This window comes from Thermodesulfobacteriota bacterium (assembly GCA_030583865.1).
Lineage (GTDB): Bacteria > Desulfobacterota > GWC2-55-46 > GWC2-55-46 > GWC2-55-46 > UBA5799.
Map to the genome: position 1 here is coordinate 1,036,406 of CP129479.1, position 57,315 is coordinate 1,093,720.

Sequence of the window (57,315 nt, forward strand, 5' to 3'; positions counted from 1 at the left end):
CCCGCCTCTTAATTTATTCAATCCATGACCATCCCGGAAAGGCCCCGCCTCCGCGCAGGTCCGCTCCTGGGCCGCGAGGCCCAGGCTGCGGAACCGGACGGAGGAATCCGGAACTGGCACATGGTGCACATACAGGAACCAGACTGTTTTTTAAAGGCTGCAGAAAAAAACAGAGCAAGCAGAAGCAAAGGAGGTGTAGGGTATGGATTTGAGGAGTTGTAAAAAAATCTTGGTAAAAGGACTGCAGCTCGGGTTTGCGCTGAGTCTCGTAGCAGGTGTTGCCCCGATGAAGGCGGCCGCTTTCGAGAACGCCGAGCCGGGCGATGCCGCCCTCGGTAAGATGTACTTTACCGGCGAGAAGCAGTTCGCGAGCGGCGCGCCGGCCTGCATATCCTGCCACAACGCCGGAGTGGGCTCTCTCGGCGGAGGCGTCCTTGGTCCGGACCTGACCAACGTGTACGCCGACGATTCGAAGAACCCCCTTCTGAACGCGGCATGGATAAACGCCGGGTCCCCGGTAATGGCGCCGGTCTTCAGCAAGAGGAACGTCACTGACGAAGAGGTGTCCCACTTGAGGGCGTTCTTCGCCGAGCAGGCCAATGTCGAGGCAAAACCGGCCCCGACCGGAATCTTCACCATCGTAGGCATAGGCGGTTTCGTAGGAATACTGATTATCTTCAACATAATCTGGAGCGGCAGGTACAGGAACAGGAATAGAGGCACCGCCCACGATGCCCTGTGGAGAAACTACGGCGGAAAAGGAGGGAGGTAATTAGATGGCTACCTGGATTCAAGATGAGATAAACCCCGGTAAAAGGGGTTGGGAAGAATATTACAGGAACCGCTGGCAGTATGACAAGACCGTGAGGTCCACCCACGGCAACAACTGCACCGGCGGCTGCTCCTGGATGGTCTACGTGAAGGACGGCATCATAACCTGGGAGCTGCAGGCCGTAGACTACCCGAAGCTCGACCAGTCCATACCGCCTTACGAGCCCAGGGGCTGCCAGAGGGGCATATCCGCCTCCTGGTACGTCTACAGCCCGGTCAGGATCAAGTACCCCTACTGCCGCGGCGTGCTCCTCGACGCCTGGAAGGAAGCGAGGGCGAAGCACTCCGACCCGGTTGACGCCTGGAGGTCCATAGTTGAGAACGCAGAGCTCCACAAGAAGCTCAAGTGGTCCAGGGGCAAGGGCGGGTTCCGCAGGTTCGACTGGGACACCGCAGCCGAGATAATCGCCTCGGCCCACATCTACACCATAAAGAAGTACGGCCCGGACAGGATCATCGCCTTCTCCCCCATCCCGGCCATGTCGCAGATAAGCTACGCTGCCGGCGCCCGCTACAACCAGCTCATAGGCGGCGTGCACCTTAGCTTCTACGACTACTACACCGACCTCCCGAACGCCGAGCCCGAGGTATGGGGCGAGCAGACCGACTCATGCGAGAGCGCGGACTGGTACAACACCGGCTACTGCGTCATAACCGGCGCCAACCCGAACATGACCAGGACCGCGGACTGCCACTTCGTCTCCGAGCTCCGGATGGGCGGCGCCAAGCTCGTAGTGTGCGCTCCAGACTACTCTCAGGTCACGAAGTACGCCGACAACTGGGTGCCCCTCAAGCCCGGCTCGGACTCCAACTTCTGGATGGGCATAAAGCACGTCATCCTTAAGGAGTTCTTCGTAGACAGGAAGGTGCCGTACTTCGAGGCCTACACCAGGCAGTTCACCGACCTCCCGATGCTCGTGAAGATCGAGAAGGGCAAGGACGGCTGGGAGCAGGGCAGGTTCCTCAGGGCGTGCGACCTCTCCGAATACGACGGCGAGGACAACCCCGAGTGGAAGTTCACCATGTGGGACGAGACCACCAACAAGGCGGTCGTCGTGAACGGCTCTATGGGCTACAGGTGGCCCAAGGACCACCACAGCCACGGCAAGTGGAACCTCCTCCTCCGTGAAGCCAAGACCCAGAAGAACATAAACCCCTCGCTCACGGTCCTCGACCACAAGGAGGACGCGATAGAGGTCAACTTCTACGAGGTCGACAAGCCCGAGAAGTACAAGAGGCAGGTGCCCGTAAGGTACGTGCAGACCAAGGAAGGCAAGGTCGCCGTCACCACGGTATTCGACCTGAAGGTCGCCCAGTGCGGCGTCGCCCGCAAGGGCCTTTCCGGCGACTACTGCAGGAACTACGACGACGAGAGGGGCTTCTCGCCGGCATGGCAGGAGAGGTACACCGGCATTGGCCGCGACACCATCATCCAGATAGCCAGGGAGTTCGCCTCCAACGCGGAAGTGACCAAGGGCCGCTCGATGATAATCACCGGGTCGAGCTACAACCACTGGTACCACTCGAACCTCCTCTACAGGACCGCGATGGACGCGCTCATGCTCTGCGGCTGCGTGGGAAGGAACGGCGGAGGCCTCCAGCACTACGTCGGCCAGGAGAAGCTCGCCCCATTCGACTCGTGGGGCCAGATAGCCCACTCGCTCGACTGGTACAGGCCGCCGAGGCTCATGAACAACCCGAGCTTCTGGTACATCAACACGACCATGTTCAAGTTCGACGGCGCGATAGCGGACTACCACAACGTCCCTGACAAGAACGCCCTCGAGTTCCAGCACACGGTCGACTACAACGTCAGGGCCGTAAGGCTCGGATGGATGCCCTGCTTCCCGCAGTTCAACAAGAGCTCCATAGCGATCTGCGAGGAGGCCCAGAGGGCGGGCGCGAAGTCCGACGCCGAGATAATCGACTACGTGGTGAAGCAGCTGAAGAGCGGCTCGCTCGAGTTCGCGATGCAGGACCCGGACGCGCCGGAGAACTGGCCGAGGGTATGGTTCATATGGAGGGCGAACGCGCTCGGCTCGTCCGCCAGGGGCCAGGAGTACTTCTTCAAGTACGTCCTCGGCACCCATAACAACCTCATCGCCGAAGAGGTCGCCAAGCCCCACGTGAAGGAGATGAAGTACAGGGAGTCCCCGCTCGGGAAGCTCGACCTCCTCGTCGACCTCAACATGCGTATGAACACCACTCCGACGTACTGCGACATAGTGCTCCCGACGGCGCACTGGTACGAGAAGGAGGACATAAACACCACGGAGCTCCACTCCTTCGTCCACCCGATGGGCGCGGCGGTCCCGCCGAACTGGGAGGCAAAGAGCGACTGGGAGGCCTTCAAGTTCCTCTCCAAGAAGTTCTCCGGGATAGCGAAGAAGCACTTCCAGAAGCCGGTCAAGGACATCATCATGTCCCCGCTCATGCACGACACTCCGGGCGAGATAGCGCAGCCCGCGCTTGGCGGCGTGAAGGACTGGAAGAAGGGCGAGTGCGAGATAATCCCTGGCAAGACCACCCAGAGCTTCACGGTCGTCGAGAGGGACTACGCCAACGTGGACAAGATGTACACGGCCGTAGGACCCCTCCAGAAGACCAAGTACGGCTTCCACGGCGTCATGCTCGATGGCAAGGAGCTCTACGAGGACTACCTCAACCAGGAGCACATCGAGAAGAAGGACGTGAACGGCCAGAAGCTCATCTCCCTCGAGACGGCAAAGGACGCCGCGAACTTCGTCCTCGCCTTCTCAGGCACCACGAACGGAGAGGTCTGCTTCAGGCAGTGGTGGGAGGAAGAGCACCACACCGGCCTCACCAAGGACGACTACCTCGAGGCTCGGAAACAGGCCAGGGCGGTCCATCCTGGAATCAAGTACCTCATACCGGACGAGAGGTGCCACGGTCTCGCGCACGAGATGGCCAGCGGAAACAGGAACGTCTCGATGACCTACGACGACATAGTGGCGCAGCCCAAGAGGTGGCTCACCAGCCCGCTCTGGACCGGCGACACGAGGCGCGGAAGGGCATACGGCACCTGGACCATCCAGACCGAGCAGCTCGTGCCCTGGAGGACGCTCACGGGACGTCAGCACTTCTACCTCGACCACCCGGTCTACCTGGACTTCGGCGAGGCCCTTTCAACCGCCAAGTACAGGCTGAACCCGGCCAAGATGAACGAGGTCGAGAAGTCCGACAGGACCGACGCGCTCCACCTGAACTACATCACCCCGCACAGCAAGTGGGCCATCCATTCGACCCACTATGACAACCTGAGGATGCTCACCCTGTCCAGGGGCGGAAACTCCATCTGGCTGAACGACAGGGACGCCGAGAGCGTGGGCATCAAGGACAACGACTGGGTCGAGGCCTACAACGACAACGGAGTCTATGTAAGCCGCGCGGTCGTCAGCGCCAGGATCCCCTCGGGCAGCTGCTTCGCCTACCATTCACAGGAAAGGACCGTGAACATACCCAAGGCGGAGCAGAGGAACAAGATCAGGGGCGGATTCCACAACTCGCTCACCAGGCAGAGGCTCAAGCCGCAGCTCCTGACCGGCGGTTACGGGCAGTTCTCCTACGGCTTCAACGCGTGGGGCCCGATCGTCGTCATCAGGGACACGACGGTCTTGGTGAGAAAAATGAGAAACCAGGAGGTGAAGTGGTAATATGGATCTCAGAGCGCAGCTTTCAATGAGCTTTCATATGGATAAATGTATCGGCTGCCACACCTGCAGCGTGTCCTGCAAGAACGTCTGGACATCGCGCAGGGGCGCCGAGTACATGTGGTGGAACAACGTCGAGACCAAGCCCGGCGCCGGCTACCCCCTCACCTGGGAAGACCAGGAGAGGTACAGGGGCGGCTGGGAGGTCTCGGGCGGCAACTTGAGGCTCAAGCTCCTCAAGGGCCCCGGCAAGATAAGGACGCTGGCGAACATATTCTTCCAGCCCAACCTGCCGACGATAGACGACTACTACGAGCCGTTCACCTATGACTATCAGAACCTCTTCAACGCGCCGGCCGGCGACGACCAGCCCGTTGCGAGGCCGAAGTCGCTTATCACCGGCGACTTCATGGAAAAGATAATCATGGGCCCGAACTGGGACGACGACATGGGCGGCTCGCCGCTCTACGCGGCGAACGACCCGAACCTCAAGGGGCTCTCGGAGTCGCAGAAGGAGATGCTCACCAAGTTCCACAAGCTCTTCTTCTTCTATCTCCCGAGGATATGCAACCACTGCCTCAACCCCGCTTGCGTGGCCTCCTGCCCGTCGGGCGCCATATACAAGAGGGGCGAGGACGGCATAGTCCTTATCGACCAGGACACCTGCCGCGCCTGGAGGTTCTGCGTGAGCGCCTGCCCGTACAAGAAGCCCTACTACAACTGGGCGAACGGGAAGAGCGAGAAGTGTATCTTCTGCTATCCGAGGACCGAGACCGGCCAGCCGAACGCCTGCGCGCACGCGTGCACCGGCAGGATCAGGTTCGTAGGCGTGCTCTTCTATGACGCCGACAGGATAGAGGAAGTCGCGAAGACCCCGGACGAGAGGCTCGTGGACGCGATGAGGGACATAATCCTCGACCCGAACGACCCGAGGGTCATTGAAGAGGCCAGGAAGCAGGGGATCGACGAGAACTGGCTGGTTGCGGCCCAGAACTCGCCGGCCTACAACCTCTTCAAGAAGTGGAGGATAGCGCTCCCGAACCATCCGGAGTTCAGGACGGTGCCGATGAACTTCTATCTGCCGCCGCTCTCCCCGGTCCTCCACAACGCGAAGGCCGACAACGGCGGCCTCTTCGACGCTGAATCCGTCGAGTTCTTCTATTCGATGGACAAGATGAGGGTGCCGGTAAGGTACCTCGCGAACCTCCTTTCCGCCGGCAACGAGCAGCTGGTCATCGAGTCGCTGAAGAAGCAGATGGCCGTAAGGCTCTGGGTGCGCCAGCAGAGGGTCGGAGACGTGGGCGACAGCGCAGCGAAGGCAGCCCTCTCATCCGTGGGCCTCACGCCCGAGGACGCGTTCGAGATCTATAAGCTCACCTCGCTTGGCACCTTCCAGGAGAGGTTCGTGATACCCGAGACACACCGCGAGACGCAGTCCACGGTCGACCCCAGGACCATGTACGAGAAGAGGGGCACGGTCGGCTTCGGCTCCAAGAAGCAGGAACTCGTATCGAGGCAGTGGTAAAGGAAACGATGGTAAAGGCGAAGCACCTGTATACGCATCTGGCCGGGCTGCTTGAGTATCCCGGTGAGGATATAAAGCTCAGGACCGAGGAGTGCATAAACGCGCTCGAAGGCCTTGAGCAGTATCCTCCCGAGGCGCTCGAGGAGATGAAGAAGTTCCAGAAGGACCTGGAGCACATCCCCCTGGACGACCTCCGGGGGGTGTACTCCTACACCTTCGAGCTCACGAGCGACTTCACGCTGGACATGGGATACCACATCTATGACGGCTTCAGGAGGTCAAGCAGCCTTGCCACCATCAAGAGCATGTACGCGCAGAACGGCTTCCCTCTCGACGATTTTTCGAAAGGCGAACTCCCCGACCACCTGCCGGTCATCCTCTACTTCCTCGGCTTCACGGAGAACGAGGATCTCGTAAAGGACTTCCGGGAGAGTTTCTTCATAAGGGCGATGGAGAAGCTGCAGAAGAACTTCGAGAAGAACAGGAAGAATCTCTACTGGCACCTCATCAATGCCGTCTACAGAATTATAGATAAAGACGTAAAAGGAGGCTAAGAATGGACAACGTCCTATTCGGCGTGATGCCGTACATCCTGTTGATGACGGCTATCGTCGGCGCAATCTGGAGATACAGAACCAACAAGTACTCGTGGTCTTCGCAGTCGTCGCAGTTCCTTGAGAACAAGACCCTCTTTTTCGGGTCGTTCCCCTGGCACTACGGCATAATAGTGGTGCTCCTCGGCCACATAATCGGGTTCTTCATCCCGAAGAGCATCCTGCTCTGGAACGCGGTGCCCTTGAGGCTCTACATACTCGAGCTCACGGCGCTCGCATTCGGCCTTCTCGCCCTTTTCGGCCTCCTCGCCCTCATCTACAGGAGGCTTACGAACAGCAGGGTAAAGGCCGTGACCTCCGGGTGGGACGTGCTGGTGCTCATCATCCTTCTCATCCAGGTCCTCACCGGCGTTGGCACCGCCATCTTCTACAGGTGGGGCTCCAACTGGTTCGCTTCATCGGCCGTGCCGTATCTCTGGTCGATAATCAAGCTGCAGCCCAATGTTGACTACATAGCGGGCCTGCCGCTCATCACCAAGGCGCACATATTCAACGCGCTTATCTTCTTCGCGCTGATTCCGTTCTCAAGGCTCGCGCACTTTGTGGTCATCAACCCCTACAAGTACCTCGTAAGGCCTTACCAGGTCGTAAGGTGGTACAGGAGGGGCGGTCAGACAGTGAACGTGGTGCAGTACAAGTAACACAGGGCGGGCGGGCAGAGATGCCCGCCCGCTTTTTTAGACGGCTGTGCAAGCACTTCTGTGATAATACTTTTTTTTCTGATGCGTTTTTTTGTTCTGAAATTCGATAAAGGAGAATCTGCATGTCGAAAATAACAAGATGGGAGCCGGAAAACGAACAATTCTGGCGAGAAACAGGCAGCAAGATTGGATGGACCACCTGCGGCATTACCACCTTCACCCTGGTATTTTCATTCGCTACCTGGTTCGTCATGAGCGCCGTTGTCGTCAGGCTTCCGAACATCGGCTTCAAGTTCACTCCCATGGAGCTCTTCTGGCTCGCGGCCATACCGGGTCTCGCCTCCGGTATCCTCAGGTTGATACACTCCTACTTCATCCCCATCCTGGGGACGAGGCCGGTCGTAAGCATAGCGACCATCATCAAGCTCATACCCATGGTCTGGCTCGGTTTCGCAGTGCAGGATACAAGCACGCCATGGAGCACCTTCATGATAATCGGCTTCCTGAGCGGCATGGGCGGCGGGGACTTCTCCTCCTACATGCCTTCAACAAGCATATTCTTCCCGAAGAGGCTCCAGGGCCTGTCAATGGGCATACAGGCCGGCATCGGAAACTTCGGCGTTAGTGTCGTCCAGTTCGTGACACCCTGGATAGTGGGCTTCTCCCTTGTCGGGGGCGCTTACGGCGCACCCCAGCTCTTCACGAAAATTGACATTATAAAGGACGTGGCGGTCACCAAGAACGAGTCAGGGGTTGTCACGGACATAGTCTACAAGAACCCGGCATTTGCCAGCGCGGTTCTCGTCACCAAGGACGATAACGGCCTGGTGAGCGACGTCTCAGTACAGGAGACAGCCGTAACCAAGAACATGCAGCTCGATATCAAGAGGAACGACGCGGGCGTCGTGACCGACCTGACCCTCAAGAGGGTAGTAAAGAAGGACATGTGGGTGCAGAACGCCGCGTTCTGGTACATACCCTTCCTCATCCTGTCCTTCATCCTGAGCGTCATATTCCTCAAGAGCATCGACCCGGCGGCGCTCGGTTTCAAGGGCGGCAACTTCAAAAAGCAGTTCGAAATACTCAGCACCAAGAACAGGGCGCTCACGCACACCTGGAACTGCACCATAACCTATATCGCGTCATTCGGTTCGTTCTCCGGTTATGCGGCAGCTTTTCCATTGATGATAAGGGTCATCTACGGCGGCTTTGACGGAGCGCCGGACCCGCTGAAGTTCGCGTTCCTCGGCCCGCTCATCGGTGGCCTTTCACGCACCTTTACCGGTTGGATGTTCGACAAGATCGGCGGAAGCAAGGGCATGCACTGGTGCCTGATCGGCCAGATACTGGGCTGCCTTGCCCTCATATTCGGCGGCTATCTTACCCCGACCGGGCTTGAGAAGTTCCCGGGCTTCGTCTATATAATGCTCTGGATATTCCTCATGACCGGCATAAACAACGCCGCTACTTTCAGGCAGTACCCGATAGTCTTCGCGTACTCGCCCGCAAAGGGCGCGCAGATGCTCGGCTGGACCGGCGCGTGGGCGGCCTTCGGCCCGTTCGTCTTCGCCTCGCTCGTCGGCATGTCCATAACCAAGACCGGCAGCGCCATCACCTTCTTCGCGGGTGCGGCCATCTTCTACCTCTACGCCTTCATCATCAACTGGTATTACTATACCAGGAAGGGCGCGGAAAGGTTTGACTGGGGCAACAAGGGTACCTGGTGGGACACCGCCAAGAGCACCTGGACCGGCGGGCAATAGCCCGGCTTCCTGGCATGTTTATGCCGGGAAAAGCGGCACCTGGAACATGGGGGAGGGGTTTCCTCCCCCATGTTTTTTTTATGCCTCCTGCCGTTCTTTTCTGCAGCGCCTGATTTTTTCTTCGTCTCTATCAAGGATATGATAAAATATTTGCGGAGTTAAAGGATAGGAGGTCGGTAAATTGGGTTCTCTTGAGATGGTATTGACTATCGGCGGCATCGCCTACGGCGTCGTCCTTATACTGGCGACCTTCATAAAAGGGAATAAGGTGCTTGAGGGCTTCAGGCTCGATGTCCTTGTCATGCGGAACCCCTCGGAGTCGAGCAGGGGCATAAACCTCGTGGCTGGCCTGGCGCTCATCGGCTATAACGTCTACACCATATTCTGGTAAGCCTGTTTTTTGTTACCTCCATGAGGACGGTTGCTCCAAGAACGGGCTCCGGCCACCGCACCCGGCAGGCCTCCGCATCGAATTTCCTCGTATTTCCTGCCAATCCCGCCCGTTTGACGGTTCGAGACAGCTCCGATATAATTCCATCACAGGGTTCCTTTGTCTTTTAAATTTAAAACGGAGGCTTTCTTATGAGCAAGCACGACAGGCTGGACCGTTTCGGTGTCATGGTCATCGACAAGAGCGAATACGAGCGCAAGCAGGCTTACGTGGTCAAGAACTGCAAATGCCCGGGCTGTCCCACATATGTCGCGGGCGACGCCATGCCGGGATACTGTTTCCCGACCATAGGGACGAGCGAGAGCATCACGGCGGAAAAGGATTGCATCTGCAGCACCTGTCCTATATACAAGGAATACGAGCTCAACCATACTTTTTACTGCACCAGGTGCTCCCAGGTCTGCCAGGGGCTCAAGATCGAGGGTGCGGCAGCCCACGGGAACTGAGTCTGTTCCGGAATATTCTCCTAAGGTCTTGATACCCTCCCGGCCTGCCGGTAGCGATGGCCGGGAGGGTAAAGGGCCGTCCTGCATCACGGCGCCCGTTACCTGCCGTCTGCATCGAAATGGCCGCTCTCCCGGCCCTATTGCCCTGATTTTATGTGATTTCTGCGGATTTTCCGGCATTTACTCACCCTTTTAATATGGACAAGCCCGCTCGGGTTGTAGTAAGATATAATACACCCAAAAAACAGGGAAAAAATCAATACTGAGGAGAGTTGGTAAATGGAGATCACCACCCCGGAACAGGCTAATGCAGAAATCAAGAAGTGGCTTGAGGAGAACCATCACGACGTAAAGGAAATAAAAGACGAGAACGCCGTATTCCATTTCGAGATCGACTACCCGCTCGGCTCCATGAAGAAGCAGAGGGTGCTCCAGCCCAAGGAGTTCCCCGGCCTTATCGTGGTGCTGAACGGGGTCAGCATAGCGAACGAGCACATGGAGAAGCTCAAGGGCATGAACCCCAACGACAGGGAAGCCTTCTACGGGGAGATAAGGAAGGACCTCCTCTTCCTCAAGAACAGCTACGACCTCAACATAGACGAGGCCGGGGTGGCGAAGCAGGTGCAGTTCTCGTATGAGTTCTACTACGACGCGCTCAAGAAGACCAAGCTCTATGACGCGCTCCTCCTTAACCACAGGACGCTTCTTTACATCATAACGAAGTTCAACGACGAGTTCGGAATGCCCGTAATGCCCTCGCAGAAAGGCGATGTAGGTCACGCCTGAGCCTGAACGGGGTTCCCCGAGACCCGGAGGTCCGCATGGTACCGCAGATGCTTGAGATAAAATACGAATGCCAGCACAAGTCCTGCTACGTGAACTGCAGGGAGGGCATCATAAGCCTTGAAGAGGAGCTCTTCAAGGAGCTTTCCGCCGCTTGTCCCGGGGAGGGCATCTTCAAGAGCCCCAGGGGGGCCTGCAGGATGGGCTTTTCGCAGCCGTTCAAGGTCATTAGGATGCAGAGGCTCGGCGAAGGCCCCATCGAGGACGCCCCCTCGGCGCTGGACCCCTCTGACAACCCGCTCCTGATCCTTGTCGAGGAGCACAAGGCCATAAACAGGAGCCTTGAAAAGGTCGAGGAGCACATAAAGAAGCGCGACCTGGACGCCCTCTGGGTCTCGACAAAGGAGCTTGAGAACGACCTGGTGCTCCACTCAGGCATCAAGGAAGAGGAGGTCCTCTTCGGCATGAGCAAGGGGCTTCTGCCCTTCGGCGAGACCCTGGTGGACATAATAAAGGAGGAGCACAGGGAGATAATCTCGCTCCTTCACAACTTCAGGGAGGCGCTCGAGATAAACGAGCTTAACGACGGCATCATCGACTCCGTGATAGTGAGCCTCAGGGGGCACATAAGGAAAGAGGACCAGGAGTTCTTTGAAATAGTCGACAAGTGCCTGAACGACGAGATACGGCTCCAGATAACCCAGGCCATGCGCGAGGTCGAGAGGAAATACGTGCGGGAAGAGGCGGGCGAGAGAAAGATGAACCCGAAGAGGGCCGCCATACAGGCCCAGTACGACGAGCAGGTCTCGGTGGTGAGGGAGGCGGGCTGCGATACCTGCTGCAGCCACTGACGGCCTGAAAATCGCATGAATTTGAAAAGCCGCGGGGCTTGGCCCCGCGGCTTTTTTTTGGCAAACCGGATTTATTGCCGGAATGACAAAAACCCCGGTCAGGCTGCTCAAAAGCCCAGGATGCAAGGAGTCGACAAGATGAACGGGCGTACCTTCATTGTTCGGCGGAGTTTCCAATTTCAAGACGACGCCTGAGGCGGGCTTTTTCTGCGGCCTTTAGAGCGGAATGTGGATATATACCACATAGAGCCACATGCAGATCAGCGAGGCGCCGAGCCAGCTCACGTATTTGAAGGCCCTCCGGCTTTTGGCGTGGACTATCTTGTGCTTGAGGAACATGATGAAGAACGCGACGGCCCAGCCGGTTATCGACCAGAGGCTAAGCCCGAAGGTCGCGAAGGACATGACCGCGAGCACGAAGAGTATCGCAAACGAGATAAACCCGTTCCCCCGGTGTATCTTCTTCTCCACCTTGCCCTTGCCCTTAACCATCTGGAGCCCGCTTATGAAGCTGGTTGTGGCGAGGACCATCCCTATGCTGGCCAGGAGCGTCGAGACGTTCGTGAAAGCTTCGAGCAGTTCTATTATGCCTTCCATGTCCTTATTCCTTGTATACGGCCTTAAGCAGGCTCTTCTGGGCCAGGTAGGAGACTATCCCGAGATAGATGAGCACTATCGGGAGTATCAGGAAGAGGTTGGGGATGGTGGTGTTCTCTTCCAGCTCGTTGCCCGTTGACTCGCTCACCACGATGCCGTAGGTGTTCCTCAGGGTCTTGTTCCCGGTTATCCTGTTGCCGTTCGAGGAAAAGACCATTATGCCGTCCCACGTGTTCAGGTTGACGGCGTTTCCGGTTATCTCGTTCCCGTTCGAATAGCTTATGAAAAAGCCCTTGTCCCTGTTGAGTGTAGAGCTGTTCGACTCAACCCTGTTCCCGTCCGATTTTTCCATGTAGAGGCCGTACTGTGCGTTCGAGCTGGACTCGTTCCAGCTTATTACCGAGCGGCTCGTGCCGGAGAGCATTATCCCGGTCCCGTTCCTGGTGAAGGCGTTCCCGGTCACGGTCACATCGGAGGAGCCGGAAACGAGTATGCCGGCGACATCAGAGCCCGTGCCCGAGACCCCGGCGATTGTCACATCCGAGGTGCCGGATACCTTTATGGCAGGCAGGTCCGGCCTCTCGGCCTGGATAAGGACGGCTGACGGGCCGTTTTTGGAGCTCAAGGCCAGGGGTTTTTCAATGACGACGTTCTCGATGTAGACGCCGTCGTCGACCACCACGGCGTCGGACGGAGCCGCAGCGTCCACGGCCTCCTGTATCGACCTGTAGTCGCCCGGGACGTGCAGGGTGGCGGCCTGTGTGGAGACAGGCAGAAGGAGCAGGGTAACCAGAAAGAAAGCGAGGAATGGCTTGGTCATATACCTGGGCATAAGAAACGACCCGCGCGAACCGGCGCGGCCTGGTCTGCGCGTATAATAGTTACGATATAGAGTGGAATATATCAGAAACCCTGGGCGAAGTCTAATGATTTGAAAAGGAGACGGGTTCGGATTGGGTGAAACAGCGGCAAGACCAAAAAAACAAGACGGCGCTGAGAACGCGCGCAGTCCAGACCAGGTCAGCTCGGAACTGATGCTGAATCCAATCAAAAAGAAGGGAGCCGTGGCCACTGCCACGGCTCCCTTTTTCCTGGTGGAGCAGAGGGGGATCGAACCCCTGACCTCAAGACTGCCAGCCTTGCGCTCTCCCAGCTGAGCTACTGCCCCAAACCCTGTTTTTCAACGAAGACAGATATATATAAATAACACTCCGGCAATTCACTGTCAATCGAAAATTCGCGCGGCGGCATCGTGCTGAAATCGGGGAAGAGCGCAACGGACAGGTTCGAGAAATTACATTTCTTCTCATTTTTTAGCTTGCAATGGCTTGAAAAAAATTGTATGAATACTAAACCGCACATGAGATATGACCCGCTTTGAGCTCGCTGCGGAGTTATATTCAAAACTTTCAAAACACAAGAGGAGGTTCAGATGGGAAAGCCGTTAACCAAGTCTCAGATCGCTGATTCAATCTCCAAAAAAGTCGGTGTGACGAAGAAGCTCGCAAGCGAGATGATAAACACCCTCGCGCAGCTTTCCTACAAAGAGGCCAAGAACTCCTTCACCATACCCGGAATAGGCAAGCTCGTTCTCGTAAAGAGGAAGGCAAGGACCGGCAGGAACCCCCAGACCGGCGCCGCCATAAAGATACCGGCCAAGAGGGTCGTGAAGTTCAGGGTTGCGAAGGCCTGCAAGGACGCGGTGCTCGGCGCAAAGTAAGCCTTTCGCAAATCTCCATGAATCAGAAAGCCCCCTGTACAGGGGGCTTTTTTCATTTGAAGGAATCATCCCGCCGAATCGGCCTGGAGCAGGCAGCCACCTTTTCTTGAGATCTTAGCCACTCCGTATTTTCCCTCTTGTAATCCGGGATTTTATTCTGATATCATTTCAAGATTATGAAATGCCCATTTTGCGGTTTCCTTGAAGACAAGGTAATTGACTCGCGCCTTTCGCAGGACGGCAGCACCACGCGGAGGCGGAGGGAGTGCCTCGGCTGCGCAAAGAGGTTCACTACCTATGAAAGGGTCGAGGAGGCGCTCCCGCTCGTCGCGAAAAAAGACGGCAGGCGCGAGATATTCGACCGGACCAAGATACTGAACGGCATTATGAAGGCCTGCGAGAAGAGGCCCGTAAGCCTCGACGATATAGAGAAGGCGGTCGCCAGGCTTGAGACAAGGTTCATAGACTCAGGCGAAAGGGAGATACCGAGCTCGGCCATAGGCGAGGCCGTCATGGAGGAATTGAAGGGGTTGGACGAGGTCGCGTACGTGAGGTTCGCCTCTGTCTACAGGGACTTCAGGGACATAAACGAGTTCATGCACGAACTGAAGGACCTCCTTGACGTGAAGAAAAGGACCTGATGGCGAGGCATGAGGAGTTCATGCGCGAGGCGCTAAAACTCGCCAGGAAGGGTCTCGGCAGGACCAGCCCCAACCCCGCGGTCGGCGCGGTAATAGCAAGAGGCGGACGGATAATCTCCTCAGGCTGGCACCGTAAGGCAGGCCTGCCCCATGCCGAGATAGAGGCCCTTTCAGGGGCCGCTGGAAACCTCGGGAACGCCGTCATGTACGTGACCCTCGAGCCCTGCTGCCATTTCGGCAGGACCCCGCCTTGCACCGAGGCGCTGAAGCGCTCAGGGATAAAGAAGGTAGTCATAGGGGCTCTCGACCCAAACCCGAAAGTGAGCGGGAAAGGGTCGATGGCGTTGAAGAGAGCCGGGATCGAGGTCGTCTCCGGCGTCCTCGAAGAGGAATGCATGGCGGTCAACGAGGCCTACCGGAGCTTCATCCAGAGCAGTTTCCCTTTCGTAACCTTAAAGCTCGCATCCTCCCTCGACGGCCGCATAGCGACCTCAACAGGCGAGTCCAGATGGATAACAGGGCCGCTTGCCCGTAAGCGCGTCCATAGCCTCCGTTCAGTGAACGACGCCGTAATGGTCGGGAGAAGGACCGTAGAAAGGGACGACCCGGAGCTTACGGTAAGGCTCGCGAAGGGAAGGGACCCGATAAGGGTGGTCCTCGACAGCGCCCTTCTCACCCCGCCTGCGGCAAGCGTCTATAACGGCGTAAGTGAGGGCAAGGCCAGGCTCATATTCTTTGTGACTTCCGGGGCGCCGTCTTCGCGGATTAAAAAGGCCCGGGATAACGGGGCCGAGGTGGTAAGGGTCGCCGCTTCCGGGAAAGGGGTCTCCGTAAAGGGCGTCCTCCGTGAGCTCGGAAAACGGGAGATAACGAGCGTGCTTGTCGAGGGCGGCGGCGAGCTTGCCTCCTCGCTCATAAAATCGGGCCTGGTCGACAAGTATGTCATTTTCTACGGCCCTGTAATCATCGGCGGCGACGGGAGGCCATCGGTAGCCTCTTTAGGGGTTAAAGGCCTTGCAAAGGCCCCCAGGCTCGAAAGGGTGACTGCCAGGGCCATTGACAACGGCGTTGTCATCGAGGGGTATCCGTCCGGGAAAGAGGGGTAGGGCAGATGTTCACCGGTATAATAGAAGACGTAGGCACGGTTAAACATATTGAAAAAAAAGGGCCTTTTGGTAGAATAACGGTTGAGACGGCGCTTCCCTTGAACGAGCTGAGGGAAGGGGATTCCATCTCGGTCGACGGGGCCTGCCTCACGGCGGCCGGGTTCTCCAGGGGCGCTTTCAGCGCCGACGTTAGCGAAGAGACGCTTAAAGTGACCACCCTTGGCGGGCTTTCCGCCGGAAGCAAGGTCAATATCGAGAGGGCTTTGACGCTGTCGAGGCCGCTTGGCGGACACCTCGTAACGGGCCACGTCGACGGGGTCGGGTCTATTGTAAAAACGGCCCGGAGCGGCGATTACCTGGACCTCGAAATTGCCGTCCCGCCGGAGCTCATGGCCCAGGTCGTAAAAAAGGGCTCAATAGCGATCGACGGCATAAGCTTGACGGTCGCGGACCTCGGCCCCGGGAGCGTCAGGATAGCTATAATCCCGCATACGCTCGCCAAAACGACCTTTCTTTCGAAGAAAGAGGGTATGAGGGTAAATATAGAGACCGACATAATAGGCAAGTATGTGGAGAAGTTCTTCAATAAAAAAGAGAGCCGCATAACCGAGGGTTTCCTCTCGGAGCACGGTTTCGGCAAGAAGGTCTGACAAATGTCCATAAAGAGAATAGAAGAGGCTTTAAAGGCCATAAGGGAAGGCAGGATGGTCATCCTCGTCGACGACGAGGACAGGGAGAACGAGGGCGACCTCTGCATGGCCGCAGAGGTGATAACGCCGGAGGCCGTGAACTTCATGGCCAGGCACGCGCGCGGCCTCATATGCGTGACTCTCACCGAGGAGAGGGCCGACCTCCTCGCCCTCCCGCCAATGGTGGACGACAATACGTCCCTTTTCAGGACCGCCTTCACCGTTTCGGTGGATGCGCGGGACGGCGTCACCACAGGCATCTCAGCGTCCGACAGGGCGAAGACCATACTGGCCTGCGTCGACGACAACGCCGGGCCCGGCGACCTTGTCCGCCCGGGGCACATATTCCCGCTTCGGGCCAAGAACGGCGGCGTGCTCGTCCGCACCGGCCAGACCGAGGGCTCGGTCGACCTCTCTCGCCTTGCGGGCCTTAAACCCGCGGGCGTCATCTGCGAGATAATGAACGAGGACGGCACAATGGCCCGTATGAAGGACCTGGAGGCCTTCGCCAAAGAGCACGGGCTCATGATCGTCACCATAGCCGACATAATCGAATACAGGCTCAAGCGCGACAGGCTCGTAACGCGCGCGGCAGAGGCGACAGTGCCCACCAGGCACGCCGGAGAATGGACGGCGGTCGTCTACACCAACGACGTCGACACCCACGAGCACCTGGCCCTCGTAAAAGGGGATATAACGCCTGATGAGCCGGTGCTGGTGCGCGTCCATTCCGAATGCCTTACTGGCGACGTCTTCGGGAGCGAGCGGTGCGACTGCGGCGAGCAGCTTAAGAGCGCCATGAAGATAATTGAAAAGGAAGGGAAGGGCATACTCCTTTACATGCACCAGGAAGGGCGCGGCATCGGCCTCGTCAACAAGATAAAGGCCTACGCATTGCAGGACAAGGGGCTCGACACTGTCGAGGCCAACGAGAAGCTCGGCTTCAAGGCCGACTTGAGGGACTACGGCCTGGGCGCACAGATACTCCGGGACCTCGGGGTCGCCAAGATGCGCATACTCACGAACAACCCTAGAAAGATAAAGGGGCTCGAAGGCTTCGGCCTGGAGATAGTCGAGAGGGTGCCCATAGAGTCGGTGCCGCACAGCAGGAACGTCAAGTACCTCAGGGTCAAGAAGGACAAGCTCGGCCACCTCATCTCCAACCTCGGCGCCGAGGCCGGGGAAGAGGCGGGGACAGGCGCCGGGGCCGGCCCGTCCGAGAAGTAATCCGTTCAAATATGCGTTGATACCAAGCGAGGTCCGGTGTATATTATGAGGCTTCAAAGAACTCCCTTAAAGGAGGGTCTATGCCGAGGGTAATAGAGGGGAACCTGAGCGCCAAGGGGCTCAAGGTCGCCGTGGTCCTGGGAAGGTTCAACGACTTCATAAGCGAAAGGCTACTTGACGGCGCGGTGGATACGCTCCTCCGTAGCGGCGCATCCGATGGCGACATAGACGTCGTCAAAGTGCCGGGCTCGTTCGAGATGCCGGTAGCCGCCAAGACCCTCGCCTCAAGCGGCCGCTACGACGCCGTAATCTGCCTCGGCTGCGTCATTAGGGGCGCAACCCCCCATTTCGACTACGTCGCCGGCGAGGCGGCAAAGGGCATCGCAAAGGTCGCCCTCGATTTTGAGACGCCGGTCGCCTTTGGCGTCGTCACCGCAGACAACCTCGAACAGGCAATAGAGCGTGCGGGCACCAAATCCGGGAACAAGGGCAGGGACGCCGCGCTCACGGCCATCGAGATGGCCAACCTCCTGAAGACCATCGGGAAAAGGAAGTAAGCGCCCGGAAATGAGCGTAAGGCGAAAGGCGCGGGAGACCGCCCTGCAGATACTCTACAAGACCGACATCTCTGAGGGCAGGGCCGGAGAGGACCTCCATGAGCTCGACTCCCTAGTCGCAGGCACCGAGGCAAGGCGGTACTGCGAAACACTCGTAAGCGGCATAGACGCGAAGCGTGACGAGATCGACGCCGTAATCGAGAGGCATTCCGAAAACTGGACCGTCGAGCGCATGGCCGTGGTAGACAGGAACATCCTCAGGATAGCGGTCTACGAGCTAATGCACTCCGGGGACGTCCCCTACAAGGTCGCCATTGACGAGGCCGTGGAGCTCGCGAAACTCTACGGCACCGAGGAGTCCGGGGCCTTTATAAACGGCATAATAGACAAGGTAAGAAAGAGCCTGGGGAAAAAGCCCCCGGGAACATAGCAGGCTGCTGAAAAGTCCATCTGCGTCGTTGTCATCGGCGCTCGTCACTGCGGCGTGCACAAAAAGCACGCCTCATTCCTCGCTCCTTGACGCCTCCATATGGAGCTTTTTGAGCAGCCTGAAAAGAATCCGAGTTTTTCAGCAAAACTTCAGAGCGAAGGCCGGTAAGACTCATGAGAGAACCTTTTTGTAAAAAGGTTCCCCCAAGAGGTCCCTTCAGCGGGCCTTTCGGCCCGGGCCCCTGAGTGGGCTTTTTTTAATGTGATTTGACAGGGCCTTCCATGGCTGTATAATACACTAATGAGGAGCCGTATTCCGTGAAAGTTCAGTTGTTGGACCTTGCCGCGCAGTACCGCAGGATAAGGAAAGAGGTGCTTCGGGAAATAACGGCAGTCTGCGATTCGCAGCATTACGTGCTCGGGAAGCATGTCTCGGGGCTTGAATCGGAGATAGCCGCGTACTGCGGCGCGAAGTTCGCGGTGGGTGTCGCGTCCGGGACAGAGGCGCTCCTTCTGGCCCTGATGGCAGCCGGAGTAAAGGCGGGCGACCGGGTCGCCACGACGCCGTTCACCTTTTTCGCGACCGCAGGGTCTATAGCCCGGCTCGGAGCCATTCCGGTCTTCGTGGACATAGACCCCGAGACCTACAATATCGATACAGGGAAGTTCGAGTCGCTCCTTAAGAAGCGCGGCAAGGGCATAAAGGCCGTAATACCGGTACATCTCTACGGCCAGTGCGCGGACATGGCCCCCATAATGAAGGCCGCCAGAAAGCACGGCGTGGCTGTAATAGAGGACGCCGCGCAGTCAATTGGCGCGGAATACAAGGGAAAGAGGGCGGGCTCAATAGGCCACATGGGATGCCTCTCCTTCTATCCCACGAAGAACCTCGGGTGCTTTGGAGACGGCGGCATGGTCACGACGAACGACGCGAAGCTCGCGGAGCGGCTCAAGATGCTCAGGGTCCACGGGAGCCGAGTCAGGTACTATCACGACGAAGTCGGCCTCAATAGCAGGCTCGACGAGATACAGGCCGCGGTCCTCCGTGTGAAACTCAGGCACCTTGATTCGTGGGCCGAGGGGAGGGTAAGGAACGCGGAGCGCTATGACAGCCTCTTCGGAAAGGCCTCGATAAAAGGCGTGTCGAGCACGCCTGTCATCCAGGACGGGAACCGTTCTGTCTACAACCAGTATGTTATAAGGGTTGAGAAAAGAGACGCGCTCAGGGCACATCTTTCCGCCGCGGGCATAGGGAGCGAGATATACTACCCGCTCCCGCTCCATCTCCAGAAGTGCTTCAAGGGGCTCGGGTACGGTAAAGGCGATTTCCCGGTGTCCGAGGCGGCGGCAAAAGAGGTGCTTGCGCTCCCCATATACCCAGAGCTTACGCTCTCTCAGCAGAAGCATGTAGTTGCCGCGATAGCCGGGTTTTACGGACAGGGGAAATCGTAAATCAAGGAGGCAGCCGTTGAAAAGGATACTCGTTACCGGCGGCGCCGGGTTCATAGGCTCGCACCTCTGCGAGCGGCTCCTCAAGGACGGACACGAGGTCATCTGCCTCGATAACTTCTTCACGGGCAGGAAGGAGAACATCTCGCACCTCATAGGCAATCCCGGTTTCGAGATCATCCGGCACGACGTAATCGAGCCCGTTCTCCTTGAGGTGGACGAGATATACAACCTCGCCTGCCCGGCCTCCCCGGTCCATTACCAGTACAACCCCGTAAAGACGATAAAGACCAACATAATGGGCGCCCTCAACATGCTGGGCCTCGCGAAAAGGGTGAGGGCAAGGATACTCCAGGCGTCGACCTCAGAGGTCTACGGCGACCCCAAGGTGCATCCCCAGCCCGAGAGCTACTGGGGGAACGCGAACCCCATTGGTTTCAGGGCCTGCTATGACGAGGGCAAAAGGTGCGCCGAATCGCTCATGTTCGCGTACCACAGGCAGAACGGCGTGGACATACGCGTCGTCAGGATATTCAACACTTACGGCCCCAGGATGCTGGAGAACGACGGCAGGGTCGTAAGCAACTTCATCGTGCAGGCCCTCCGGGGCATGGACATGACCGTCTACGGCGACGGGTCGCAGACGCGCTCATTCTGCTATGTCGACGACCTGGTGGACGGGCTCATAAAGATGATGGAGAACGACGGCGTAGCGGGGCCGGTGAACCTCGGAAACCCCGGAGAGTTCACGGTCCTGGAGCTCGCCAACATGGTAAAGAGGCTTACTTCGAGCAGCTCCAGCATAGTCTACAAGGAGCTTCCGCCCGACGACCCGGTCCAGAGGAGGCCCGACATCACGCTTGCAAGGGAGTCCCTCGGCTGGCGGCCTCTTGTCGGCCTCGAAGAGGGCCTTCTTAAATCCATCGAATACTTCAGGTCAAGGATAAGCCCCGCATCAGGACTCTCCTCGCTTTAGGCAAGCCGCAGGAACAGGAAGAAAAAGCCGTCCGCATCCAGTATGCCGTCCGCACCGGGACCGGTCTTTCAACAGTCAATCCGCACATCCGTAAGCTTAAATCGCCTCAGTGATGTTTCTCGCCGTCGGTAAAAAGGGGGTTCTCTTGCCGGTGGAAATGGGAAAAGAAGAGGGGGGCGGGCCTTTTCTGGACCTGTCCGCAGCCGGTCCGAAAAGGTTCGCGGTAAAGCCTGTCCCGAGCGCGGCTCCTGGCCCCGCTCTCGCGGGGAGCTCAATTTTTATAAACAGGATTAGGTACGGGCCTGCAGGCGTGAACGGAACCAGGCATATAGAGGGCGTGATGAACGGCAGGATCGAGGCGGTAATATTGATCTCGCGGAGTCGATGAGGGTGCCGGCGCTTCCTTGACAGGGTTGCGTTTGGTGATAGACTTTTATCATTCGGCATGGCGCCGGATGCCCGACGGGCAGGCAACCCCAACGCGAGCGGTGCAACATGGCGGGAAAGAGGAACATAGCCTTCGGTTTTCTGTATCTTCTCCTCACCATCGTTCTGTATCTCGCGAGGCCTTCCGAGGCAGGTGCGGCTTTCGATTCGGCGCTGGTGCAGGCCAATATAGACGCGCTGTTGAACATAGGGGCGGGCTGGCTCATCTCAAGGCTGCCTTTTGTCGAATGGGTAGCGAACACGGTTTCGTACCTGATGATAGCGGGGGCGCTCCTCCGTTCAGGGACCCTCTGCCTTGCGGCAGCGGGGCTTCTGCCGCCCGCAGCCTCGATAATGCCAGTTGGCGCTCTAATCCTTATAGCTATGACGCTCTTTATGGGTATCGGATACTTGAGCCTTAAGGTAGTAAGGCAATGAGGTTTCGCCAGGTCGCCGTCTGGCCCAGGGGACTGAGGGTCATTCACTGGATAAACGCCTTCTCGGTGCTTATCCTCATGCCGCTCGGCGCGTTCCTCTTTTTCGCCGAATACCTGGACCTTTCCGACCGGGCCTTCGGCTCCGTGCTGAGCGTCCATGTTACAGCCGGGGCTGTATTGACATTAGGGGTCGTTGCAAGGGTAATATTCCTCTTTGCAGGCCCCCCGGCGGCAAGGTGGAAGGACGTCCTCCCGCATACAAGGGAGCAGTTCGCGCTTCTTTCAGCCACCCTCAAATATTACCTTTCGGGCTTCAAGGGCAAGGCCCCGCTCTATCTTACCCACAACCCGGTGGCCGGGGCATTGGATACGGCGCTCTTCATCGTATTCCTATCGCAGGCGACGACGGGCCTCTCCATGTTTTTCTTCCATTCCGCGGAGCACGGGCACAACCATAACCACAACCATGCCCTTGAAGGCGCTGCCGCTTGGCCCCCTGAGTGGTTCGAGGGCCTTCATGTGGCCGGGGCGGCCTTCATAGTCGTCTTCGCCCTGGCCCACTTCACCGCGCTCGCCTGGCACGACATATTCGAGAGGAGGGGCCTCGTCTCGAGCATGATAAGCGGCAGGAAGTTCTATTCCGAGGAGGAGATACAGGAGCTCAAGGCCCGCCTCGACAGAAAGGGGCTTAAGCCCGAGGACAAGTAGTCCTGCCCGCGTTCAGTCTCCAGCGTCCCGCCAATTGACTTCTCCAGGGCCCGGTGCGAAAATCAGACCACATGCGCTTAGCCCGGGCAGGAGGTCGTGCATTGAAAAAGAAGCTTTCCGTAAAGACCGGGAGCATTTACGATAGAGGAGAAGAGGCCGACGGCCTCAGGGTGCTGGTCACGAGATACTGGCCGCGCGGCGTTAAAAAGGAGAGGGCCGACCTCTGGATACGGGGGCTCGGGCCCTCGCCGGAGCTCATAAGGGACTGGAAAAAGGGCGCGCTCGAATGGGACGCGTTCAGGGAAAGATATGAGAAGGAGTTCAGGGACGAGGGCAAGGAGAAGCTCCTCCTTGAGCTAAGGAAGGCCGTCATCGAGAGCGGAAAGAAAGAGGCGATTCTCCTTTGCACGTGCAGGGACGAGGCGTACTGCCACAGGGCCATATTGAAGGAGAAGATAGAGAAGGGCGAAGGCTGAATTCACGGGGGCGGTCCTGGTCCATCAGGGACGCGAATTGCAAGGCCCTTTTGGTGGTCTCTTCAGCTGAACGCGGGCCGGGCCGGCGGATTGGAATTTTCGATGTACAGGGTCTGGGTCGGGTACGCGAACTCAATGCCCATTTCCCCGAATTTCTCGTAGATGGCCAGGTTTATGGCCTGGTGTATGTCCATATACTTGTTGAAGTCGCTCGACTGCACGTAGTATACGGTCTCGAAGTTCAGGCTGAAGTCGCCATAGCTCGAAAAATGCGACCTGTCGAAGACGGCGCTTTCGGTGCCGTTGATGATGTCCCTGACGGTCTCGGGTATGGCCTTGAGCTTTTCCGGTGGGGTCTGGTAAGTGACCCCGATTTTGAAAACGACCCTCCTCCTTTCCATCCGCTTGAAATTCCTTATGCGCGAGTTCGTGAGGTCGGAATTCGAGAGTATTATCTGCTCGCCGCTCAGGCTCCTTATCCGGGTCGTCTTTATGCCTATGTGCTCGACTGTGCCGAGGTGCTCGGGCCCGATGATAATGAAGTCGCCTGTCTCAAAGGGGCGGTCCATGAGTATCGAGAAGTAGCTGAAGAGGTCTCCGAGGACCGACTGCGCGGCCAGGGCCACGGCTATGCCGCCGATGCCGAGCCCGGCTATGACGGCCGAGATCTCGAAGCCGAGGTTGTCGAGTAGGAAGACTATACCGATGCCCCATATGACGACCTTGAGCGCCGGGACAAGCCCCTTGAAGCTCCGCTGCTTCTCGGGGCCGAGGTCTTTGAGCCAGAAGGACTCGAACGCGTGCACCACCACAGATCCGATCAGGCGGATGCTGAGGAAGGTAAGGAGTATGACCCCGATTACTTCAAGCGACCTTGCTATGGCGGCGGGGAGCGCGAGGCTCCGGGTGGCGATGTAGAACACGCCGTAATACAGGAGCGGAGTGACGTTCCTGTGGAGCACGTTTATAAGAAAGTCGTCGAGCCTGGAGTCCGTCCTCGAAATAATGTTGTGAAGGGCTTTCTTCGTGATTGCTGCGCCTATCCTTACTATAAAGAGGCCGAGGAGGATCGCGCCCGCCACGGCGATGTATGTGAGGACGGTATTCCCGAAGAATGTCTCATGAAGAAGGCTGTCTAGCATACAAGGCACCCCCGTTCATTCATTGAAATGACACAGAGCAGCCTGTTGGCCGCCTGCCTGGATGAGCCCGCCCTGGCCAGGCGCGGCGCAATCCCGAACAACATCATATAAAAGTATCATAATAAGGTTTGTCCTGGCAAATAATAAGGCTCCGGAGGGCTTGCGTTTTTTTCCTTTGCTGCCGGACTCTTTTGCTTTAAAATCTCTTCCGTTCAAGTATAATGAAGTCTTGCAGATAATTTTTTTCAGGAGTGACCGGATGAAGAGCATAAAGGGTACGAAAACAGAAAAGAACCTGCTCGCGGCCTTCTCGGGGGAATCGCAGGCAAGGAACAGGTATACCTACTTCGCTTCGCAGGCTAAGAAGGAAGGGTATGAGCAGATTGCGTGGCTATTTACAGAGACCGCCGACAACGAAAAGGAGCACGCGAAGAGGCTTTTCAAGTTCCTTGAAGGAGGGGACGTGGAGGTCGTCGCAGCTTTCCCGGCTGGCGTGATAGGCGACACCGCTACGAACCTCAAGGCCGCCGCAGAGGGCGAGAACCACGAGCACGAGGTAATGTACCCGGAGTTCGCGAAGACGGCCCTTGAAGAGGGCTTTCCGCTCGTGGCCTCGGTCTTCAGGGCCATAGCCGTTGCCGAGAAGCAGCACGAGAGGCGCTACCTGGGCCTACTTGAGAATATCGAGAAGGGCCGAGTATTCAAGCGCGACGCGTCTGTCAAATGGAGATGCCGGAACTGCGGCTACATACACGAATCGCCCGGTGCGCCTTCGAAGTGCCCCGCCTGCGACCATCCGCAGGCGCATTTCGAGCTGCTGGAAGAGAACTGGTAAAACCGGTTTTTAGCAGGCTGCTGAAAAAGCCCATCTGCGTCGAAGGCTACGTCGCTGGACACTCCGGCGTACACAAAAGTACGCCTCATTCCTCGCTCCCCTGCTCCTAATGGGGCCTCGCATCTGGAGCTTTTTGAGCAGCCTGAATAAACGGAGTTTTTCAGCAAGCTGTTAGAAGGCAAAATACGAGACCCGGGTCTTTTCGGCCCGGGTCTTTCCCTTTTGTGAGATAGGGCGGCTTTTGTCGAGTCCTGTCTTTTTCAGGCTGCTTTCTTGCCTTCCTCGACCTCTATCTTTACCTTTCTCGGAAGGGCCTCTGCCTTTGCAGGCATGGTTATCTCGATGACGCCGTTCCTGTAGCCCGCGTGTATCTTCGCGGTCTCTACGCCCTCGGGAAGCGTGATCGACCTCTCGAATGAGCCGAGCGTGGTCTCATGGAAGAGGTAACCCTCTTTCTTCTCCTCGACCTCGGCCTTCCTCTCGCCCTTGATCGTAAGGACGTTGCCGGTTACCGAGATTTCGACGTCCTTTGGGTCCACACCGGGTATGTCGGCGCGGACAACAAAGGTGTTGTCCTTCATGTAGCTGTCAACGAGTGGATACCATTCGCCCCTGAACTCCCTCCTGAAAAGGCCCCTGGGCGTAAACCCGCCGAAGAACCTCGTGAAGAGGTCGTCCATGTCCTTCTGGATGTTCTGAATCTCCCTTAAAGGCTCCCATTTCCTCAGGTCTGCCATAATATCACCTCCCGCCTTGACCGCCGTATCTCACCTTTATATCAAGCCTAATTTAAATATAGTCCTTTCCCGAAAGTCTGTCAAGTCCGAGCGGGTATGAAAAATGAAGGTAAATCAGGTGGTTAGGTGAATAGAGGGCGGCGCCGGGCCTCTTTGGTCCGGCGCCGAATTAGCGGCTTAGTCCAGGAAGCTTACGTCCATTATATGAGCGGAGCAGGATATGCACGGGTCGTAGGCCCTTACAAGGGTCTCTACACCTTTGGCTATCTCCGCCTTGGGCCGGTCAAGCACAGTCGGCACGAAAGCCCGCAAATCGTCCTCTATTGAGCGCAGGTTTTGCGCCGTGGGGATTATGCAGACCGAGCTCTCGATTATCCCGTCCCTGTTTATCTCGTATTCGTGGTAGAGCGTGCCCCTGGGCGCCTCGACGATGCCCACGCCCCTGCCGTGGCCCCTGGGCCTTGCGAGCGGCTCCGGTTTAGGCCCGAGCTCCAAGAGCTCGTCTATGAAGCCTATGGCCTCTTCGGTTGCATGGAAGCATTCTATGAGCTGCGCCATGTTGTTCATGAAGGGGTTGTAGCAAGGGAGTTTCATCCCGGAGGCCTTGAGCGCGTCTTTTGCTTTCGGCCCGAGCTGGCGCCTGTTGTTGTTTACCCTCGCAAGCGCGCCGACCATGTAAGTGCCCTTTGAAGAGCGCGCGTGCTTTGCGCTCGAGTGCTCGACAACGTACTCTTTAACCTCTTCGGTGAAGCCCTTGGGGTCTATTTCCTTCCCGAGGCTCGAGACGGGCTCACCGGAGTAGAAGGCGTACTCTCCTTTTGATTTAAGGGAGATGAACTCCCGCTCGAGCGAAAAGTCCGGGAGCTCCGAGTCCGCGAGGAATTCGAGCGCGGCCTCGAGGCCGGTGAAAGAGGCCTCGAGCTCCCTCTTTAGCTTCTTGAGATCCGCAGGCTTGGGCGTAAACACCACGCCGCCGGGGAAAAGCGATATTGGGTGTATGTGGCGGCCCCCTACCGTCTCGCATATCTCGTTCGCGAGCCTCTTGAGCTCAAGGCCGGTCTTTGCCATCTCCGGGTGCGAGGCGAGGAGAGGCACTATCGAGCCGACCCCCGCGAGGTCCGGAAGCACCAGGAAGAATATGTGGAGTATGTGGCTCTGGAGCATCTCGCCGTCGAATGCGAGCTTCCTCAAGAGCGTGGCCTGCCTGGATACCTTTATGTCCATGGCGTCCTCAATGGCGCGAAGCGCCGCCGAGGTGTGGCTCACGGCGCAGATGCCGCAGATGCGGGCCATTATGTGCTGCGCCTCGTCATAGCGCCTGCCGCGGAGCATCATCTCGAAGAACCTCGGCGACTCGATAATCTCGAGCTTCAATTCCTTGATCTCGCCCTTTTTCACGTCAATGACTATGTTGCCGTGCCCCTCGACCCTGGTTATCTCGTGTATTTTTATGTTGAGGTCTCTTTTCATCGAAGCTTTCCTCAAATGCCCTGGTTTTTGCTCAGCACTTCTTCCCCTGCCTGCATTGCCCGTATAGCGCGAACCTGCTTATGACCGCCTCGGCGGTAAGCCCGTATCTTTCGAGCGTCTCCCGGTGGGAGTCGATATTCGGGTTGTCCACCGGCCCCCTGCACCCCCAGCACCATGTGCCGTAGGTGACGCATATGGCGTCGCAGCCGCCCCTTGAGACCGGGCCCAGGCAGTGTCCGCCCTTCTCGAAGACGCAGATGTTGCCGGCCATCTTGCAGTCCACGCATACGGGGTGGTTTACGATATCGGGATTCTTGCCCATAAGGAGGGCCGTAAGGAAGGAGAGGAACTCCTTTTTCGAAATGGGGCAGCCGTGGAGGTAGTAGTCTACCTCAACGACATCGTCTATGGGGCGTGCGGGTATAGTGTCGATGAGCTTATAGTGGGCCGCCGCCTTTTTCCCATAGACCGCTTCCTTCACCTCTTCCATCTGGTAGCGGTTCTTGAGGCAGTTGAGGCCGCCTGTAGACGAGCAGGCCCCGAGCGCCACGACGACCTTGGCCTGCTTCCTTATCTTTTTGATTTTCCGTATCTCGTCGCGCCTGCTTATGGAGCCCTCGACAAAGGCGATATCGTAGTCGTCGGACTTCTCTGTCATGGCCTCCCTGAAATTCACAATCTTTATGTGCTTGAGTATTTCAGGCAGCTCCTTTTCACAGCTAAGCACCATGAGCTGGCAGCCCTCACAGCAGGTGAACGAGAAGAACGCGACCCTGGGTTTTTCCTGTGATTCCATTGATGCTTCCTTTTTTTTGTAAGTGCTTGAGTTTTCTTAGGAAATAATATCACAGGGGCGTTTTTTTGTAAACCCCGGCGGGGCGCAGGATACAAAAAAAAGAGAACTGGTTCAGGGTTCCTGAACGGATTTCCAGCAAGGCCTTAAAGGGCGGCCTGGGCTTAAAATGCTGGACAATGGGGCTTTTACGGGCTATTTTTAGCAGGGTGTTGAAAACTCCCTGCCAGGCAATCCACGGATGGATTGCCAAATTGCGAAGACTATCCAGGTCGAGCAATTTGTGAGGCTTGGACGGATTCATTCCGGCCAGGCCGTGGTTGAAAAAGTCCAGGAAGGACTTTTTCAACATCCTGTTAGAGACGCCCTGAGGTCCCGGGCCAATCTTCAGTTCCGGTGTTTGATGTGAAAAGATTAAAAAAATCAGCCAGGATACTCTTCTTCCTTTCCGCCGCCGTCCTCCTTGTAATCATGTTCACGCCGGTCCCGAACATGCTTGCAAGGCCCCTTGTCTTAAGCGGGCCCGCGCCCTCCGGGGCCGGTCTTATTGCCGTCCTTGGCGGGGGCGCGTACCCGAACGGCGCCCTCGGCTCGTCCTCCAACGAGAGGCTTATAAAAGGGGTCCTACACTATAAGCGGGGCCACGCCGGGAAGATAGTCTTTACCGGCGGCATGGTTGAGGGCGCCTTGGGGAAGCTCGGGAACACGGTACTCGGGGCGCGCCCCGCAGAGCCCCTGCCGGAAGCATCCATCATGGGCGATATAGCCCGCGAATTCGGCATACCCCCGGAAGACCTGGCAATCGACCGGGGCTCGTTAAACACCTACGAGAACCTGATGTTCGTAAAGGCCTACATGGAGGAAAATGGGCTCAAGACAGTCATGATAGTCACCTCGCCGACTCACATGAAAAGGGCTTCGCTCGTCGCTCAGAAGCTCGGGCTCGCATATATCCCGGCGCCCGTAGAGGACAACACCCCCTATCGCACCTCGGCTATAGACAGGCTGGCGCTTACGCGGGAGGTGATGTGGGAGTATCTGGGGATTGCGCTCTACAGGGCCAAGGGGTATATCTGACAGTGCAGTGCTGAAAAAATCGTCTGCGTCGAAGGCTACGCCGCTTGACACTCGGCGTACACGAAAAGTAAGCCTCATTCCTCGCTCCCCTGTTCCAATTTGGGGCTCGCACGTGGAACTTTTTTGAGCAGCCTGGAAAAATTGAGTTTTTCAGCAAGCTGATAGCTTTTAGAGGTAGCCTGCTACATTATCCAGAGTAGCAATACCGGCGTCGTGAAGATGCTTGCGAATGTAGAGAGGGCGACGGTCGAGGCCACGAGGTCGCTATTCACCTGGTACCTGTGGCTTACGACGAAGTTTATGACCGCCGCGGGCATGCCGGAGGAGAGGAGTATGATCTTCTGATTGAGCCCCTCTATGCCGAAAAGGCTCACGACACCCCAAGCGACCGCAATACCGCCTCCTATCCTTATGGCCGTCCCGGCAAGTGAAATTCCGGGATAGGCGAGCCTGGCCGAATAGAGCCGGTACCCGAGGGCTACCTGCATTATGGGTATGGTCGCCGCGCCGAGCATGTCGAATGTAATCAGGAGCGGCTCCGGTATCCTCACCTCCCCGATGTTAAGGGCTATGGCCAGGACCGCCGAGTAGATTAGCGGGAGCCTGAACATCTCGGAAAGCCCGCCCCTGCCTTTCGCTATGTATATCCCGAGCGAGTAGACGAGCACGCTGATGGCGATGTAGTAGAGTATCGCGATTGAAAGCCCCTCTGGCCCGAAGGCCAGTAGAGCGAGAGGGAAGGACATGTTCCCCGAGTTCATGAACATGGCCGGGAGATAAAAGCCCCTGAGGTCTTCCCTTTTTATTGCCTTGAGATACAGGAAGGCGAGCGCCCCTGTGCCCAATACCACGACGAGCGCCGAGAACGAGACGACCGCAAGGTCGGCAATGACAAGCTTCTTGTGCGAGAGGGACGAAATTACCAGGGCCGGGATGGTGAGATAGAGGAGCATGTCTATTATAGGCTCGAGGCTTATCTTCCTGAAGCTCGCGAAGAGGTACCCGATGCCTATGATGCTGAAGACCGGGAATACAATGGAGAGGACCTTTACTATTTCCATATATCCGTGCCTGCCGTGATATTAACGAAAAAAAGAGGCGGGCGGTTTGCCCGCCCCGCCTCTTTCGACGCGTTTCCAATCTTCGCAGCGGCCCGGAATGAAATCCCGGGCCCTATCAGGATGTTGAAAGAGTCCTTCCTTGATTTTTCAGCCAAGGCTTGGCCGGAATGAATCCGTCCAAGCCTCACAAATCGCTCGACTTGGATAGTCTTCGCAATCTGGCAACCCATCCGTGGATTGACTGGCAGGGTGTTTTTTTCAACACACTGCTATTCCTTCTCGACCTCCATGAGGGTCTCATCCGGGTTCACGGAATCGCCTATCTTTACGAGCACCTTCTTAACGACTCCGCTTATCGGGGTGTGCACCTCGTTCTCCATCTTCATGGCCTCGACCGTAAGGACGGTGTCGCCCTCAGAGACCTTGCTCCCCACGCTCACCTTTATTGACGTGACCTTGCCGGGGATGGGGGTCGTTACGTCCCCTTCCTTTTTGGCTTTGGGCCTTATGGACTGGGTGATGGAGGAGCGCTCTATCTCGCCGGCGGTCGTGGGAATGACCTCGGTGAGGGACTCTATCATCACCTCTTCGAGCTTGCCGTCTATCGAGATGAAGAACGGCCTCTTGCCCTCGACCCTGTGCCCGGCGCCAGCGACCTTTATCTTGTAGTTCTCGCCGTGGACCGTGACGTTGAATTCGCTGGGCGCGAGGTGGGGGGCCGTATGCCCCGCGTCCGCAGCGGGCTGGAATTCCTCTTCGAGCGGCTCGGGCTCGAGCTTCCCGTTGTCCCTCTGCTCGAAGAACTCGAGCGCGACCATGGGGAAAAGGGCGTAGGAGAGGACGTCCTCTATGGACTTGGCCTTCCCGTCTATGTCCCTCATGACCTTGTCGAGCTCGGGCTCGAGGAGGTCAGCCGGCCTGCAGGTGATGGGCTTTTCGTCGCCTATGGCGAGCTTTCTCGCGGTCTCGTCTATCTGGCCCGGAGGGTTCCCGTAGAGGCCCTTGAAGTAGTTCCTGGTTTCGCTCGTTATGACCTTGTACCGTTCGCCCATGAGGACGTTCAGGGTAGCCTGCGTGCCCACTACCTGGCTCGTCGGGGTGACCAGCGGCGGAAACCCCATGTCCTTCCTTACCTTGGGTATCTCCTCGAAGACCTCGTCCATCTTGTCGAGCGCGTTCTGCTCCCTGAGCTGGTTCGCGAGGTTCGATATCATGCCGCCGGGAATCTGCACCACGAGCGTCTTCGGGTTTATGGCCGTGTACTCGCTTTCGAACTTCTTGTACTTCCTCCGTATGTCCCTGAACCTGTCTGCTATCTCGGCCAAAAGCCCGAGGTCGAGGCCGGTGGAATATGGCGAGCCGTTGAGCGCCGCGACCATGCTCTCGGTCGGCGGCTGCGAGGTCCCTGACGCCAGCGACGATATCGCGGTGTCGACTATGTCGGCCCCGGCCTCTATGGCCTTCAGGTAGCTCATGGACGCGAGGCCCGAAGAGTCGTGCGAGTGTATGTGTATGGGGAGGGTTACCCTGGCCCGCATCTTCGTGACGAGGTCAAAGGCCGCAACCGGCGTAAGGAGCCCGGCCATGTCCTTTATGCAGATGGTGTCGGCCCCCATCTTCACAAGCTTCAATGCCAGGTCAACGAACCCCTCGTGCGTGTGCACCGGGCTAGTGGTGTAGCAGATGGTCGCCTCCACTATGGCCTTCGCCTCCTTGGCGGCGCGGACCGCGACATCGATGTTCCTCATGTCGTTCAGGGCGTCGAATATCCTGAATACGTCAATCCCGTTCCTAGCGGCCCTCTCCACGAACTTCTTCACCACATCGTCGGAATAGTGCCTGTAGCCCACGAGGTTCTGGCCGCGCAAGAGCATCTGGAGCCTGGTGTTGGGTATGGCCTTCCGGAGGAGCTTGAGCCTCTCCCAGGGGTCTTCCTTGAGGAAACGGAGGCACGAGTCGAAGGTGGCTCCGCCCCAGGCCTCGAGCGACCAGTACCCGACCCTGTCCAGCATGGAGGCGACCTCTATCATGTCGGCGGTCCTCATCCTGGTGGCGAGGAGGGACTGGTGGGAGTCCCTGAGGATCGTGTCGGTTATCCACGTCCTCTTGTCGGTCCTCGGCTTGATCTTGAAATCCGCCCTGGAAGCGGCGGTTGCGGTCTTTTCAGCCATCTTGAGACGCCTCCGTCTTTTATAACCCGTGGTGGGCCGCTATTGCCGCGGCAATAGCGGCGACCAGGTCCGTGGGCTCGCCGTACTCGTCATATTCCATGAGTTCCGGCTTTCTGTCTATGAATCCGGTATCGAACCTGCCCATTCTGAAATCCTCGTCCTCCATTATCTTCTGGAGGAAGGGGATGGTGGTCTTTACGCCCCTTATGACGAACTCCTCGAGGCAGCGGTGCATGCGCCTTACGGTCTCGTCCCAGGTGGTGCCGCGCACCACGAGCTTTGTGACGAGCGAGTCGTAGCAGTTGGGTATGATGAAATCCTTGTAGATGGCCCCGTCTATCCGGACACCTATGCCGCCCGGCGAGTAGTAGGAGGTAACTTTCCCGAAGGACGGGAGGAAGTTGTTCTTCGGGTCCTCGGCGCAGATGCGGCATTCCATCGCGAAGCCGTTTATCCTCACGTCCTCCTGGTTAAAGCCGAGCGGCATGCCGGCGGCTATCTCTATCTGCTTCTTGACGAGGTCGATGCCAGTTACCTCCTCGGTAATGGGGTGCTCGACCTGGATCCTGGTGTTCATCTCCAGGAAATAGAAGTTCCTGTCGTTGTCGACCAGGAATTCGACCGTCCCAGCGTTGGTGTAGTCCGCTGCCCTTGCCGCCTTTACAGCGGCCTCGCCCATGCGCTTCCGGAGGTCGTCGTCCAGTATGAGGGAGGGGGTTATCTCCACGAGCTTCTGGTGGCGCCTCTGTATGGAGCAGTCCCTTTCGCCCATGTGGACGATGTTGCCGTGGCTGTCGGCCATTATCTGGAACTCGATGTGGTGCGGCTTCTCAAGGAACTTCTCAAGGAATACCTCGGAAACGCCGAATGCTGCTGCGGATTCCTTCTTCGCGGTGGTAATGGAGTCCACCAGCTCCTTTTCGGTCCGGGCGACCCTCAAGCCCCTGCCGCCGCCTCCGCCCGAGGCCTTGACCATTATGGGATAGCCGATCTTCGTGGCGAAAGCAATGGCCTCTTCCACGTCCTTTATCGAGTCCTCGGTCCCGGGGAGTATGGGCACCCCGGCCTTCAGCATCATCTTCCGGGCCATGACCTTGTCGCCCATCTCGGCGATGGTCTTGCTGGACGGGCCGATGAAGGTGATGCCCTTTTTCGTGCAGAGCTGGGGGAACCTGGGGTTTTCCGAAAGGAAGCCGTAGCCCGGATGGATGGCGTCCACGCCGACCTTTGTCGCGAGGTCCACGAGCCTGTGGATATTGAGATAGCCCTGGATGGGGCCTGGGCCCACCATGTAGGACTCGTCCGCCTTCTTGACGTAGAGGGAGGTCGAGTCCTCCTCGGAGTAGATGGCCACGGTGGCTATCCCGAGCTCCCTGCAGGCCCTTATGACCCTGGTGGCTATTTCGCCCCTGTTGGCGACCAAGACTTTTTTGAAGAGTCCCAATTTACTCCCCGTATCCGGTGTGATTCGCGCTCTCTTTCGGAGTCGCAAAAGGTACAAACCGCAATGAAACATTTAGCCAAGAACGGCCCGATAAGTCAAGTAAATAAAAGCCTTATAAAGGAAAAAGGTCAGTTGCCCTGAGCATCATGAGGGCGCTTTGCGATTGCAGCGGCGTCTGTAAGCCGCTTTATCGCAAGGTCCCTGCCCATGGCGCTCAAGGTCTCGAAGATCCCCGGGCTGACGGTCGCGCCGGTGAGGGCCACCCTTACGGGCTGGGCGAGCTTCCCGAGCTTGAGGCTGCGCTCTTCGAGGAGCGAGTTGAAGGCCGCCTCAAGCTCCTTTTCCGTGAACGAGGGGAGGGCTGAGAGGCGCTCAAGGAGGTCTTCGAAAAGCCCGGCGCTATCGGGGGTAAGGAACTTCTCCCTGGCCTTGGGGTCGTAATCGACAGTCTCCCTGAAGTAGAATAGCGAGCCTTCCGCCATCTCCTTCAAGGTCCTCGCCCGCTCCTGCAGGGTCTTTATTATGGCCGGGAGCCTCGGGTCGCCGGAGGCGTCCACCCCGAGCTCCTTCCAGAATGGGAGCATGAGAGGCATAAGCTCCTCGGGGGAGGACGATTTTATGTAATGCTGGTTGAGCCAGAGTAGTTTTTCCGGGTTGAAGACCCCCGAGGACTTCCCGACGCTATCGAGTGAGAACTTCTCTATAAGCTCTTTCATCGAGAATATCTCCTGGTCGCCGTGCGACCAGCCGAGCCTGGCGAGATAGTTTACGAGGGCATGGGGCAGGTATCCCATCTCCTTGTAGGCCATGACGGAAGTTGCGCCGTGGCGCTTGGAAAGCCGGGTCTTGTCCGACCCTAAAATCATGGGGAGATGCGCGAATACCGGGACCTCGTACCCGAGGGCGCGGTAGAGGAGTATCTGCTTTGGGGTGTTGTTTATGTGGTCGTCCCCCCTTATGACATGGGTCATTCCCATCTCGGCGTCGTCCACCACGACACAGAAGTTGTAGGTAGGGGTCGCGTCGCTACGGAGTACGACCAGGTCCTCGATTGTCGAGTTCTCGAAGGAGATCACTCCCTTTATCTCGTCCTTGAAAGAGGTAACGCCCGGAGGCACCCTGAACCGTAGCGCAAAAGGCAGGTCGGGCCGGTCGGCCCTTTCCCTGCATCTGCCGTCGTACATGGGCGGGCGGCCCGCCTTCATGGCGGCCTCCCTTCTCGATTCAAGCTCCCCGGGAGTGCAGTAGCAGCGGTAGAGGTGCCCTTTTTCCAATAGCTCCCCGGCCCGTTTCCTGTACTCGTCGAACCTCTTGCTCTGGAAGAATGGGCCTTCGTCCCAGGTAAGGCCGAGCCATTCCATGCCGTCGAGAATGGCCTGGATGGACTCCTGCGTGGAGCGGGCCACGTCGGTGTCCTCTATCCGGAGGACGAACTTCCCCTTATGGCGCCTGGCGAAGAGCAGGTTGAAGAGAGCGGTCCTTGCCCCTCCGATGTGAAGGTATCCGGTGGGGCTCGGGGCGAATCTTGTGCGTATGGTCAAAGCGGTCCTCCTGATAAGGGTGCCCTTTAAAAATAGCTCTTTTCCCCGATCTCTTCGTTAGGGCGGAAGTAAAAATGCTCACATATTGACATATATGCTGCGCTTTTTACTTCCACCCTGCCTCGACCTCGTGAAAAATAGCTGATTTTTAAAGGCACCCTGAAGCTGTTAGAGCAAACCTGTAATAAAAACGAACGCTCATCAGCAGATGATTATCCCGGCATACCCGACTACCTGTCCCAGGTCGCCGTTCACCTCTCCCGATGTCGCGTATTTAACGAGAGCCGCCTTGGTTGCTCCGAGTTCCCTTGCCGCCACAATGGCGATGGCAGCAGGGACGGCCCCGCACATGCTTATGTCCTCTTCGGACGTCACCTGAAGGAGACCTGCCGAGTCAAGTGCCAGTATCCTGTCGATAGCGAGGCGGTCCTTCTGCCTTGCGATGCCGTCCTCCTCGTAGTGGCTCATGTCCGTGCTCGCTATGATGAGCGAGCCCCCTTCGAGCCCGGATATGGCTCTGGCGATCGACTTGCCGATCTCAATGCAATCCTTCTCGTCCGCCCTCAATATGGTGACCGGGACGATCAGTGCAACCGGATTACGGGCCAGTATGAAAGGGAGCTGGACCTCGAGCGAATGCTCGAAAAGGTGCGCCTCCGTATCGGCTGAAAAGAGTTTCGAGCCGCCTCTCAGCATGGAAGCGGCCTCTTCGTCTATTTTAAGGCTTCCGAGCGGGGTATCCCACTCGCCCTCGGGCCAGACCGAAACCCTCTTCCCGAGCCCCGTGTGGTTGGGCCCAATGAGAAAGACCCTTTCAGGGACCCGCACCCTCGCGTAGACGCTCCCGGCAACGTCCCCTGAATACATGTATCCGGCATGGGGCGCTATTATCGCCCTTGCGTCCTCTGCCCGGCTGTGGGTAAGGAGCTTCTCGACCGCTTCCCTGAGGGCGGCCTTCTCGCCGGGGTAGAACCTCCCGGCAACCGCTGATTCTCTTTTCATATCTTGTACTTCGCCCTCGTCTGGGCGGCTAACGATATTACCAGACAGGGCCCTGAATGTAAAGCCGTAAGCCGCGGCGGAAAGCGGCGTTAGGCGTATTCACAGCGGCTCCGCGTTATGCTATACTCACCGGAATCCATTTGAGAAGGGGAGAGATGGAAACGGAACTCATCATTTTCGACCTTGACGGCACTCTCATAGATTCGAGCGAGGACATCGCCTGGTCCGCGAACAGGACGCTTGCGGCAATGGGTCACAGTGAGATGGAGCCGGGGGAGATAATCGGCCACATCGGATGGGGCGTAAAGCCCCTACTTCAGAAACTCATGCCAGGCGAGAGCGAGGAGAGGATAGCCGAGGCGCGTCTCAAGTTCCTCGATTTCTACGGCGGCCACCTCGTAATAAAGACCAGACTTTACCACGGGGTGGAGGATACAGTGAATCACTTCCACTACGCCGGAAAGAAAATGGCCGTGGTTACGAACAAGCCCTTCGGGTTGGCCGACCGGATACTCGATTCCTTCGGCCTCAAGAGGTTTTTCCCGCTCATACTCGGCGGCGACTCGCTCCCCAACAAGAAACCGCACCCCGAGCCCATAGAGAAGGCCATCAGGGAGTTGTCCTGCAGGCCCGAGAGGACGGCCGTGGTCGGCGACAGCCCCGTTGACTGCGAGGCGGGAAAGGCCGCCGGGGCCTATACTGTCGGCGTTTCCTACGGCTTCAGGGGCAGGGGAGAACTCGCAAGCGCCGGCTGCGACATCATCGTGGACGACTTCCCGTCCCTTAGGAAAGCGCTCGGGTAAAGGCCCAAGCCGCCATTCCCAAACCTGCTATACTGGTAATGTCGCTACCTGACCGGACATTACCGCATGGACCCTCAAACGCACACAAGGCGAACGGCCCTCAAGGCGATGGCGGCTTCGGGGATGCTCCTCCTCTGGGGGGAGATGCCCGTCATGGCCGAGGTCTTTTCAAGGCCGAAGACTCTGAGGGAGCCGAGGCTCCGTGAGAACGCCTTTACCGGGGGCGGCGCATCGCTCGTCTCGGTCGCAACCGGAAAGACCGTGGATGAGATGGTCGAGGAGGCTGTCGACCTTATCGGCGGCTTCGACAGGCTCGGCCTCTCCGGAAAGACCGTACTCCTCAAACCCAACGTCGTATCAGGCGAGGCGAACCCGGCAACGACAAACCCCGAGGTGGTCGGGGCGGTCGTAAGGGCGGTCTCAAGGCGCGGGGCCAAAAAGGTCTACGTTGGCGACATGTCCGCCCTTCGTACGATATCCACCAGGCGGAACATGAACCGGAACGGGATACTCAAGGCCGCGTCCGACAACGGCGCGGAGGTAATCATATTCGAGGACTTCGAGTGGCACACGGTCCCGCTCGAAGGAACAAGGCATCTGACCGAGGCCTACGTGACCGAATGGATATACAGGCCGGACATAATAATAAACCTGCCGGTAGTCAAGACGCACAGGTCCGCGAGCTACTCCATAACCCTCAAGAACTTCATCGGCTGCACGCATCTCCGCCAGCGGCCCTATCTCATCGGCCCCTCTCATTGGGAGGAGCTCATCTCAGAGTTCAACGCTGCATACGCCCCGGAGCTCAACATAGTCGACGGGACCGTCTCCATGATAGAGGGCGGCCCCTGGCAGGGTACCCCGGCAAAGACAAACCTCATAATCGCGAGCGGGGATAGAATCGCGGCTGACATTGCCGGGCTCGGCCTCATAAGGTCTTTCGGCAAATGGGAGCCGGTCACCTCAAAGCCAGTCTGGGAGCAGAGGCAGATAATAAGGGGCGTCGAGCTCGGCCTGGGCAGGGGAAGAGACGGGATTAAGCTTGTAGCAGGGGGCGGCGGCGTGGAATTCGAGCGGCTTGTCTCAGGGATAAGGGAGAATGCCGGGCTTTGACGGCCCGTCTTTGACACCATCCGTGCTTTACGATATATTCCCTGAAAATAGACGGAGGGAGTACCAATGAAAAGAACGATACTGACCGCCTTTGCATTATTTTTCGCGTTGTCTGCAGAGGTGTCCGCAACGGAGATATTGCCCGCGGTACCGCCGATTCCGGCTGACAACACAATGACCCAGGAGAAGGTCGAGCTCGGGAAGATGCTCTTTTTCGACCCGAGGCTTTCGTCCACAGGCGCGGTAAGCTGTGCTTCCTGCCACAACCCGGCCTTCGCCTTTACCGACAGGCTGCCGCTCGCCCTCGGCCACAAGCACCAGGCAGGGCCCAGGAACACCCCAACGGTCCTTAATTCGGCCTTCCTTACTTCCCAGTTCTGGGACGGCAGGGCCGCGACCCTCGAGGAGCAGGCGCTCGGGCCGGTGCAGGCCGCGGTAGAGATGAACGAGACCCTCGATAACATGGTAAGGAAGCTCAAGGCGATACCTGCCTACGCGGAGAGGTTCAAGCAGGTATTCGGCGGCAAGGACCCGGTCACGCCGGAGAACACGGCCAAGGCGATGGCCGCGTTCGAAAGGACGCTCATAACCACCAACTCGCCTTTTGACAGGTTCCTCATGGGCGACGAGGGCGCGATAAGCGCGGACGCAAAAAAGGGGTGGGAGCTTTTCAGGAACAAGGGCTGCACCGCGTGCCACAACGGGCCCAACTTCACTAACGGCGGCTTTTTCAGGATACAGGTGCCGGGTTCAACGGACATGGGTAGGTTCGAGGTGACAGGAAATGAGGATGACAAGTACAAGTTCAGGGTGCAGACGCTCCGGAACGTCGCTCTCACGTACCCCTATTTCAATAACGGCTCGGTCGCCTCTCTTTCGGACGCGGTTAAGATAATGAGCAGGGAGATGCTCGGCGTCCAGGCGACCGACAAGGAGGCGGCGCTCATAACCGAGTTCCTGAAGACCCTTACGGGAGAGATGCCGAGGGTTGACGTCCCTGTGCTCCCTTGACCAGGTTTCACTAAACCCCAAGGAGGTGTCAAAATGAAGATCCTGGTGTTTTTCATAGCCGTGGTCCTTGCAGGCGCTCTTTCAGGCACTCCTGCCCTTGCGGGCCAGGGCAGCGGGCCGGGACAGGACGGCAAGATGCCCGGCTCCAAGATGACCGACTCGACGACGAAGGACCGCATGCAGATGCACGAGGACGTCTTGGGCATGATGAAGGAGACGATGGTCATACTCAGGGACATGAACCACAAGCCCACGGAAGCGCAGCAGAAGAGGCTTGACGAGATGATAACGAAGATAGATGAAATGACGGCCAGGCACCGGGACATGATGGAGAAAAAGAAGGAGAAGATGGAGGATAAGAAGGAGCGGATGAAGAAATAGCCCGTCTCCAAGCTTGAAGGATTGGTAATAGCACGGCCCTTCTTTGGCAGGATGTTGAATAAGTCCTTCCGGGACTTTTTCAACCACGGCTTGGCCGGAATGAATCCGTCCAAGCCTCACAAATTGCCCGACTTGGATAGTCTTCGCAATTTGGCAACCCATCCGTGTTAGAGGGGCCGTGCTATTTCAATCATGTTCGGGTCAAAAATTCCCCGGATCCTGCGCTGTCAGCGGGATGGGAAACTGGGGAGGATGAAAATACGCGCCTATTTTTTGTTTGGCGCGGTTTCCCTTTCTTCGGCGCGCTTAAGCCCCCGTTCTTTCCGTATGCGGTTAAGGAGCCCGCCTTCGAGGACGCTCTCGCGCTCCCTCCTGCTTAAGCTTACAAGGAACCTGAAGCCCCTGCCGCTTTCCTTTGCTACCCCCACTATCTCGTCCGAGGCCTCGACCGCCTTTCTAAGTCCGGTGAATACGAGCGTCTGCCCTTCTTCAAGGGCGCGGTAATCGAACGGGTCAGCGAATACCAGCGGCAGCACGCCGAAGTTTATGAGGTTCGCCCTGTGTATTCGCGCGAAGCTCTTTGCGGCTTTGATCCTTACCCCGAGATACCGCGGGGCTATGGCCGCGTGCTCCCTCGATGAGCCCTGCCCGTAGTTGTCCCCGGCGGCGATGATGCCCCCTCCGCTCTCCCGGCATCTTTGGCTGAACTGCCTGTCCATCCGCTCGAGGACGAAATCGCTTATCTTCGGGATATTGGACCTGAAGGGAAGCACCCTGTTCCCCGCCGGGAGGATGTCGTCCGTAGAGACGTTGTCGCCGAGTTTTATGAGCACCCTGGCCTCGTATGCTTCGGGCAAGGGGTCGAAAAGAGGGAAGGGGACGATATTTGGCCCCCTTACGACCTCCACCGCCGCTCTTTCTTCGGGCGGCAGCGGCTTGAGTATTATGGAATCGTTGTAGCGGTACCTCTTGGGCTCGACGACCCTCGGGTAGGGGCCGAGTTTCCTCGGGTCGGTTATCCTGCCCGAGATGGCTGCGGCCACGGCCGTTTCCGGGCTCGAAAGGTAGACGTAGTCGTCCTCGGTCCCGCTGCGGCCCTTGAAGTTTCTCGGAAAGGTCCGGACAGAGGCGGCCTTTGTCGGAGGGGCCTGCCCCATGCCTATGCAGCCGAGGCACCCTGACTGGTGCACCCTCGCGCCCGCGTGAAGGAGGAGCTCCGAGCCGCCAGCCCGCTCTATATTTTCGAGAACCGTCCTGCTCCCCGGGTTTATCTCGAAGCTCAGGCCTGGATAGGCGGTCCGCCCACGCACCGCCTTGCTTACGACCATCATGTCCTTGAACGAGAAGTTTACCGATGAGCCGACTATGACCTGCGCGACCGGAGTGCCTTCAACCTCGGATACCCTTTTTACGTTATCCGGCGAGCTCGGGCAGGCTATGAGGGGCTCTAGCGACGCGAGGTCTATCTCGTCCGTCTCGTCGTACTCGGCATTGGGGTCCGCTTCGAGCGGGATCCACTGGCCGACCCTGCCGTGGCGCTCGAGAAAGTCCCTGGTCATGGAGTCGGACGGGAATATCGAGGTCGTGGCCCCGAGCTCGGCCCCCATGTTGGCGATGGTCGCCCTGTCGGTCGCCGTAAGGGTCTTTACCCCCGGCCCCCAGTATTCGATTATCTTCCCGACCCCGCCCTTTACCGTGTGGCGGCGGAGCATCTCTAGGATGATGTCCTTTGCCGAGACCCAGGGCTTGAGCTTCCTGGTAAGCCTCACGCCCATTACCCTGGGAACGGCCATGTTGAAAGGCTCCCCCGCCATTGCGAGCGCGACATCCAGGCCGCCCGCGCCTATGGCAAGCATCCCGAGCGCGCCGGCCGTGCACGTATGGCTGTCCGCCCCGAGGAGGGTCTTCCCGGGAGATCCGAAGCTCTCCATGTGCACCGGATGTGAAACGCCGTTTCCAGGAGGCGAGAAGTAGACGCCGTATCTCAGGGCCGCGGTCATCAGAAACCTGTGGTCGTCGGCGTTCCTGAAATCAGTCTGGAGGATATTGTGGTCCACGTAGCTCGCTGAGAGCTCAGTCTGCACCGAGTCTAGGCCGAGGGACTCGAATTCGAGATACACGAGCGTGCCGGTCGCGTCCTGGGTAAGGGTCTGGTCTATCCTTATGGCTATCTCCGACTCCGGCGACCACTTGCCGGATACCATGTGCGACTCGATGAGTTTTCTTGCCAGGTTCCTGTTCATGGCAACTCTTGAAATTGATATTTTCCCCGGACTCTTCGCAGGTTACGTGAATAAAAACGCTCACATATTCACATATATGCTCCGCTTTTTATTCCCGCCCTTCCAGGAAAAGCGGGAAAAATCTCTGATTTTCAGAGGTTGCCTCATGTCAGCTCAAGCGGTTAGGGACAGGCCTAGTCGATTCCTATCTCGAAGTCCCGGCCTTCCCACTCGCCGGTATCCGCATACCTGAAGGTGAATACGAGCCTTGCGCCGGGCTTTAGCTTCCCGGCTTCGAAGTCCCTGTGCCATATGCCGAGGCCCGTCCCTTTCAAGGGCTCCTCGTTCCTGGTCGCCCAATGGTCTGTCGTCCAGACGATATGGGCCTCCCTTGGCGAGGTTATGCGGACTGCCTCAGAGCTTTTCGCCGAGCCTATCTCCATGCCCTTTTTCCATTCCGCGACCGAAAACGAGGTCAGGCATTCGACATACCTCTCTCGCGCTTCCTTTATCATATCGAAGCACTGCCGGTCGTGCATGCTCCTTAGTAGCTTTATGTACTCGGCGTGGGCCGGTATGAAAGGCGTTGCCGAGCCGGTGCCGCGCCCTTTGAGGAGCTTAAGCTCAGGTATGTCGGACTTGTCCCAGACCTGCTCCGGGAAGAGGAACCCCTCGTTGGCCGAGGCCTCGAGAGATTCGAGGTATTTTTCGGGGAAGCCGTCCGCGGCTATTTCGTACATTGCGCGCTCGCCGGACAGGAGCGGCCAGGGCCTGCCTGTGCCTGAGCCGTCGAAAGGCGAGCCGTCCTCCTTTTCGCCGTAGCCGTCGCCCTCGTGCCTGTAGAAGTATACCCTCCCGTGGTGCTCGAATCGGAGGTGCCTGTCGACCGCGCGCAGCGAGCTTACTATGCTGGGGTCTCTCGGGCCGCGCACCCCGAGCCTCACGAGGTCGAGAAACCCGGTGTCGAACACCCCGCGCCCGTGCTCGGGGAAGCGGTCGGGCCTGTCCTTATTGAATACGAGGGCATGGAAGTCCTCTTCTTCAGGGGCGAGCGCAAAGGGCCGCCCTCCGTCCATCCTCATGTAATGCCCGGGCGCGCCTTCGCCCGTGCAGCCGCATTTTATGAATGTCCATTCCTCGATCTTCGTATGCCATCCGTCAGCGACTGAAAAGAGGTAGTCTGATTCCCTTGTCTCGCGCATCTCCCTTGCCCAGTGCGCGGCCGCGACAAGGGCGGATATGCCGTATGCGAGCGTGGAAGGCGAAGCGCCGCCGCCCTCCGGCCCGAACGGGCCGTTCCTCGCCATATACGACGCCGCGTTCTTTATCATCGGGTAAAAGCCAGTCCCGGCAAGCCCGATGCCCCTGAGCCTCCATGCAAGGAGTATCGGGAGAGCGGCATTTTCCAGGCGCACCTCCGGGCGGCTGACCGTGCCGTTTACGTGCATCTCAAGGGGCCATGCGCCTGCGTCCGCCTGCGTGGACTGCAGGTAGTCGAGGACGGAAAGGGCGGTCCTGCCGTCGCCCATGGCCATGAAGGCGAAGGCGGTCCTGCAGAGGTCGCCGGGCCTTACGAGCCTGTAGCCTCTGCCGGCCTCGTCGCCCCTGGATTGCCCCCACGGGATGGATAGGGACGACGCGACCGCTCCGGGAAATGTCTTGTCTTCGTGGGCCTTCAGGGCGAGCGCGCTCGCCCTGAACCTCCTGCCCCCGTCAGCCGCGCGCTTGCCGAGCGGCATGAGGGTATTGATATGCCTCCTCCAGCCCCGGATGAAGTCCCGCTCGACCGAGGCGTATTCCCTTGAAAGAGATATCTCCGCCTCTAGCGCCGCCTCCACCTCGTCCTTGCCGAAGCCGAGCGCGAGCACCATGTCGCTGCCCGGCTTAAGCTCGGCAGTAAGGGCGACATTGCCGTCCTCCGCGCGCTCGAACATCCAGTCCATATCGAGGTCGTCCTTCAGGTCGTGCCAGCCGTCCGAGATCCCGGAGTACCCTGCCGACATTCCGAGGAAGGGCTTGTCCGACGCAAGGGCCGCTGCGGTGTCCTCTCTCCGGGCCAGGAGGTAGTTCCTTTTCCCGTAAGCGGCGCACCTGCCGGTATTGCCGTAGCCCATGTTCTTCATGTGTGGGGCAACGAGGACGAAAAGGCGGAAATCGGCGGTCGTGCCGTGCAGGGCCTTGAAGCCGACGTTCATCACTAGGGAGTTCGCCTGCGGGTCCGTGACCACGCGCTTCGTTATGCTCCAGAGCCCGGACCTGGCGGTATTCGTGATTACATACCCCGGCGCCTTTTCATGTATGTACTCGAAGCGCGTCGTAAGGGTGTCTTTCCCCTCCTCGCCGAAGAAGGTCCTCGAATCGGTCACGAGGAAGCGGAGGTCCTTTATGCAGGCGGTCTCAATATCGGGGAAGTAAACCTCGGTTATTATGCCGCCTTCCATCGTGAACCATACGCGTGAAAAGGGGCTTTTCGCCGTGCCCGCGCCCTCCTTCGAGGCCCTGGTCCACCTGGGCTCGTGGCCAGGCTTGCCGAATGCCTCTGCGGAAGTAAAGGGGAATGACGGTTTATGGGCAACGCTCATGAGTACCTCCGTTTTCAGGAAACTGCGGCTGGAAGGTTACGCTCTGGCGGGCTTCCTCTTAAGGGGGTTTCAGCCGGAACAGGCCCTTTCGTGAGCCCTTACAGGAGGTTCGCGACGGACGTGTCTGGTGTGGTAGCGAGAGGGCGGCCCTAATCCGAGTTAACCCCCCTTTCAGGGCATTGTCAAGACGACACGCCGCCTGGCATACCCACGGGACGGCTGACAAGTACGCGGGTATAGGATATAATTACATGGCTTTGCGGCCCGGACAGGAGGCTCGCAGCCGAAACCGAATGCAGCAGGGCGCCAAGGGGCGCCCGCACAATACACTACGGAGGTGAAAGATGTCCCTTAAGCTGAGTGACGACGCCAGGAAGAAGATAATCGACATGCTGAACGAGGACAGGGCCCAGGAGCTTACCGCCATAATCCAGTACATGGGCCACCATTACGAGGGCGAGGGGCTTGAGAGCCCGGCGATACTCGACCTTTTCAGGAAGACCGCCATGGACGAGATGAGACACGCGGAGGACCTGGCCGAGAGGATAGTCTACCTCGGGGGCGTTCCAGTCTACAAGCCCGGGCAGGTGCAGAGGGGAGGGGACCTGAGGACCATGCTGAAGGCAGACCTGGGTCTCGAGGACGGCGCGATAGAGCGCTACAGGGGGCATATAAAAGTTTGCGCCGAGCTGGGCGACACCACCACCAGGCTCATGCTCGAAAAAATACTTTCGGAGGAGGAAGGCCACGCCGACGCGTTCGAGACGGCGCTTGGCAGAGGTTAAGCCGATGGCGGTAAAAAAATGGAAGTGCATCGAGTGCGGTTATATCCACGAGGGGGAGCACCCCCCGGACGTATGTCCCATGTGCTATGCGCCGATGGAGGCGTTCCTGGAGGTAGTTGATGCGTGAGGCCGGGCCGCGGCCTGAAACCGGCCTTGCCGCTGAAATAGTTGCCGAGATAAGGGAAAAGGGGCCGATCACCTTCGCAAGGTTCATGGAGATAGCCCTTTACCTCCCGGGAAAGGGCTATTACACCTCAGGCAGGGGGACCTGGGGTCCCGAGGGCGACTACATTACAAGCCTGGACGTAAGCCCGGTCTTTGCGAGGACGCTGGCCAGGGGGCTTAAGGAGATGTGGGAGGCCCTCGGCTCGCCGTCGCCCTTCGTCTTCGTCGAGGCGGGGGCAGGAAGGGGATGGCTAACCAAAGGCGTGCTGGAGTCCTTGAAGGAGATCTCTCCCGGGCTTTCGGGGGCGATAATCCCCAGGCTCGTCGAGAGGTCCGCCGCGGAAAGGGATTCTCCCCCTGGGGCGACATGGCATTCGGAGCTTTCCGATATCCCGCCGTTTTCTTCCGGCTGCATACTATCGAATGAGCTTATGGACAGCTTCCCGGTCCACAGGGTCGAGTTCTCGGGCGGAGAGTTGAAGGAACTCTACGTCGGATGCGATGGAAACGGCTTTAAAGAGGTCCACGGCCCTCTTTCGACCGGCGAGCTTCAAGGGTATTTCAGGGAGAACGGTGTGGCCCCCTTCGAGGGCATGAGGACCGAGGTCAACCTCGAGGCGATACGGTGGCTGGGCGAGGCCGGAGCCCTCATGGAGCGCGGCTTCATGGTGACCATAGACTACGGCTTCCCTGCAGCCGAGCTCTATTCGCCCGAAAGAAGGGGCAGCCTCATGTGCCATTACAGGCACACCCTGAACGACAACCCGTTTATAAACGTCGGGGAGCAGGACATGACCACCCATGTGGACTTTACCGCCCTTGCCAACGCGGGCCTTAAGACGGGCCTCGGTGTTACCGGCTTTACTACGCAGAAGAACTATCTTATCGGGCTCGGCATACTGGATGAGCTTAAGCCCCCTCCGGAGGGCTCGCCGGGCGTCGAGGAGATGAAGTTCAACAGGGCAGTTGCCAGGCTCATCTCGCCCGGGGGCATGGGGGACACCTTCAAGACGCTCGTGCAGCACAAGGGCATTGCCAAACCCGGGCTCCGGGCCTTCTCGTTCAGGGATATGGCCCGGAGCCTCTGGCCAGAGCCCTCTTGATATTGTAATGCCCGGCGTAATATGATAAAAGTTATTGCCTTATAAACGTATATTTTTCGGGGGGTGCTTCGATATGCCTGAGAAGGAAGAAAAGGAAGCAAAGGAAAAAAAGCACGTCTGTTCGATCTGCGGACGTCCGTCGGACCTTGTCATCTGCCATGCCTGCGAGGACAAGATAAGGGGCGAGGCGCTCGAGAAGAAGCACGACATAGACAAGGCCGGTAGGACGGATTCCGGCAGGAGATAGGGACCGGGCCTGCGAGGCCCTAATAAACAATTCGGAGGGGACATGGCCAGGGACAGGATTGTCGAGGAGCTTGGGACAGCATACAATACCGAGATAGCCGGATACCACTTCTACACCACGGCCGCCGCGCTTGTCGACGATTCCAGGGGGAGGAGCGTATTTGCGAACCTCGCGAAGGACGAGCTCGCCCACATGGTCGTGGTCGGCAAGATTGCCGAATCGGTAAAGAACGGCCTCGGCTGGATTAGCTACGAGCAGGCCCTTGCAGAGGGGTTCGCGCTCACCCAGAGCATACCCTACCCGAAGGAAAACGACCTCATAAAAAGGCTCACCACCAACCAGTCCGACACCAACGCCGTCCAGATAGCCATCGAGAACGAAGAGTCCGCCGTGGAGTTCTACTCCCGTCTCCTCAAGGAAGCCGAGACCCCGGTAGAGAAGGTCGTCCTTACGAAACTCCTCGAGATGGAGAAGGGGCACCTGAAGATACTCAGGTGGGAGTACGAGTCCCTTACCAAGACCGGCTTCTGGTGCGGCGAGATGGAGTACAGCGTCGAGAAGGAGAGCGAGTAGGGGAATGTACGACGCGATCGTTGCCGGCCTGGGGCCGGCCGGTTCGACTGCAGCGTATTACCTCTCAAAGGCGGGACTCAAGGTGCTCGGGGTGGACAAGGAGACCTTCCCGAGGTACAAGTCCTGCGGCGGGTGCGTCTCCACCAAGATAGACGGCCTCCTCGATTTCGATATCTCCCCTGCCGTGGAAGAGACTGTCTACGGCGCGTCGTTCACCTACAAGTCAGGAAGGCCGCTCGATATAATCTCTGACAAGCCCGTCGGCTACAACGTCATGCGCGACGCCTTCGACCACCTGCTCCTCAAGAATGCCAGGGAGGCCGGGGCAGAGGTCATCGAGGGCGCGCGGGTAAGGTCCGCAGAGGACACCGGGGCGTCGGTAAAAGTCGGGCTTGCCGACGGCAGGAGCTACGAGGCAAGGGTGCTTGTCGGCGCGGACGGGGCCTCGGGCTTTACAGGCAGGGAGCTCTTCGGCCTTCGCCCGAAGGAGGCCGCTCTTTCCATGACCGCCGAGGTGCCTCTAAAGAGGGAGTCAAGGGGCTACTCCGGAAGGCTCTTCATTGACTTCGGCTGCGTGCCGCACGGCTACGCATGGATATTCCCGAAAAAGGACTTCCTTTCAATCGGCATCGCGGCGAGCGCCCAAAAGGCCGGGAGGATCAAGGAATACTTCAACGCCTTCGTCTCATCGCACGGGGCGCTCAAGGGCCTTGATATAGGCCCTGCGGCGGGCTGGACCGTGCCTGTCTACTATGACGGCGCGCCCTCGCCCGTAAAGGGCAGGGTCGTGCTCGTGGGCGATACAGGTCATCTTGTTGAGCCCTTCCTAGGCGAGGGCATATACTACGCGGCCTATACAGCCAAGGCCGCTTCCTCTGTTATACTTGACTATATCGGGGGGAGGGCCGGGCTTCAGGATTATCCGGAACGGCTTGAGGCGGAGATGCTGCCCGGGTTCCGGTCTGCCCTGAAGCTCTCCGACCTGGTGTATAACCACCCGAGGCTCTGGTACGGCATTATCGAGCGGGACCCGCAGATAATGCAGAGGTACTATGACGTTATAAGGGGCACGGAGGATTGCTCTTCCTTTTACTCATGGGCGCTCAACAAGGTCAAATCCAAGCCCTGGAAGGTGCTCCGCAGCTGGTTGGAGTCGAGGTTCATCCCGGCTTAGGGAATAGCCTGCCGGGTCAAGCCGAAAAATCGCAACACCTTTCCAAGGAGGCCAGCCATGCGAAATCCGATGCCGCTGTTTGCCGTCCTTTTCTTCACGCTTTCCTTTTTTATAACCCACGAAGTCCATGCCCAGGACGGGCAGGAGATGGCCCGGACCATGCCCGGGGCCCAGGCTGAAAGGCCCTGGCTCGGCGTTACCATACAGGGCCTCGACCCCGAAAGGGCGGCTGAGATGGGCATGCCAGGGGCCAGGGGAGTGGTCGTCTCGGATGTTGCGGAAGGCTCCCCGGCCCAGGTTGCGGGGCTCATGCCTGGTGACGTAATAACCGAGGCCGGCGGCCGGGACGTAAGGAGCGCAAGCGACCTCATTACGGCCATACGCTCGGCAGGGGTCGGCAGGAACATCGAGCTTGACGTGCTGAGGGGCGGGGCAGAGGAGAGCTTCAACGTGCAGCTCTCGGCCATGCCGAAAGGCGCAATGCAGGAGCGCGGACGCGCCATGATGGGCGGACAAACGGGCGGCATGATGGCGGGAGGATGTCCGATGGGGATGGAGGGGATGGGCCCCATGCGCGGCCACGGCATGGGCTTCGGTATGGGCCACGGTATGGGAATGACGGGCATGGACATGATGATGGGCCCGCGCGGCAAAAAAGGCGGCATGCCAGGGGCTTTCTATGGTAGAATGATGATGGCCGTGAAGGCCCTTGACCTCACCCCCGAGCAGAAGGCGCGGGCTACCGAGCTGTACACGGACTTCAGGAAGCAGGCCATAAGGACCGGCGCTGACGTCAAGATCGCCAGGCTTGAGCTCCACGAGCTCCTCAAGGCCGAGCCTGTGAACATGGATAGCGTCACGGCAAAGGTGAACGAGATAACCCGTAAGCAGGCCGACCTGATGATGGCGGGCATAAGGGGGGTAGAGGAGTTCAAAAAAACCCTTACCCCCGAGCAGCGCGGGCAGTTAAGGGACATGCTCGCGATGGACTCCGGCGGCGTAGACGACATGGAAGCCATGGCAATGGATTCCGGCGGCATGGACATGACGGACATGCCGGAATAGGGACAGCTCCCGGTGTTTTTCCTTAAAGGCTGCCGGGCGCTCTTTCGGTGGAATTACAGAAAAAAGGAAAGGAGGGGTGCGCATGAAGAGATACTCAATACCCAGGGTCGCCCACTGCAGTGAAGGGTGTCCAAGACGGTCCCGGGCATGACCTTAAACTGCCCATCTACAATCCCTTCCTTGATGACGCGTCATGAACAGAATCCCCGCGGCCTCCCGCGGGGATTTTTTTATCAGGCTGCCTCTTTTCAGAGGTTGCCATCGAGGCGTCGCGCATTGTGCTTGAAGGGTGATTTTGCGCGCTGCAACAGGTTGGCTCCATTTCCCGGCTCGGCCCATTGATCTCTCCTTAACAGTCGTGAGTCCCCGCCATTTTCCCCTTTTTTCCTGGGCTGGAATGGGTTAACATATCGGTAACCTATTTAGGGGTCTTTGGAATGGGCATAGAATGGAGCGCCAGCCTGGCAACCGGGCTGGAGTGGCAGGACAGCCATCACAGGGAGCTCTTCAAGCGCATAAACCGCCTCCTGGACGCCATGGCCACGGGCTATGGGAAGGAAGAGGTGCGCACCCTTTTCAGGTTCCTTGACGAGTACTTCGTCATCCACTTCGAGGCCGAGGAGCGGGCAATGGAAAGGCACGGCTACCCTGATGCGGCCTTCCACAAGGCCGAGCACGCGCGTTTCATCGAGAACATCTCCCGCCTGAGGAATGAGTTCGAGAAAGGGCCCTCTTCAAGGCACGTCATCTGGGTGCAGCGCGAGGTAGTTGACTGGCTCATTAACCACATAGGCGACATGGACAAGAAGCTCGGGAGCTTCCTTAAGTCAGCGGAAGCCGTCTGAGCGCCGTTTTTATCTTTCCGTGCATGTCCGGTTGAAGCACGCTCTCTCTTTCGATCAGGCGGACTTGCATGAAGGGGGTCTCGGATGGGCATCGAGTGGAGCAGCCATCTTGCGACCGGGGTTGACTGGCAGGACAGCCATCACCGGGAGCTCTTCAAGCGCATAAACCGCCTCCTGGACGCCATGGCCGCCGGCTATGGAAAGGAGGAGGTCGCCAGGCTTTTCAATTTCCTGGACGAGTATTTCGTGGTCCATTTCGAGGCCGAGGGGCAGGCGATGGAGAGGCACAACTACCCCGGCGCGGCCACGCACGCAGCCGAGCACGCTCGCTTCATAGAGAGCATAACCCGGCTCAGGAAAGAGTTCGAAAAGGGGCCCTCCTTGAAGCTCGTCATAAGCGTAGAGCGCGAGGTAGTTGACTGGCTCCTTAACCATGTCGCAGGCATGGACAAGAAGCTCGGAAATTTCGTAAAATCGGCAGCGGACGGGCAAGGCGCGCACCCGGCGCGTCCTTGAAATCCCACCCTTTACGCCGCACATCCCTTCACGTCAGGCCCCGGCTTGCCTTTTCTCAAGCGTTACGGCCAGCACGCCCGCGATCACCAGCGCCATTCCTCCTATCTGGACCAGGTCAAGCTCTTCTCCGAGTATGAAGTACGCAAGTACCGCCGTGGATACCGGCCCTATGAAGCTTATAAGGGCCGCCCTGCTCGCGCCTATCCTCCTTATCCCGAGGGCGAGCGTAAGGACAGGCACGAAGGTGGATACCACCGCCAGCGCAACGAGCAAGGTCCAGACCTCCGGCTCTTCCGGGAAGCGCTGTCCCCGCCAGGTCGCCAGGAACGCCATCGTCGCCGCGGTAGTGCCGTAAGCCGCGATCTTTACTCCGGACACCCGCGTCGAGAGGAACTGCGTGAGTATGTAGCTGAAGGAATAGATGAGCGCTGAAAAGAGCACGAGACCCGCGCCGAGCGCGTATCCGGGCTCGATGCCGCCATATACCTTGAGGACGAGCGCGAGCCCGGCATACGTCAGGACGAGCGAGACGGCCTTCACCCTTGTGAGCTTTTCCTTAAAGAATATTGCCGCAAGGACCGCCACTATCGCGGGATAGGTGTAGAGAATGACCCTCTCGATGGACGCGTCGATATAGAGGAGGCCGTAGAAGTCGGCGAGCGCCGCAGCGTAGAGCCCGAGAAAGCCGCTCAGCGCCAGGTAAAGGAAGTCCTTCCATGAGACCCTCGGCGAGGGGAAGAAGAAGACGGCGGCCCAGAATAAGGGCATGGCAATCGAGAACCGGAGCGCCAGGAGCGTAACCGGGTCGAGCCCGTACCCGTATATGAGCTTGGCGAATATCCCTTTTACCGAAAAGGTCACGGCAGAGGCCGCGGCCAGGAGATAGCCCGTAAGCAGGTTTCTTTCCATTCCATTCAAAACCGGCTCATCAACGTCAAAAAGATCATTCCCGCGCTCAAGCCGGGCTGTCCGGCTAAAAACATCGTCAAATAAAGGAAAAATCGGACTTAAGTCACAGCCCTGTCGCACCGGCCCGTCGTATAAGACTTCCGACGGAGAGCGCCAATGATAATACCGCGCGCCTGCCCGGTCAAGTGTAAAGCCCCGGGGCGTTCCAGCCGATAATATAACGCGGGCGCGAAGCGGCCCGCAAACAAACCTTAGCCAGGAAGGTCGAGCGTGCAGTCTGCCGTAAACGAGCCCAAGTATCTCAGCCTTGAAGTGCCGAGAAAAATAGCCCTTGCCATACTGTTCATACTCCTTTTCCTGCTGCCGGCCCTGTCCTACGCGGCCGTGAACCCCCGTGGGATGGAAAACCCCGGGCATTGGATCTCAAGGATGGGAGCCCCTGACGAAATCGTCCTTACGCCGGAAGAGGTCCGGGCTTTCAACATTGCGGCGATAGGCATAACAGACCAGATGGCGGAGCTCCTGTCAATGCCGGATACCCTCCCCGGGGAAAAGGTGTTCGAGTGGATATGGACGGACTTCCTCGCGGACCCGGGGAAGAGGTACGACTCGAAAGGACGGAAGCTCCCGGGGAACTTCTTTATCGACCTGGTCAGGAACATGGACCTGGACGGGATCGGCAATGAAGTGAAGGTCAGGTACGGCGTGGTCGCCGAGAGGGCGGACATGAGGGGCCTTCCCACTTATGAAGCGATCCATTCGAAACCGGGACGCGAGGGGTTCGACTCCATACAGTATTCGAGCCTCTATCCACCGGCGCGCGTTCTTCTCCTCCATACGAGCGAGGACGGGGAATGGGGCTTTTTCCAGGCAGAGACCCTGAGGGGCTGGTTAAGGATGGACAAGGTCGCATTCGGCGAGCGGAATGCCGTTATGCCCGCCGGCGATGAAGAGTTCCTCGTCGTAACCGGTAACAGGATTAAAGTGTACGGAGAAAGCGCCCTTGAAAAGCCGATGGCCGAGGTGGTCATGGGCGGCGTATTCGCCATTTCGTCCCCGGCTGAAGGGAGGTCCCCCTGGAGGGTAAGGTTCCCTGAGCGGCGCCAGGACGGCTCGCTCGCCTGGACAGACGGATACATAAAACCGGACGCCGATGTCAGCCTCGGTTATCTGCCTTATACGAGATCGAACATAATAAGGCAGGCCTTCAAGATGCTCGGCGAGGAGTACGGCTGGGGCGGGAAAAGAGGCCTCAGGGACTGCTCGCTTTTCATACAGGACATATTCGCGACGGTCGGCGTGAAGCTTCCGAGGAACTCAAGGCAGCAGGGCGTCACAGGGGAGGTGCTGGCGCACTTGAACACAGGGAGCGCCAGGGAGGACGTGGCGCTTGCGCTTCGGGGCTCGGACCCGGGCGTAACGCTGCTGACCCTTGACGGACATGTGATGCTTTATCTCGGCGAATCCGGGGGAAAGCCCTACGTCATACACCAGATATTCGGGTATGCGGACAGGGGCGGCATGCGGCGCGTTGGCAAGGTCGCGGTCACTGGGCTCGACCTCGGCAGCCGGTCGCCGATAGGCTCGATGAAGCTCCGGCTCCGGGGGGTCACGAAGATGACCATTCCGGAAGAGTTCAGGATAAAAACGGCTCTTGACAAGCAGGCCTGATTTGCTATAATAATATCACAATCGTAACCCTTCCTCCGGGAGGCAGGCTCTAATACCCCATTAATACATTCGCAATATTGGGGGCAAAGGCAAGCCAATCAATCAAGGAGGTAGGTTATGAGCACGACAAAAATCTACATCGGCAATGTGGTCATGTTCCTGGCGGTCACTATCGCGCTGGTTGCGGCGGTCATTGCATCATGACCGGGCATCATGACCGGGGTCCAAAAACTGAACACGGGGAGGCGACCTTAAGAGTCCTCCCCGTTTTTTTTACGAGGCCCTTCCTTGACTTTCCCTTCCCTTTGTAATATCCTGCTTTTATAACCGCCCGATATTGTTGAGGCAACTTCTGAAAATTGATCTTTTTCCCGGACTCTTTTTCATGCCGGGAAATAAAATGCTCACATATTCCCATATATGCTCCGCTTTTATTTCCCGGCCTTCCTTAGATTGCGGAAAAATCTCTGATTCTTAGAAGTTGCCTTAGGATTTTCATTAGCCGCCATCAAGCCTCCGGCGCACGCCCTCAAGATGAACATTGGCAGTAAACTAATACTATCCTTCCTCATAGCAACGCTCCTCCCGACGGTATTCCTGGCGTTTTTCACCACAAACCTCATAAGCGACAGCAGGCGCGAGGACGCCGAAGAGACCATCGGCAATAACCTCAAGGCCGCATGGATGCAATATTATTCCAGGGCCTACCAGATGCAGTACGGTATGCTCCAGGCCTCTACCGAAGGCCACGTGAAAGCGGCCCTGAGGGACCGGGACAAGGCTTGGCTGAGGTCGCAGCTCATCGCATGGAAGGAATACAGGCCGCACGTGGACCTGTGGGCCGTGCTGGACCCGCGGATGAGGACCATAGCCTCGCTGAACGCGAAGGATTCCGGCCTTCTGATGCCGATTAACGGCCTTGTCGAAAAGGCGCTCGGCAGCAGGGAGTCGATAATCTCGACGGAGGTCATCCCGCACGAGTTATTGAAGGCCGAGGGGCTCGCAGGCGCTGCTTCCATTGCCACGGAGGACGGCAGGGTGCTTGGAGACGGCCTCATGCTGGTCGTGGTCACCCCGGTGGTGGACGGCGAGGGCAGCGTCCTCGGGGCGATAATATCAGGCGACCTCATCAATAACGATTTTTTCGTGCCGGACAGCCTTGCGGAATCCATATCCGGCTCGATCGTCGCCATATCCATGGGCGGCACGCAGGTATCGACTAACGGGGTTGACGAAGACGGCGTAAGGGCGGTCGGCCGCCTCATACCCGAGGCGGTCCTCAGCGAGCTTGACTCCAACCTCGGCTACAGGGGGGAGATAGATATAGCCGGGAAGGCCTATTTGTCCGCGTTCGACCCCATAAGGAACAACGAGGGCCTGGTCGTCGGCTCGCTTTTCGTCGGCATCCAGAAGGAGAAGTTCGTCGATCTCCAGTATGCGAACATCAAGGCCGTAGCGACCATAGCGCTCATAGGCATCTTCATGGCCACAGGTGTCGCCTCCTTCCTCACGTACGTCATAACAAGGCCCATACTCTCCCTCAAGAAAAAGGCCCAGCTCGTGGCCGCCGGCGACCTCAACATCAGGATGGGGCCGGTAAAGTCCGGGAATGACGAGATAGCGGACCTGGCGCGCACCTTCGAGCAGATGGTCGAGAGCCTCCGTGACAAGGAGGAGAGCATCAGGGTAAGCCAGGAAAAGCTCGCGACACAGAAAAAGCTGGTGGAGTCGATAATAAACAGCCTCCCTTATTCGCTGTACGTCCTCGAGAGGAACAAGTCCGTGGTAGTCCGGAACAGGCACGCGACCGAGGCCTGCCCTGTCGGGGAATGCGAGGGGCCGGACGGGTGCCTTGAGGAGGACTTCATCTCCCATTTCACGAAGGAGCTGAAAGAAGAGCTCTCCGGCATGGTAGAGAGCGTCTTCGAGACCGGGGAGACCAGAAGCGCGGAATACAGGCTCAACACGCCTGAAGGGGAAAGGGTCATGTTTGCCAGCGTTTTCCCGGTCGTGGCAGGCGGGGCGAGGCCGGCGGAGTTCGTGGTGTGGATGTCAGAGGACATAACCAGGAAAAAGGAGCTCGAATCCAACATAATTTCGAGCGAGAAGCTCGCGGCCGTGGGGCAGCTGGCCGCGGGCATAGCCCACGAGGTCAATAACCCGCTCGGGGGCATATTGAACTGCCTCTATAACCTCAGGAACCGCAAGCTCACCGACGAGCGCAAGGCCGAGTACGTAGATTTCATGGAAGACGGCATCAAGAGGGTCCAGAACATAGTAAGGCAGCTCCTTGATTTCTCGCAGCAGCACACGCCCGAGCTTTCACTCACCGACATAAACTCCATGATCGAGGGCATAATCCCGCTCTTCAGGCATTCTGTCAGGGGCAAGGAGGTCCGGCTCCTCGTGAACCTCAGCCAGGGCCTGCCCCGCATACTCGTGGACAGGCACCAGATCGAGCAGATACTCGTGAACCTGATACTCAATGCCGTGCAGGCGGTCTCATCCGAAGGCCTCATCGAGGTTACGACAAGGCGGGAGGGGAACTGGTTCTGCATACGGATATCCGACAACGGCTGCGGCATACCCCAGGAGAACCTCGGGAGGGTCTTCGACCCGTTCTTCACGACCAAGGGCGTGGGCAAGGGCACGGGCTTGGGCCTTTCGGTGAGCCGTGGTATAATAGAGCGCCACAAGGGCAGGATAGAGGTCGAAAGCCAGCCGGGCAGGGGCAGCACATTCAGGGTGCTCCTGCCGATCGGCGGAGCGGAGGAAGGGGTTTGAGCAGGATTCTTATCATAGACGACGAGCCGCTCATGCGCATCTCCATAGGCGACGCGCTAAAGGACGAGGGCTACGAGGTCTCGGATGCCGCTACCGGAAGGGAAGGCCTGGCCGTCGCCAGGGACGGCATCACCCCCTTCGACATAGTCATAACGGATCTGAGGCTCCCGGACATAGACGGCCTCGAGGTCTTGAAGTCGCTCCGGAAGTCCTCGCCCGAGGCGATGGTCGTCCTCATAACCGCTTTCGGCGCGGTCGAGACCGCCGTAGAGGCCATGAAGTACGGGGCCTACGACTACGTGACAAAGCCCTTCGCAATGGACGAGCTCCTCATCATGATAAGGAGGATGTTGAGGCTCAAGGACCTCGAGCGCGAGAACCAGGCGCTCAAGGAGCAGGTCGAGGGGAGGTATAACTTCAGCGGCATCGTCGGCAGAAGCGATAAGATGAACGAGATATTCGAGATGATAAAGGTCGTCTCGCAGACCGATTCCACGGTCCTCATTCTCGGGGAGAGCGGCACGGGCAAGGAGGTCGTGGCGAGCGCCATACACCGGAACAGCCCCAGGAAGGACGGGCCGTATATAAAAGTAAGCTGCGCCGCCATTCCGGAAACGCTTCTCGAGGCCGAGCTTTTCGGCTACGACAAGGGCGCGTTCACGGGGGCCGTGAAGCAGAAGAAGGGCAGGTTCGAGCTCGCGGACAAGGGCACCATATTCCTCGACGAAATAGGCGAGCTCGCTCCTTCCATACAGGTAAAGCTCCTCAGGGTGCTCCAGGAAAAGGAGTTCGACAGGCTCGGGGGCACCGGCACGGTTAGCGCCGACGTCCGGGTGATATGCGCAACGCAAAGGGACCTTAAAAAAGATGTCCAGAACGGCTCCTTCCGCGAAGACCTCTATTACAGGCTTAACGTGGTGCCGATAGTGCTTCCGCCGCTACGCGAGAGGAAGGGCGACATAATGCTCCTCGCCAACCATTTCCTGAACTACTATTCCGGACTGTGTAAGAAACAGGTAAAGGGCTTTTCGGTCGACGCTGTCGAGGCGCTCATCAAGTACCCGTTCCCGGGTAACGTC

57 protein-coding genes and 1 tRNA gene (2 of these 58 only partly in view) are annotated in these 57,315 nt (G+C 58.3%); 42 read left to right on the forward strand and 16 right to left on the reverse strand.

What is annotated here, in order from left to right:
* The 11 genes from QY316_04965 to QY316_05015 form a co-directional block, all read left to right on the forward strand.
* On the forward strand, positions 1-12 hold the 3' portion of the coding sequence (locus QY316_04965; GenBank protein ID WKZ33749.1) for a hypothetical protein. Its footprint begins 438 nt before the window's first position; the window shows 12 of its 450 coding nt (coding positions 439-450); the start codon falls outside the window, past its left edge; its stop codon occupies positions 10-12.
* Between the two features lie 217 nt (positions 13-229).
* The gene (locus QY316_04970; protein ID WKZ33750.1) at positions 230-772 is read left to right on the forward strand and encodes a hypothetical protein; all 543 of its coding nucleotides are present in this window, start codon (positions 230-232) and stop codon (positions 770-772) included.
* A gap of 4 nt (positions 773-776) precedes the next feature.
* The gene (locus QY316_04975) at positions 777-4,505 is read left to right on the forward strand and encodes a nitrate reductase subunit alpha (GenBank protein ID WKZ33751.1); all 3,729 of its coding nucleotides are present in this window, start codon (positions 777-779) and stop codon (positions 4,503-4,505) included.
* Between the two features lies 1 nt (position 4,506).
* Entirely contained in the window at positions 4,507-6,027 is a 1,521-nt protein-coding gene (gene narH / locus QY316_04980; protein WKZ33752.1) for a nitrate reductase subunit beta, read from the forward strand.
* Positions 6,021-6,581 carry a hypothetical protein gene (locus tag QY316_04985; GenBank protein WKZ33753.1) on the forward strand — a complete coding sequence of 187 codons (561 nt, stop codon included), beginning with the start codon at positions 6,021-6,023 and terminating at the stop codon, positions 6,579-6,581. Before narH ends, QY316_04985 begins: the two co-directional genes overlap by 7 nt.
* Positions 6,582-6,583: 2 nt before the next feature.
* Positions 6,584-7,282 (forward strand): respiratory nitrate reductase subunit gamma, encoded by a 699-nt coding sequence (gene narI / locus QY316_04990; GenBank protein ID WKZ33754.1) that lies wholly within the window; start codon positions 6,584-6,586, stop codon positions 7,280-7,282.
* Between the two features lie 122 nt (positions 7,283-7,404).
* Positions 7,405-9,045 carry an MFS transporter gene (locus QY316_04995; GenBank protein ID WKZ33755.1) on the forward strand — a complete coding sequence of 547 codons (1,641 nt, stop codon included), beginning with the start codon at positions 7,405-7,407 and terminating at the stop codon, positions 9,043-9,045.
* Positions 9,046-9,226: 181 nt separating this feature from the next.
* A complete protein-coding gene (locus QY316_05000; GenBank protein WKZ33756.1) occupies positions 9,227-9,436 on the forward strand; it encodes a hypothetical protein in 210 nt (69 codons plus the stop codon).
* 191 nt (positions 9,437-9,627) lie between these two features.
* On the forward strand, positions 9,628-9,942 hold the full coding sequence (locus QY316_05005; GenBank protein WKZ33757.1) for a DUF2769 domain-containing protein: 315 nt from the start codon (positions 9,628-9,630) through the stop codon (positions 9,940-9,942).
* Positions 9,943-10,221: 279 nt separating this feature from the next.
* Positions 10,222-10,728 (forward strand): DUF2299 family protein, encoded by a 507-nt coding sequence (locus QY316_05010; protein ID WKZ33758.1) that lies wholly within the window; start codon positions 10,222-10,224, stop codon positions 10,726-10,728.
* A gap of 35 nt (positions 10,729-10,763) precedes the next feature.
* Positions 10,764-11,576 carry a hemerythrin domain-containing protein gene (locus QY316_05015; protein ID WKZ33759.1) on the forward strand — a complete coding sequence of 271 codons (813 nt, stop codon included), beginning with the start codon at positions 10,764-10,766 and terminating at the stop codon, positions 11,574-11,576.
* Positions 11,577-11,792: 216 nt separating this feature from the next.
* On the opposite strand, the gene QY316_05020 is transcribed toward QY316_05015, so the two are convergent.
* The 3 genes from QY316_05020 to QY316_05030 all read right to left on the reverse strand — a co-directional run bounded on the left by QY316_05020 (position 11,793) and on the right by QY316_05030 (position 13,341).
* Complete coding sequence (locus QY316_05020; GenBank protein WKZ33760.1) at positions 11,793-12,173, reverse strand: hypothetical protein; 381 nt, start codon at positions 12,171-12,173, stop codon at positions 11,793-11,795.
* A 4-nt stretch (positions 12,174-12,177) separates the two neighbouring features.
* Entirely contained in the window at positions 12,178-13,005 is an 828-nt protein-coding gene (locus QY316_05025; GenBank protein ID WKZ33761.1) for a NosD domain-containing protein, read from the reverse strand.
* 260 nt (positions 13,006-13,265) lie between these two features.
* A tRNA-Ala gene (locus QY316_05030) sits at positions 13,266-13,341 on the reverse strand.
* 264 nt (positions 13,342-13,605) lie between these two features.
* Between QY316_05030 and QY316_05035 the strand changes: the two genes are divergently transcribed.
* The 13 genes from QY316_05035 to QY316_05095 all read left to right on the forward strand — a co-directional run bounded on the left by QY316_05035 (position 13,606) and on the right by QY316_05095 (position 23,014).
* Positions 13,606-13,893 carry an HU family DNA-binding protein gene (locus QY316_05035; protein WKZ33762.1) on the forward strand — a complete coding sequence of 96 codons (288 nt, stop codon included), beginning with the start codon at positions 13,606-13,608 and terminating at the stop codon, positions 13,891-13,893.
* Between the two features lie 176 nt (positions 13,894-14,069).
* Positions 14,070-14,534 carry a transcriptional regulator NrdR gene (gene nrdR, locus QY316_05040; GenBank protein WKZ33763.1) on the forward strand — a complete coding sequence of 155 codons (465 nt, stop codon included), beginning with the start codon at positions 14,070-14,072 and terminating at the stop codon, positions 14,532-14,534.
* Positions 14,534-15,640: a bifunctional diaminohydroxyphosphoribosylaminopyrimidine deaminase/5-amino-6-(5-phosphoribosylamino)uracil reductase RibD gene (gene ribD / locus QY316_05045; GenBank protein WKZ33764.1), complete on the forward strand. Its 1,107-nt coding sequence runs from the start codon at positions 14,534-14,536 to the stop codon at positions 15,638-15,640. Before nrdR ends, ribD begins: the two co-directional genes overlap by 1 nt.
* A 5-nt stretch (positions 15,641-15,645) precedes the next feature.
* Entirely contained in the window at positions 15,646-16,290 is a 645-nt protein-coding gene (locus QY316_05050; GenBank protein WKZ33765.1) for a riboflavin synthase, read from the forward strand.
* Positions 16,291-16,293: 3 nt separating this feature from the next.
* Complete coding sequence (locus QY316_05055) at positions 16,294-17,556, forward strand: bifunctional 3,4-dihydroxy-2-butanone-4-phosphate synthase/GTP cyclohydrolase II (GenBank protein WKZ33766.1); 1,263 nt, start codon at positions 16,294-16,296, stop codon at positions 17,554-17,556.
* 80 nt (positions 17,557-17,636) lie between these two features.
* On the forward strand, positions 17,637-18,113 hold the full coding sequence (gene ribE / locus QY316_05060) for a 6,7-dimethyl-8-ribityllumazine synthase (GenBank protein ID WKZ33767.1): 477 nt from the start codon (positions 17,637-17,639) through the stop codon (positions 18,111-18,113).
* A 10-nt stretch (positions 18,114-18,123) separates the two neighbouring features.
* Positions 18,124-18,543: a transcription antitermination factor NusB gene (nusB, locus tag QY316_05065; protein ID WKZ33768.1), complete on the forward strand. Its 420-nt coding sequence runs from the start codon at positions 18,124-18,126 to the stop codon at positions 18,541-18,543.
* A 317-nt stretch (positions 18,544-18,860) separates the two neighbouring features.
* Entirely contained in the window at positions 18,861-19,994 is a 1,134-nt protein-coding gene (locus QY316_05070) for a DegT/DnrJ/EryC1/StrS family aminotransferase (protein ID WKZ33769.1), read from the forward strand.
* Between the two features lie 16 nt (positions 19,995-20,010).
* Positions 20,011-20,967 (forward strand): SDR family oxidoreductase, encoded by a 957-nt coding sequence (locus tag QY316_05075; GenBank protein ID WKZ33770.1) that lies wholly within the window; start codon positions 20,011-20,013, stop codon positions 20,965-20,967.
* A 145-nt stretch (positions 20,968-21,112) separates the two neighbouring features.
* Positions 21,113-21,355 (forward strand): hypothetical protein, encoded by a 243-nt coding sequence (locus QY316_05080; GenBank protein ID WKZ33771.1) that lies wholly within the window; start codon positions 21,113-21,115, stop codon positions 21,353-21,355.
* A 107-nt stretch (positions 21,356-21,462) separates the two neighbouring features.
* Positions 21,463-21,831 (forward strand): hypothetical protein, encoded by a 369-nt coding sequence (locus QY316_05085; GenBank protein WKZ33772.1) that lies wholly within the window; start codon positions 21,463-21,465, stop codon positions 21,829-21,831.
* Positions 21,828-22,538, forward strand: a complete 711-nt coding sequence (locus tag QY316_05090) for a cytochrome b/b6 domain-containing protein (protein ID WKZ33773.1) — start codon at positions 21,828-21,830, stop codon at positions 22,536-22,538. The genes QY316_05085 and QY316_05090 overlap by 4 nt, the downstream gene beginning before the upstream one ends.
* Before the next feature lie 101 nt (positions 22,539-22,639).
* On the forward strand, positions 22,640-23,014 hold the full coding sequence (locus QY316_05095) for a DUF488 family protein (GenBank protein ID WKZ33774.1): 375 nt from the start codon (positions 22,640-22,642) through the stop codon (positions 23,012-23,014).
* Between the two features lie 62 nt (positions 23,015-23,076).
* Here QY316_05095 and QY316_05100 read toward each other — a convergent pair whose 3' ends face one another.
* Positions 23,077-24,156, reverse strand: coding sequence for a mechanosensitive ion channel family protein (locus tag QY316_05100; protein ID WKZ33775.1), 1,080 nt, complete (start codon positions 24,154-24,156; stop codon positions 23,077-23,079).
* A 259-nt stretch (positions 24,157-24,415) separates the two neighbouring features.
* Between QY316_05100 and QY316_05105 the strand changes: the two genes are divergently transcribed.
* Positions 24,416-24,991, forward strand: coding sequence for a rubrerythrin family protein (locus tag QY316_05105; GenBank protein WKZ33776.1), 576 nt, complete (start codon positions 24,416-24,418; stop codon positions 24,989-24,991).
* Positions 24,992-25,251: 260 nt separating this feature from the next.
* Here QY316_05105 and QY316_05110 read toward each other — a convergent pair whose 3' ends face one another.
* From QY316_05110 to QY316_05125, 4 genes are all read right to left on the reverse strand, one after another.
* Entirely contained in the window at positions 25,252-25,728 is a 477-nt protein-coding gene (locus QY316_05110; protein WKZ33777.1) for an Hsp20/alpha crystallin family protein, read from the reverse strand.
* Between the two features lie 177 nt (positions 25,729-25,905).
* Positions 25,906-27,198 (reverse strand): Ni/Fe hydrogenase subunit alpha, encoded by a 1,293-nt coding sequence (locus tag QY316_05115; protein ID WKZ33778.1) that lies wholly within the window; start codon positions 27,196-27,198, stop codon positions 25,906-25,908.
* 31 nt (positions 27,199-27,229) lie between these two features.
* On the reverse strand, positions 27,230-27,994 hold the full coding sequence (locus QY316_05120; protein ID WKZ33779.1) for an NADH:ubiquinone oxidoreductase: 765 nt from the start codon (positions 27,992-27,994) through the stop codon (positions 27,230-27,232).
* 49 nt (positions 27,995-28,043) lie between these two features.
* On the reverse strand, positions 28,044-28,343 hold the full coding sequence (locus QY316_05125) for a hypothetical protein (protein WKZ33780.1): 300 nt from the start codon (positions 28,341-28,343) through the stop codon (positions 28,044-28,046).
* Between the two features lie 53 nt (positions 28,344-28,396).
* Here QY316_05125 and QY316_05130 point away from each other — a divergent pair, with 53 nt between their 5' ends.
* Positions 28,397-29,068 carry a YdcF family protein gene (locus QY316_05130; protein ID WKZ33781.1) on the forward strand — a complete coding sequence of 224 codons (672 nt, stop codon included), beginning with the start codon at positions 28,397-28,399 and terminating at the stop codon, positions 29,066-29,068.
* Positions 29,069-29,250: 182 nt separating this feature from the next.
* On the opposite strand, the gene QY316_05135 is transcribed toward QY316_05130, so the two are convergent.
* The 5 genes from QY316_05135 to amrB form a co-directional block, all read right to left on the reverse strand.
* On the reverse strand, positions 29,251-30,129 hold the full coding sequence (locus QY316_05135; protein ID WKZ33782.1) for an AEC family transporter: 879 nt from the start codon (positions 30,127-30,129) through the stop codon (positions 29,251-29,253).
* A 269-nt stretch (positions 30,130-30,398) separates the two neighbouring features.
* A complete protein-coding gene (gene oadA / locus QY316_05140) occupies positions 30,399-32,300 on the reverse strand; it encodes a sodium-extruding oxaloacetate decarboxylase subunit alpha (GenBank protein ID WKZ33783.1) in 1,902 nt (633 codons plus the stop codon).
* Between the two features lie 19 nt (positions 32,301-32,319).
* The gene (accC, locus tag QY316_05145; GenBank protein ID WKZ33784.1) at positions 32,320-33,744 is read right to left on the reverse strand and encodes an acetyl-CoA carboxylase biotin carboxylase subunit; all 1,425 of its coding nucleotides are present in this window, start codon (positions 33,742-33,744) and stop codon (positions 32,320-32,322) included.
* Between the two features lie 128 nt (positions 33,745-33,872).
* Positions 33,873-35,285 carry a glutamate--tRNA ligase gene (gene gltX, locus QY316_05150; GenBank protein WKZ33785.1) on the reverse strand — a complete coding sequence of 471 codons (1,413 nt, stop codon included), beginning with the start codon at positions 35,283-35,285 and terminating at the stop codon, positions 33,873-33,875.
* Between the two features lie 201 nt (positions 35,286-35,486).
* Positions 35,487-36,287 carry an AmmeMemoRadiSam system protein B gene (gene amrB / locus QY316_05155; protein ID WKZ33786.1) on the reverse strand — a complete coding sequence of 267 codons (801 nt, stop codon included), beginning with the start codon at positions 36,285-36,287 and terminating at the stop codon, positions 35,487-35,489.
* A 155-nt stretch (positions 36,288-36,442) separates the two neighbouring features.
* Here amrB and QY316_05160 point away from each other — a divergent pair, with 155 nt between their 5' ends.
* From QY316_05160 to QY316_05175, 4 genes are all read left to right on the forward strand, one after another.
* On the forward strand, positions 36,443-37,090 hold the full coding sequence (locus QY316_05160) for an HAD-IA family hydrolase (protein ID WKZ33787.1): 648 nt from the start codon (positions 36,443-36,445) through the stop codon (positions 37,088-37,090).
* A 66-nt stretch (positions 37,091-37,156) separates the two neighbouring features.
* Positions 37,157-38,203, forward strand: a complete 1,047-nt coding sequence (locus tag QY316_05165; protein WKZ33788.1) for a DUF362 domain-containing protein — start codon at positions 37,157-37,159, stop codon at positions 38,201-38,203.
* Positions 38,204-38,269: 66 nt separating this feature from the next.
* The gene (locus QY316_05170) at positions 38,270-39,214 is read left to right on the forward strand and encodes a cytochrome c peroxidase (protein ID WKZ33789.1); all 945 of its coding nucleotides are present in this window, start codon (positions 38,270-38,272) and stop codon (positions 39,212-39,214) included.
* A gap of 33 nt (positions 39,215-39,247) precedes the next feature.
* Entirely contained in the window at positions 39,248-39,595 is a 348-nt protein-coding gene (locus tag QY316_05175; protein WKZ33790.1) for a hypothetical protein, read from the forward strand.
* A gap of 266 nt (positions 39,596-39,861) precedes the next feature.
* Here the strand turns inward: QY316_05175 and QY316_05180 are convergent, their stop codons facing one another.
* On the reverse strand, positions 39,862-41,838 hold the full coding sequence (locus QY316_05180; GenBank protein WKZ33791.1) for an aconitate hydratase: 1,977 nt from the start codon (positions 41,836-41,838) through the stop codon (positions 39,862-39,864).
* A gap of 173 nt (positions 41,839-42,011) precedes the next feature.
* Entirely contained in the window at positions 42,012-44,399 is a 2,388-nt protein-coding gene (locus QY316_05185; protein WKZ33792.1) for a glucan 1,4-alpha-glucosidase, read from the reverse strand.
* A 344-nt stretch (positions 44,400-44,743) separates the two neighbouring features.
* Between QY316_05185 and QY316_05190 the strand changes: the two genes are divergently transcribed.
* The 9 genes from QY316_05190 (at position 44,744) to QY316_05230 (ending at position 50,872) form a co-directional block, all read left to right on the forward strand.
* Positions 44,744-45,184: a ferritin-like domain-containing protein gene (locus tag QY316_05190; GenBank protein WKZ33793.1), complete on the forward strand. Its 441-nt coding sequence runs from the start codon at positions 44,744-44,746 to the stop codon at positions 45,182-45,184.
* Between the two features lie 4 nt (positions 45,185-45,188).
* Positions 45,189-45,311 carry a hypothetical protein gene (locus tag QY316_05195; GenBank protein WKZ33794.1) on the forward strand — a complete coding sequence of 41 codons (123 nt, stop codon included), beginning with the start codon at positions 45,189-45,191 and terminating at the stop codon, positions 45,309-45,311.
* A complete protein-coding gene (locus QY316_05200; GenBank protein WKZ33795.1) occupies positions 45,304-46,452 on the forward strand; it encodes an SAM-dependent methyltransferase in 1,149 nt (382 codons plus the stop codon). The genes QY316_05195 and QY316_05200 overlap by 8 nt, the downstream gene beginning before the upstream one ends.
* Positions 46,453-46,525: 73 nt before the next feature.
* The gene (locus QY316_05205) at positions 46,526-46,699 is read left to right on the forward strand and encodes a hypothetical protein (GenBank protein ID WKZ33796.1); all 174 of its coding nucleotides are present in this window, start codon (positions 46,526-46,528) and stop codon (positions 46,697-46,699) included.
* 42 nt (positions 46,700-46,741) lie between these two features.
* Positions 46,742-47,272, forward strand: a complete 531-nt coding sequence (locus QY316_05210) for a ferritin family protein (protein ID WKZ33797.1) — start codon at positions 46,742-46,744, stop codon at positions 47,270-47,272.
* 4 nt (positions 47,273-47,276) lie between these two features.
* Positions 47,277-48,446, forward strand: coding sequence for a geranylgeranyl reductase family protein (locus tag QY316_05215; GenBank protein WKZ33798.1), 1,170 nt, complete (start codon positions 47,277-47,279; stop codon positions 48,444-48,446).
* A gap of 57 nt (positions 48,447-48,503) precedes the next feature.
* Positions 48,504-49,511: a PDZ domain-containing protein gene (locus tag QY316_05220; protein WKZ33799.1), complete on the forward strand. Its 1,008-nt coding sequence runs from the start codon at positions 48,504-48,506 to the stop codon at positions 49,509-49,511.
* A gap of 437 nt (positions 49,512-49,948) precedes the next feature.
* Positions 49,949-50,356, forward strand: coding sequence for a bacteriohemerythrin (locus QY316_05225; GenBank protein WKZ33800.1), 408 nt, complete (start codon positions 49,949-49,951; stop codon positions 50,354-50,356).
* Between the two features lie 84 nt (positions 50,357-50,440).
* Positions 50,441-50,872, forward strand: a complete 432-nt coding sequence (locus QY316_05230) for a bacteriohemerythrin (GenBank protein WKZ33801.1) — start codon at positions 50,441-50,443, stop codon at positions 50,870-50,872.
* A gap of 33 nt (positions 50,873-50,905) precedes the next feature.
* Here the strand turns inward: QY316_05230 and QY316_05235 are convergent, their stop codons facing one another.
* On the reverse strand, positions 50,906-51,781 hold the full coding sequence (locus tag QY316_05235) for a DMT family transporter (protein ID WKZ33802.1): 876 nt from the start codon (positions 51,779-51,781) through the stop codon (positions 50,906-50,908).
* A 270-nt stretch (positions 51,782-52,051) separates the two neighbouring features.
* Here QY316_05235 and QY316_05240 point away from each other — a divergent pair, with 270 nt between their 5' ends.
* The 3 genes from QY316_05240 to QY316_05250 all read left to right on the forward strand — a co-directional run.
* On the forward strand, positions 52,052-53,452 hold the full coding sequence (locus QY316_05240) for an NlpC/P60 family protein (protein WKZ33803.1): 1,401 nt from the start codon (positions 52,052-52,054) through the stop codon (positions 53,450-53,452).
* A 534-nt stretch (positions 53,453-53,986) separates the two neighbouring features.
* Positions 53,987-56,236 carry an ATP-binding protein gene (locus QY316_05245; protein ID WKZ33804.1) on the forward strand — a complete coding sequence of 750 codons (2,250 nt, stop codon included), beginning with the start codon at positions 53,987-53,989 and terminating at the stop codon, positions 56,234-56,236.
* Positions 56,233-57,315: the 5' portion of a sigma-54 dependent transcriptional regulator gene (locus QY316_05250; GenBank protein WKZ33805.1), read on the forward strand. The gene runs 303 nt beyond the window's last position; only the first 1,083 of its 1,386 coding nucleotides appear in the window; it begins with the start codon at positions 56,233-56,235; its stop codon lies beyond the right edge, outside the window. Before QY316_05245 ends, QY316_05250 begins: the two co-directional genes overlap by 4 nt.

Coding starts and splice junctions, on each gene's coding strand:
- QY316_04975 (WKZ33751.1), top strand. CDS start 777: ATGGCTACCTGGATTCAAGATGAGATAAACCCCGGTAAAAGGGGTTGG.
- narH (WKZ33752.1), top strand. CDS start 4,507: ATGGATCTCAGAGCGCAGCTTTCAATGAGCTTTCATATGGATAAATGT.
- narI (WKZ33754.1), top strand. CDS start 6,584: ATGGACAACGTCCTATTCGGCGTGATGCCGTACATCCTGTTGATGACG.
- QY316_04995 (WKZ33755.1), top strand. CDS start 7,405: ATGTCGAAAATAACAAGATGGGAGCCGGAAAACGAACAATTCTGGCGA.
- QY316_05005 (WKZ33757.1), top strand. CDS start 9,628: ATGAGCAAGCACGACAGGCTGGACCGTTTCGGTGTCATGGTCATCGAC.
- QY316_05010 (WKZ33758.1), top strand. CDS start 10,222: ATGGAGATCACCACCCCGGAACAGGCTAATGCAGAAATCAAGAAGTGG.
- QY316_05015 (WKZ33759.1), top strand. CDS start 10,764: ATGGTACCGCAGATGCTTGAGATAAAATACGAATGCCAGCACAAGTCC.
- QY316_05020 (WKZ33760.1), bottom strand. CDS start 12,173: ATGGAAGGCATAATAGAACTGCTCGAAGCTTTCACGAACGTCTCGACG.
- QY316_05025 (WKZ33761.1), bottom strand. CDS start 13,005: ATGCCCAGGTATATGACCAAGCCATTCCTCGCTTTCTTTCTGGTTACC.
- QY316_05035 (WKZ33762.1), top strand. CDS start 13,606: ATGGGAAAGCCGTTAACCAAGTCTCAGATCGCTGATTCAATCTCCAAA.
- nrdR (WKZ33763.1), top strand. CDS start 14,070: ATGAAATGCCCATTTTGCGGTTTCCTTGAAGACAAGGTAATTGACTCG.
- ribD (WKZ33764.1), top strand. CDS start 14,534: ATGGCGAGGCATGAGGAGTTCATGCGCGAGGCGCTAAAACTCGCCAGG.
- QY316_05050 (WKZ33765.1), top strand. CDS start 15,646: ATGTTCACCGGTATAATAGAAGACGTAGGCACGGTTAAACATATTGAA.
- QY316_05055 (WKZ33766.1), top strand. CDS start 16,294: ATGTCCATAAAGAGAATAGAAGAGGCTTTAAAGGCCATAAGGGAAGGC.
- ribE (WKZ33767.1), top strand. CDS start 17,637: ATGCCGAGGGTAATAGAGGGGAACCTGAGCGCCAAGGGGCTCAAGGTC.
- nusB (WKZ33768.1), top strand. CDS start 18,124: ATGAGCGTAAGGCGAAAGGCGCGGGAGACCGCCCTGCAGATACTCTAC.
- QY316_05085 (WKZ33772.1), top strand. CDS start 21,463: ATGGCGGGAAAGAGGAACATAGCCTTCGGTTTTCTGTATCTTCTCCTC.
- QY316_05090 (WKZ33773.1), top strand. CDS start 21,828: ATGAGGTTTCGCCAGGTCGCCGTCTGGCCCAGGGGACTGAGGGTCATT.
- QY316_05100 (WKZ33775.1), bottom strand. CDS start 24,156: ATGCTAGACAGCCTTCTTCATGAGACATTCTTCGGGAATACCGTCCTC.
- QY316_05105 (WKZ33776.1), top strand. CDS start 24,416: ATGAAGAGCATAAAGGGTACGAAAACAGAAAAGAACCTGCTCGCGGCC.
- QY316_05110 (WKZ33777.1), bottom strand. CDS start 25,728: ATGGCAGACCTGAGGAAATGGGAGCCTTTAAGGGAGATTCAGAACATC.
- QY316_05115 (WKZ33778.1), bottom strand. CDS start 27,198: ATGAAAAGAGACCTCAACATAAAAATACACGAGATAACCAGGGTCGAG.
- QY316_05120 (WKZ33779.1), bottom strand. CDS start 27,994: ATGGAATCACAGGAAAAACCCAGGGTCGCGTTCTTCTCGTTCACCTGC.
- QY316_05125 (WKZ33780.1), bottom strand. CDS start 28,343: ATGTTGAAAAAGTCCTTCCTGGACTTTTTCAACCACGGCCTGGCCGGA.
- QY316_05135 (WKZ33782.1), bottom strand. CDS start 30,129: ATGGAAATAGTAAAGGTCCTCTCCATTGTATTCCCGGTCTTCAGCATC.
- oadA (WKZ33783.1), bottom strand. CDS start 32,300: ATGGCTGAAAAGACCGCAACCGCCGCTTCCAGGGCGGATTTCAAGATC.
- amrB (WKZ33786.1), bottom strand. CDS start 36,287: ATGAAAAGAGAATCAGCGGTTGCCGGGAGGTTCTACCCCGGCGAGAAG.
- QY316_05160 (WKZ33787.1), top strand. CDS start 36,443: ATGGAAACGGAACTCATCATTTTCGACCTTGACGGCACTCTCATAGAT.
- QY316_05165 (WKZ33788.1), top strand. CDS start 37,157: ATGGACCCTCAAACGCACACAAGGCGAACGGCCCTCAAGGCGATGGCG.
- QY316_05170 (WKZ33789.1), top strand. CDS start 38,270: ATGAAAAGAACGATACTGACCGCCTTTGCATTATTTTTCGCGTTGTCT.
- QY316_05175 (WKZ33790.1), top strand. CDS start 39,248: ATGAAGATCCTGGTGTTTTTCATAGCCGTGGTCCTTGCAGGCGCTCTT.
- QY316_05180 (WKZ33791.1), bottom strand. CDS start 41,838: ATGAACAGGAACCTGGCAAGAAAACTCATCGAGTCGCACATGGTATCC.
- QY316_05185 (WKZ33792.1), bottom strand. CDS start 44,399: ATGAGCGTTGCCCATAAACCGTCATTCCCCTTTACTTCCGCAGAGGCA.
- QY316_05190 (WKZ33793.1), top strand. CDS start 44,744: ATGTCCCTTAAGCTGAGTGACGACGCCAGGAAGAAGATAATCGACATG.
- QY316_05195 (WKZ33794.1), top strand. CDS start 45,189: ATGGCGGTAAAAAAATGGAAGTGCATCGAGTGCGGTTATATCCACGAG.
- QY316_05200 (WKZ33795.1), top strand. CDS start 45,304: ATGCGTGAGGCCGGGCCGCGGCCTGAAACCGGCCTTGCCGCTGAAATA.
- QY316_05205 (WKZ33796.1), top strand. CDS start 46,526: ATGCCTGAGAAGGAAGAAAAGGAAGCAAAGGAAAAAAAGCACGTCTGT.
- QY316_05210 (WKZ33797.1), top strand. CDS start 46,742: ATGGCCAGGGACAGGATTGTCGAGGAGCTTGGGACAGCATACAATACC.
- QY316_05215 (WKZ33798.1), top strand. CDS start 47,277: ATGTACGACGCGATCGTTGCCGGCCTGGGGCCGGCCGGTTCGACTGCA.
- QY316_05220 (WKZ33799.1), top strand. CDS start 48,504: ATGCGAAATCCGATGCCGCTGTTTGCCGTCCTTTTCTTCACGCTTTCC.
- QY316_05225 (WKZ33800.1), top strand. CDS start 49,949: ATGGGCATAGAATGGAGCGCCAGCCTGGCAACCGGGCTGGAGTGGCAG.
- QY316_05230 (WKZ33801.1), top strand. CDS start 50,441: ATGGGCATCGAGTGGAGCAGCCATCTTGCGACCGGGGTTGACTGGCAG.
- QY316_05235 (WKZ33802.1), bottom strand. CDS start 51,781: ATGGAAAGAAACCTGCTTACGGGCTATCTCCTGGCCGCGGCCTCTGCC.
- QY316_05245 (WKZ33804.1), top strand. CDS start 53,987: ATGAACATTGGCAGTAAACTAATACTATCCTTCCTCATAGCAACGCTC.